Below are 57,671 nucleotides of genomic sequence, written 5' to 3' on the forward strand. Positions count from 1 at the left end.
CTGAAACTCAGTATGTTGTTTAAGAACTGAACAACATGGGGCTACCATGTCTTCTCATCGAATTAAGCAACAAAGCCTCGTGTTACTTTTCTGCTACTGACAAGCGCAAGTATCACCACGATGACAGCACCAGCGATAGCCACGTGAATTATTGAGATTTGTTCCATTTACCCAGCCTATTGATTGCTTGTTATTTTGATATAAATACAACATAGCGCATATTCAACAACAGATTTCTAGGCCAGATCACAGACCTCGAACTCACCAAGTGGCCACCAACCCTTTAACATATTATTTTTAAAGGCTTCGTGGCCACTTTACTGTATTTACGTCCCCGCCACCTGACATAAACGCTACGTAAATAACATTACAAATCAACCAGATAGCCCCAAGACCCACTCTATGGGAATCCGTGAGATTCTATTTCCTGTCCTATTTTGGGCTCTGACTACATAATCCTTCCTGACTGAGCAGTTCGCTCACATATTGAAACATTTGATAAGGACTAAACCATGGAAAACAGAATCCCAGCTTCCATCCAAAAAGATATTAAGATTCTGACTAACCTACTGGTTGGTAACGAAAACTCTCTGGTTAACGAGCAAGATGAAACTGTAGAACTGGTCGCATACGGAGACTCTGAATTTGGCGGCCTGATCATGGCCTTTAACAACTCTGAGTCGCTGATCTGTACTAACGGAGAGTATGACCACGAACGTTTCTTAAGACTGACCGATCACTTCAGAACAGAATCTGAACATCTAGTAGGTAATACCCACATACTGACAACTAAAGTAACCTTCGAGGGTGTAGAACCTGCGGAATTTGAAGCCGTGTACGACTTTGACAATAACAAAGGACTGCCTCTGCAGATGTACCAAGCTTATGAGTACCTTCGCTCCAACCTTTCGCTTCCGTTGGACATTATGCTGGAAATATTTGGTGCGATTACCAGTGCAATCACATTCCACCAAGAGGAGTTATTTCATACCGGACTAGCCGGAACGATGGGCGACCACTTTGATGTCGAAAGAGCTATTGCCCACGATGTAAGACTTCAACACCAAAGCGACTAACACTTAAGTCTGTTTATTCAGACCGCACGAAAAATAAACACATATTAATTAAGCAACTAGCCGTGAAATATCGGTGACGGCCTCTTGCACCCTGAAATCACCGCTTAAGTTATTAAGCGGCCAATACAACACGGAGATTTATTATGAACAATTCAGTACAAGCTATTATTCCGAAGCCACTGACAGCCTATGTTGAGGCATATTTAGGTCTTATCACCGACCCGTTCTACTCGAATGAAGACCTGGGCATTAACCCAAATAAAAACCGAATATCTATCGGGGCAGAAAATATTGGTCCAGGTGCCTTTAGTATTTGTCACAATTCAGATGTTTTCACGAATGATCAGGAAGAAAACGCTCGTCGCATAAATCATTTCATCGACAGTGAGTTTCTCATCTATTTCGAAGTTCCAGAAGAACTCGACGCGCACTCAGAGTTTGCAGGCATCCACTTTGAAGATAAAGAGTTCTGGTCATCTTATGATTATCAAATGCCTGGATATCCGCAGTTCCTATACGACTTTCTCTCACATTTGATTGAAAGCAAGTCCTATTCCGTCGAAGGCACGCTTGCCATCTTTGGAAGCCTATTACATCAAATCACCGTGCCTTACTGGGGTGAGTTCATGGATGAAGAAGAGCTCCAACAAACCGAGGTTTCTCGTCTCCTTGGACTGCATTTTGACATTGTAACCGCTGTACGACATGACCTCGACTACAGTCAGCAACACCACTCAAAGATTACACAACCAGCTGAAGCTTAATGAATTAGCACTCAGTGGGAATGGGTGAGACACACTCTGATAGGACGAAATCACAATTCCATTTACATTCTACGGGTGGCCCCAGAGAGGCCCCCATTCAACAAATTTTTATGTTTAGAAGGATTCAATATGAACACTAATATCCAAACTAATGCTGTCACAACTGTCGTATCTGGTGCCCTTTCTCCGGAAGCATCATTAAACGATACACAAAAGAAACTCCAGACACTTAAAGATCGTGCCGCCGCTAATACCGTGCCAAGCCAAACCGTACTTGAACAAGCAAGAGTGGGCGAAAGCGCAACTCCCTTCATGGCTTTTTCCGTTGAGCATGAAGATGTGAATATTCACTGGATTGATACGCCAGAGAAGAAAGGCTACATCCTGTGTAACGGTAATGGTTGCCCGCTATGTCGTGCTGGCAACAAAGCATACAACCGCCTACTGCTACCTGTATTTAACTTCAGCTCTCGTCAAGTTGAGATTCTGGCAATCACCGATGCTACCCATCCCAAAGCAGCTCTGCCGCAAATCCTGCCAGTTTTTGATGCTGTAGAGCCAATGATGATACTCATGAGTCGTCACCGTAACAGCTATACCGTGGATTTAAAACCGATACCTGAGAACATCGATCTGGGCCAGTCAGAGATCGAAGTTTTTAATAATGCCTACGCTAACGGGGAGTTTAAACTGAGCGACGTGTTCCAGAAGTGTTCTAGCGAAGAGCTGGCAGCAATACCGAGTATCCAAGTGATGCTTCAATGTTATGGCTACACGGCGGCTTAACAATGAACTCGTCTCTGAATCAAATCAGCAGCGCTATGGCGCTTGCTGGTTTCAGAAAAGAAAATAATGGTCTCTATGTCCTGTCACTTCTTAAGAAGCACCCTCACCTGCTGATTAACTGGGCGGTAGGTGTGGGTAAATCTACCAATATGGATCAAGTGATAGAATATGGCATAGAATCAGGTCAGTATGATTTGATCATCGTGCTGGCCCCCACTCGCGCTATCATCAATGAGCGCGACTATATCCAGTTCCCGCCTGAAAATATCAAAATCACTAATCTCCGCCCGCGTCCTAAAGAGCTGTGCGGTAAGCAGCGCAATGCTGACTGGGCGGACTATGAACAGCGTGGCCTTTCTATACTTGGTAAACGCACTATTTGCGCCTTATGTCCTAATCAAGAGAAATGCCACTGGAAAGATCAATTTGGTGATGTTTTGCGCGGCACCCAAGTGCTCTTCGCTACCCAAGCCCATTTGACAAATGACTTGAATTTTATTGCTCGAATGAAAGCTAAGTGTGAAGCTCAGAATGTACTGGTTATTTTTGATGAAGCGACGGTATCGCTAACACCATATAGCCGCACTATCACGCAAGAAGAAATAGCGAACCTAATCTTCTGTTTGTGCGAATCAGACATCTCTCAGAAGCGCAAGGCCGCCAGCGTGTTTGCCTTGCAAAGCCTACTCAATGCAGCAACAGATGACCTGAGAGAGCCTGACGTATGGTCTATGCCCTCGATCTATCCGACGGAAATCCGAGAGCTGGTTACTATTGGGGAGCGCCACTGGCCGGGAGAATTCCGCAACATTCACTTTGACCTGCAAGCACTGATGAATTCGCCTTTAGATTCACGCGAGAAAACCGAGTTCGGTGATATACGCTTTTCTGCAACACCACTTGCGGCGGACTGCGATGTTCTACTCTACAGCGGCACGACTCATGAAACATTGCTGAACCATAAGCTGGGGCTTAATTTTCACAATTTCTATCAGGACACAGCCTTTAAAGGCGATGGTACTCAGTGGCTGAATATTGCCTCTTCTCTGGGTACATCTGGTCATTTCCTGAAGAACTCCCCACAGATATTGGACTTTTTTCTTGAGTTAACTCTCAAGCGCATCCGGGAAGGTAAACGAGTGCTGCTGATCTCAAAGAAAAAGCATAAGCAATATTGCATTGATACGCTGAATGAGATGCTAACCGTCCGTAGTATAGATGATGTTCAAATCGTCGATGGCGAAGAATACGATTCCAATGGCACCATCACTCAGATACCAGTCATCCACTACGGTGTAATTGGCATTAACCAGTTCGAGCAATTCGACTGTGCTTACTGTCTGAATAGCTACTACGTTACCAAAACCATATTAGCGAATGCCCTACAAGACATGCGAGCCAGTGATGAGCAGCTGGAAATGGAAATCAAAGTACTGCCGAACCCTCGCCGCCGTCATGCCCGCATTGCTGACAATAAGTACCGATATACCGATGTAGCTCAACTGACTGACCCGATGTTGCAGACCCTAGAAATGGGCACCGTGATACAGGCTGTAGGCCGAGTGCGTCCTTTCACATCGCCATGTGAGGTTATTACTTTCCAGAACAATCCGCACCCTAACTATCAGTACGATGCTGAGTTCAACAATCTGGCAGAAATACGCGAGCACTTCGGCATTGATAGTCAGCGCGCACGAACAACTGGTACTAAAAAGCAAGAAATACAGCAACTTAAACAACAAAGCTTAACACAAAAGCAAGTTGCTGAGCAGTTGGGTATAGGCGTTCGCACCGTCCGTCGCTACTGGAGTGGCCAAAAGTCCTAATAAAACCATTTTTATAGGGTTGCTGGCCACCCGGAGGCCCTACGTTTCCAAGAGAGAATATTGATTATGAATTTATTGCCCGCACTAGCAAAACGATTTAACGAAGCCGAATTCGAGCCAAAGAAAAGTGCTATTATATTGCCAATGCTGCCACCACTAGATTCAGCGGCGGTGACGTACATTGGAACCCAAGAAGACTTGGAAGATCTGATACATCTAGCTCATCAGTTGCCATTGACCGGCGTGTCACTAGACTTTGAGTTTAAGTTCAGCCGCCTCGCAATCCCACTTCGAGGTAACAAGCAAAAACAGGATATCCGAAGTATTCAACCCCTATTGATGGCTGTTACTTTGATGACCAACACAGGCAATCAGTTGCATCTTCACAATTATGTTATTGATTTAACTAAACTCAAAGATACGAAACGACTTCAGCCATTACTTGATCTACCCACGACCTATATCGCCCACCATGCCAAAGCCGAGTTACATTGTCTCTGGCAACTGGGTCTGACTGAGCCTCGCACTATCTGGGACACCTGTATCGCCGAGAGAGCACGATATCTGGGCCTGCATGTGTTTGACAATGATCAGGTATTTGATTCAGAGAACGCAGAGATTTGCGCCAGAGCAGAGCACGCTGAAAACAATCGGATCCGTTATGCATTGAATACCGTGGCGAGCCGCTATGATATTCACCACCGATTCAATTTGGTGAAATCAGACTTGCAGCACTCCTTTATTGACTATGACAGTGGAGAATTTACCAGCGAGCAGATCCACTATGCAGCTGAAGACGCTATTGTTGCAGCAAAGCTTTACCTTTCTCAGATGCAGCAGTTAACCCTCCAGGGAAGTTACCACCACCTTATCACGGTGGAGATGCCCTGGACCATCACCAATGCAGCCATGGAGTGGCATGGGGTGAGTGTTGATCGGGAAAAATGCAACGCTGTGCTCAATGCCAGTACGCCTAAGCTGGAAGCGCTCAGAAGTCAGCTGGCACAAATGGGGTTAGACAATCCCAATAGTCACCAACAAAAAGAAACGTTTTTCCGTCAACTCAACTTACTCGATCATTTTAACAAGGGCGGCAAATACAGCTTCAAGTTACAACTATTGAAAGATCTGGCCCATATCCACCCTGCTATCGGCCTACTGGCTGAATTTAGCAAGGTTCAAGCCATTGAGAGAGATATACTGCTTCGGCCTACTATTATCGGTTCCGATAGTCGCGTGCACCCAGAGCACAAACAGCTGGAAGTCGTAACCGGGAGACAATCTTGTGCCAGCCCGAACCTGCTCGGACTACCTGGCGCAATGCGCCCACTCATCATCCCGAAGACAGGAAATGGAATCGGTGAAGCGGACTATTCCCAGATTGAAGTCGGCATCACAGCTGCGGTCTACAGCGATAAGAATCTGATTGCTAAGTTCAACGCGGGGGATATCTACACAGTCATGGCTCAGGAGTTCTATGCCAACGACCTGGATGACGAAGATCGGCAATGCGATTCCGACACTTTCAAGCATAAGCACAAAGACAAGCGGGATATCATGAAAACATGTGTACTCGGTATTCTGTACGGCCTATCCCCCTTCGGACTGGGTAGCCGTCTTGAGATATCAGAACTCGAAGCCAAACAGTTGATGAATCGGTTCCTAGCTATGTTTCCTACCCTGAAACACATGATGGAAACCGCGCCACAACAAGCAGCATATCGGGGTTGTGTGAGCACCAGTACCGGATTACATCGCCACCGTTCTAATAGCGGTGCACTAAGCCGCCACGAGACAAACTGGATGGTGAATATGCCTGTTCAAGGAACAGCTGCCGCTCTGTTTAAGATCGCGGGGAATCGACTCTACCAACTTTACAAGCCCTATGGTGCTAAGCTGATCTTGGCTATGCATGATGCCTTTATCTTCGAAGCCCCATTAGACAAGATGCCAGAGGTTGGACGATTGACAATCGACGTGATGATTCAGACTGTGGTTGAATTCTTCCCTGAACTCAAGCCACGCATCGACCTGAATGACTCTGCCACTCATTGCTGGACTAAAGATGGGGATGCAGGCAGTGTTGAACGTTGGATTGCAGAGCGTTAACAGTATATGGAGGGGTTAGCAATGCTACCCCCACAATCAGCCTTTAGCATCTGATTACGACTATTCAGAACCCGCGTAATATTTTAGTAATTCACCTGGCTTTTTGATCTTGCTGAGCCAACGATTTACCGATTTTGATTTATCACCCTGACCATCTGACAAATTAAATTTATCGATGATTTCATACACTAACTGTGTTTGCGCATACTCTTTTTCATCGTTGGTCATGTGGTAGAGCCAGCCTTTTAAGAACACCAGCTTAACTGTTTCCTGAGACAGGTAGACTTTTTCCATGTCTTGTTTGTCTGTCGTGCTCTCTGCCTTCTTTTTACGCCCAGCCTTACCAAGCTGGTTAGCTAAGAAAAGATCGGGACACTTTACCTGTCTTTTCTTCTTCGTTGATCTTTCCTGCACTTGCTCTTCTTCAGCTTTCTCTATCAAAGAGTAAATCAGAGGGAGCAAGCGCTTAGCTTGATTTAAGGTCCATAACGATTCATGCTCTTTCAGGAAGTGAGTCAAGTTGAGCGCCAGTACTGCAAAAACATGGTGCCCTCGGATTTTCGTATCTGACGTAAGATCTTTTGTCACCTCCGATACGGTCCCTTTATCAACACAGTACTGCGTCAATTGAAACCAACTTTCTTTGCTTCTCTCTAAAGCAAGCTCATATGGCGGCACAAATGGCTTTGTCGGTTCATCTTCGTCAATAAGCGCCATTATTTCTGAAAACTCAATACTGGATACCATATCTGATACCAAGGTATCGATGCTTCGCAACGCTTTGCCTATCAGCTCATACAGCCGCTCATCTTGCTGGCTATGCTCAACAAGTCTCGGAAGAACATTCATCACGATCGAGAAGTTTCTCTCACTCACATTCAGCAAAAATTTGCAATGCTCAGTACAGTGGCGAAGATAAAGCTTCATCAAGGATCCATAAAACAGATCTAACTGAGACCAGCCGTACGCTTCTGTTCCAGGTAAGTGTGTTCTTTTATGTTTTGGATGGAATACGTCCAGATCATCTCCGTACAACTTTTTCATAGTAATAATATCTGGATCGCTGCTACTGATTATGTAACCCATTGCCCCTCTCTTTTCCCAGCCAAATCAAAGGCGCATAGTACAGCAATTGGGAATGACCACCAATCCTATTACATGACTTTAAAAGACTCTTAACCACGTGGTATCTCCAACTCCGTGGCGATTGCTGCTGGCGTGTATGGCGGCTCAAACTTAGTCAAGATGTATAACCAAGGCGATCTATACACAGCCATGGCGCAAGAGTTCTTTTGTGATGAGTTAGAATCAGAATGCCGCAGCTGCGATTCGTCGGCCTTCAAAGAAAAATATTCTGAGAAACGATCCATCATGAAGCAATGCACACTTGGCCTAATTTACGGTATCACCAGCATTGGAATAGCGAAAAAACTCAATATCAGTGTCAACAAGGCCTCGGAACTGATGAATAAGTTTCTATCGATGTTTCCCGAACTACAAAAAGCCATTGAGAGAATGCCCCAGTATGGCGCTCTGCGAGGCCATGTAAGCACTGCAACGGGATTGCACCGATACCGCCAATTGGACGCTAAGCGCGGCCATACTGAGAAAAACTGGATGGTGAACATGCCAGTGCAAGGTACAGCTGCGGCACTGTTCAAAGCAGCCGGAAATCGACTTCATCAATTGTATAAAGGTTACGACGCCAAATTGATCGTTGCGATGCACGATGCCTTTGTTTTCGAAGCACCGAAAAAACACCTAAGCGCAGTCAGCGAGTTAACTGCACAGATCATGACCCAAGTAGTGCAGGAGATGTACCCTCAGTTGAAGATAAGAGCCGATATCAACATAAGCCAACCAGATTGTTGGACCAAAGATGGTGATCCGAACACACTTGATGTGTGGCTAGCTAAATGACCAGAACTGGACGCAAGGCCTAATGGATTTAGTATTAAGGTTTTGTGTCCACTTTTTCTGTTTCTCAAATAGTGATTAGTGGGCAAATCGATACTTAGTTGATTGGATAGCTCTCTTAGTGGTACCAATTCCCTAGCACACTTATGCCCCCTTTTCTTGTTATCACTGAAGCTAATTAATTTCTCTTGGATGAAAGTTCCCCTTACCCAAAGTTTTCCGAGGGCGCGTCGAAGTAAGCAATTTAAAAATTATGCGTCATTTTGTAATCTAAGATCCAACAACTCTCGTTAACCTATTGATTATCAAATGAACTATGATTGGAAAGGCTGCATGATAGGAGTATGAAAAGCTGCTAAAAGAGTTAAAAGCATTCTATAGTGGAGAAATAATGTTCGAGTTTCAGAGAAATAAAGCAGAATATTTGTATCACCATACAAAAAGTTATACCGCGATTAACTTTATCCTCAAGAATAACGTTTATTTTAAAATGCAATCAAGTGTGTATACTATATGCCGTTCAATGGGGCTAAAAATAAAGGAACTATATGTTTAATAATAAATTACTTTTAGTAGGGTTGTCGTTAGCTGCGTTGGGTGGCTGTACATCTGTTCAATACAATGGTTCGCCAGCGAACTCGGTCACTAAAGTTGACTATCCATCTGTTGGTGAAGTTAAAACAGCTTATGTCGGAGACCATTTGGTTAGCAAAGGCACAATGGCTGAAATGAGCGTATTACGCGTATCAAGCATGATTAAAAGTTTGGCGTATGACATACCTCAGGGTGACTACAATCAACTCGGATACGATAACAAGCAACAGTTTTTCTCTCCTGTTGGCGTTATTAAAGCGGCATTAGCGGACCCTATACAGGGCATTGCCGTAGAAAATAATCAACAAAATGAAGTTTGTTTTGTAACCATCTTTGGTGCGAAGTCTTGTGTAGATGATGCTTATGGTAAGTTTACTATCACTAAGAAAATGTCCCAGTTCCAAGACAGTTTCCAACAGACTTTGATATACAGCGGTAAGGTAGGAAATAAAATCAATATTAGTTACCGTGAGTTTTCCAATGACATGGCAAGACCAGCTTTTAATAATGAAGCAGAGTATGACCTAAGTGAGTCGAATCAAATTGGTTATAAGGGCGCTGTGATTGATGTTTTGGAAGCCGACAATACCAAAATTACATATCGGCTTATCAGAAACTTTCCAAACTAAATATTAGCCCACGAAGAGGTATAGTTTTTGGGAATGGTTGTACAGACTCAGATATATCTTCAATTTGATCTGCTCCAGTCAGAGTGGACACTGAACTTAAGTGAATTTTCCATACTTGAAGTTATTCGTGTTTTGCTACTTTAAGTAGAAACTCTAAGTAACTTCTGTCCAAAAATAATTTGGAGACACTCAGAACTCAAAAATCAAGTGTAATCACTGCGTGAACGAAAGTGGACGACATTCCTTAATGAGTCATTTACTAAGGAAACACGTCCACTTTTGTGAGCCTCATTGCCCCTTAACAAAAAAAAGCAGAGGGTTCTCCCCTGCTCTTCTGGCGCTCAGTCAATCATCTATAACCTCGTCGGCGACAATACCGATCAAAAACCCAGCAACTCCACCAGCTAAAGCACCGTAGGCCCCATAGTACCTAGCTCCGAGAGCTGCACCTATTTTCGCTGCACGAATACCTGTGTTCTTTTTGGATTGGGATGACGATTGTGAAAAGGTTCTGCTTTGCATGTTTGCCTCTTTTATATATGAAAAAGGACCATGCTCAGTAAAGAACATGGTCCTCTAATTTTTTGTAACACTGCTTAGTGAGAGTGACCACACACCTGACAGCTACCATCATCATAAGCACGCTCACCGCATGCCGGACAGGTTGTTACTAGGGTTGTGATTGATTTAATCGTCATATAAAGACTCCTTATTGTTTATTGGATGAAGTAATGGGGTGTTGCGAAGCTCATTGATACCTCGGCCTAGAGAGTCCAATTCGAAACCGATGTACCTTGAGCCAAGCTCCGCAACGAAACTTATTGTGCTTTACCTTTAGGGGTATCTAGACCGCATTTCGCCACATCCATGACTTTGCCATTCATGGTTCCACAGGCATCGGCATACCACTCAATACGTGGGCCAGACTGAGAGTAAACTTGTTTACCTGCTTTCCCATTCCAGGATTTTTCTATCTTCGAAATGTCAGCCGGATTACCGCCGAGCGTACCGCCAGCGAATGATGATGTGGTAGCGAATAGACACGTTAGACCTAGCAGGATGATTGATTTTTTCATTGTGTTGTTTCCTTGAATACGTCATGACGCCATCGGTAAAGGCACCGAAAGCGAGAATGGTTAATAGTTTAAAGAGGGTGATCGACAGGTAGTGTCGAGACGAGTGAATCAATTTCACTCAAGTTATATATGCCTTGTCAGACATACGCTGTGGCGACCAATAAAAGCTATAGCAATATCAGTAACCTTATGAAGTTTAGCTAGAAATAATCGGATTCTCTCAAAGCACGACATGCCCTGACGAGTGGTCTATCTAAAATGCGTAGCATGAAAGAACACGACACCCTAGCGAAAAGACTTGGTATTATTTTGACCCGTTTGAATACGGGAGAACGGCTATATCTGGAAGAATTGAGGCGAGAGTTCGGTGTGAGTGAAAGAACCCTGCAGAGGGATTTCAATGAGCGATTAAATTACCTCCCTATTCAACGCGAAGGTGCATGTTATTTTCTTGATCCAAAAGTCTTGGGTAAGCAGACTAACCACGAAATATCAACATTACTTGCCAACATGGGACTCGACACCCTGTTTTCAGGCAAGCACTACCTGAGTAACGGAGTGCTTAACAACAAACCGACGACGCCGTTTCTATTCAAGAACCCACGGATTGAAGACATCAGCGAAAACGCTTCTATGTTCCAGAAACTTATCGAATCGGTTCAACTACGGCACGTAATCAGCTTTGTCTGCGATGGACAGGCCTATGATCAGTTCCACCCATACCGGTTGGTGAACGATAGAGGACTCTGGTATCTCGCCGGAGCACACAGAAACCGCCTAGATTTACTCAGAGTTGCCAGAATTTCCGAGTTAGTCCGATATGAGGACAAATACTCTCCCGATACTAACGTCGAGCAGAGCATCACTGGTTGGCGATCAGATGTTGAGTTAATAACTCCTGTTGACGTGGTTATACAGATTCGGGGACGAATTGCCGATGCCTTCTTCAATGAAAGCACCGACCATGATTTTCGAATGTTGAAAGTACTGGATTCCGGAGACGTATTAGCCTGTAACCAAACCAATAACATTCCACACTTGCTTCGTCAGCTAAAGGCGTGGCTTCCTGATGCAGAGGTATTGTCACCCGACTGGTTGCGGTACCAGTTGAAGCAAGAACTTCAGATCTACCTGAACACCGTCATGTAAAAGCCACAGTTCCTAGTCAATCACCGTCTAAATCTTGGTGTTGGCTGACATCTCCGTCGTAGACACCCCGCTACATAATCAAGCCGCGAGTTACCCAACTCCTCGGCCCTAGCCTTGAACATTCCAGTATGAGCCATTTTCTTGTCTTTCCATGCTCCGCATACAAAGCCCTTGACTTGATGGAATCGTAGACTGATACCGAATAAGGGAAAACTTAAAACGTTGCTATTTTTTAGTACATCCTAATAAACTAATAAATAACCCGCTAGGGGCCGAATTGTTAATAATATATAGCTATTGAAATTACAGATTCAATCACCTCTGGCTATCGTTAGAGTGCATCACGTTTAACGAAAATTGTCCGTTTGGCGATCCATTACCCTTCCTCATTGCCAGTAATAGTAATGGGGCCGGAATAGCCGATTACTAATCCGTCCCCCATCAACCGGCCAGTTCACCTTATAACAATGTGATTTAGGCTCCGTGGCCGCTTTGACCTTCCACAAACACAACGCACCTGTTTTCAGCCCTTGCTTTTACATGTAGCCATGAGTCGAACGCTAACTTTCTCGGGAATTTTCCCTGACAGTTCCAACTACTGATTTGACACAAGGTCATTCAGATCTCCTCCTTTGGCTTTGAAGTTCAAGGATTTTCTAATCCCTTGGCTCGGTGACCAGTAATGAAAAGGCAAAAGCCATCGCACCTTGTTTTCACTGGCATGATGGCTTGTCCAATGTACAGACCAGAGCAACGTGAAAATTTCTCCTGTTCATTTCTTGTCCCGGTCTGGTCGTTCCTTCAGTCCACAGTTAGCTTAACGTCATCGTAAGCTTCCATTGCTACATAGCTGATAAAGTTAGCCTGGTAAGTTTTAAAGAAGTCCTGCACATCTGGCCTGCTTAGTGGTACTTCGCCCATGAACCGGATGAAAGCGACATCGTGAGTCACATCGAAATCAATTTCTTTCTCAAGTTCAGAGTAAAGGCCAGCATAGGAAAAGTCAGTCAGGTAAGCCAGATGCCAGCAGTTATCTTTTTTCTCAAAACGTAGCTCTACTGGGTGAAATCCTCCATCTTCGGGTGTATATAAACTATCACGGTAATTAAGCGTAATTGCGGTAACGTCATTGTTGATTTGATGTTTACTGACTTCTTCATTAATTAGTTGTTTAAAAGCATCAGACACAGGTAGCCCTAGCTTTTCGCCATAGGTCAGTTTCATAATAATTTCTCTTTGATTTTTCGAGGATTGCGCTCTTGATTAGTGCGCAGTATGAAAGGGGTTTATGCGGTAGTTTCGGTGGAGGTGTCAGCGTCAACTAATGCGAGCAGTTGATCACGACGTTCATCAAAATTTGTCGACAGAACGTGAAGAAACAGACTATTCGGCGCAGCCTTTATTAGTCCAATCGTATCAGATCTCAGTGCACTAGCTGTAAACGAGGGATTATTAGCACTTCCGCCGATTATTGCTGGTTTTAACACTGTACTTTTAAATGATTTATCTTTGTACTCCTTAAGAATATTTATCAATTTTCTTATTGAAATGAGTTCTTTGGTAAATAAGCCCCCACTATCATTGCCCGTTAGCTTTAGATGCAGTTCTTCATCTTCTATTGTTTTGACCAAGTCGAAATAAATGTAACTCTCGCTCTTTGGACTAAGCTTTTTAGCTTTCCCTGATAGCAAAGTGGCAGTATTCTCACACTCTATTGCTTCCTGATTACCTTGGTCTTGTGTCTCTTGTACTTTCTCCGGTTCCATTCCTGTCTGTAAGTTTTCTTCCATAACTTCTACCTCGCTATCGGCTTTATTTTTATTACTGGCGGTTTTGCGGGACATAGATATTTATCCTTATTGTTTGGCTTGAGTTATAGCGACTCTGCGTGCGGTAACAAAACCTGTACAGGGTGAGACGTATTTGATGTCGGACTAACTAAATAAACGCCGCCCCCTGCTGATGTGATGATGGCAAGGGCAATGATAAAATCCGTGTCAGTACTGTTAATAAGGTAAACCGTTTCGGGGTAGTTTTGTACAAAACGAATAAGATGCTGAACACTCTCTGGTTGCTGATTAATGGATTCATCCGTATCTGACTCTTCGATTAATATCAGGCTAGTGCTAACCTCTTGCCAGAATTCAGCAGTAATTACATCATCAAATTCGAATGGTTCAGTCATGTGGTGTCGTAAAGCTGCTATCGTCTCTTTCGATAATGGTAGAGAGTCAAGCTCATTGAATTGTGTGATTATTTTCATTTTCAAAACTCCATATATAAGAAAGCCCGAACTCATTCGTTGAGTTCGGGCTTGATATGTTGATTTAATATCGAAGCGATTAGGCTTCGTCGATTAATTGGATTAGAACTTGCGAAGATTGACGAAGAGACTCATTCCCAGCTCTCGCATAACGCATTGTGCTACTAATGGACTTATGGCCGAGAAGTTGCTTTAGCACACCAACATCAACGCCTGCAGATATAAGTGATGATGCATAAGAGTGACGTGCTGTATGAAAAACGATCTGATCGGGTTCTTTAAGCATCAATTCTTTTTTGATCTTGTTGAACAAATGTCGAGGTTGGCTGATGTGTGACTTTTCTTTTTGCCCTGGAAATACATATGGGTTCCCCTTCTTCTTGAGCCTTAGCAAAAAACGAAACTCTTGAATCGCCTGGGGTGTAAGCTGGATCTGGTGTTGAAACCCATTCTTTGAGTCTTCCCTTGGTATACGCATCACACCATTTTCAAGGTCAATATTTGGCCAACGAGCAGCCCTGAGACTGCGTTCTCTGCATCCCAGCATGAAAAGCAGAATAATAAACCGGCTACGAATAGGACAATAATCCGGTTTTCTTAGCTCTTCGAAAATCCGTTTTATCTCCTGAGGCGATAGCCATCGCTCCCTAGCTCCTGTTTCTGGAAACAACTTAACACGAGCCGCAACGTTGGGAATGGAGTACTCTTCTTCTATCATGCGGCCCATTAGCTTGAGCAAACATAACACACGGTTAATTGTTGAACGACTTAGCTTCTTACCACGTAAATGAACCTTATCCATCAATCCTGCAACCATGGACTGTATGTGTGAAACTTTAAGCTGGTCATAACTGATATCCCAAATATCAACACAGTGGTTAAATCTTGCTATATCATGACGCCAGCTTTTCTTGCGTGACTTAGAAATTTTAATGAAGTGATTGTTGAAGTATTCAGATACAGTAGGTATGTCTGGTTTGACGGTTGAGTTTTTTGGATCTATTCCTTCAGCAACCATTAGCTTAATACGTTGCGCTTGCTTCCTTGCATCCGCCAAGGAAACTTCTGGAAACGTACCAAGAGATAAAGAGCCTTTTTTACCATTCAAAGTATATCGAACCAACCACTTCTTTCGCCCATTTTTACCAACCAGAACCTTGAAGCCCGATAATTCGGAACAGGAATACTCTGCTTCAGTGGACCGAGAATTAGGATCATTGGAAGGTAAGCTAGTGATCTTAGCCGTAGTGAATTTAAAACGTTTCTCCATATTAAGTGAACCTCTTTACTGGCTTACTCAATAAGAATATATGTCTAATTTTTGTACTAATCCGGAAGAAAGTCGGACACGAAGCCTAATGTAATACAGACAAGTCAGGCTTCACATCTATTCCAGGTTACTGACAAAGAAAGTTCAACTGTTTTACTCTCTCAACGTATCGTACCAAAAACTACCTTCAGGTGTTTTCCGGTCATTCCCTACTTTAATAACGGTAATTCCTGAATGGTCTTTCAACCTCAATCTTTCTTGATAATACTCTTTAAGCTTTAAATCAGATTCTGCACCAAAGTCATTTGTGTAGTGAAAAATAACTAGTTCCTTTCCATCATCTTCTATACAAGAACGGAATAGGCCATTAATATGCCCGTCATCCACATTAAAACCATAGCCTATAACTGCGACTACATCAGACTCCTTTAGGTTATTGTATAATTTCACATAACGTTCAGACATTTTAATTGATGTGAGAGGTTTAATCCCACTTTGAGTAAATAAAAATGGAACTGTAAAATGCTGACTATCGGCTGAGATTTCTTTAGATACAATAGTATTTAGGTAAGGATCATAGCAGTCATCAACTGAACCATTCAAATAATAAACATCTTCATCTGATATTGTTCCGATAAAGTTGTTATAGTTCGTTGTACCAATAGCCTTAATTTCATGCTCTTCTTTAATATTTAGAATATCATGATAGTAACCATCACCACTTATTATTTTCTCATGGAATTTATCAGCTATAGATGATATATATCGTTGAGCCGTATTCAAAAATATATTTATCTTGCAAAATTTGGCCCAATCTGTTTTTGGGCTATAAAGATAGCGCCAGTTAGAATCAATCAGTGATTGATAGTCTAGTGAAGCAGCAAAGATATCTTCAAGAATTTCTAGGGCAAATGCACATATAAGGTGTTCATCACTTGTATCAGCTGTTATTGCAATTGGCTCGCCATCTAAGATAACTTCGAGGCCTGTCAAACCTGCCCCTCTATAATCTAAAGAAAAAATAGCCCCGAGATCATCAAATATGTCAATCTCATCAGGTTTCTTTTCAAAAATGCCATCATTTAAATTATGCACTAATTCTTCGCCACAAGCCCCTATAAGCAGCTCAAGGACAGAACGACAAAAGTCACGGCACCTTTTTCTTATAAAGAAGTTTTCATCCGTGGATGGGAGCTCAAGTGCTTTCAAGTAACTCGAGAAAAAGTCGCTTGAGAACAGTTGATTATAATCTCCCAAAATACCAGAAATTCTAATTTCATGGCTAAATGTTTCTGAACCAAATGATATACCCAAAACCCTTTCAAAAGCTTCGCGTATGTTTCTATCAAATGTTTCATCAAACTTACGGGCTAATTCTGAGACTCTAGAGTCAAATTCTGATAGATATCTAATAATATCAAAACGTTTGTACTCTAAACTACTTTTAACCAAGCTTTCATATTGAGTTCTACCAAATGATGATATGGGCTTCTTCTCATAGTCTTGTGGTAGCCAATTCTTGGCATAATTTGAGCGTTTATTGACTTTTTCCCTTGCTTCTCTTAACCGTTTTTTGTCTTCAGCAACATCCATTCTAAATATGTCGAGGGCAAATTTCCCTCCTGACGGTAAACCATAGCCAATTTCGGCACCAGCACCAAAAAACAATGATACTTTACTCATTAACTCGCCCTTTTCCAAATATGAATCTTGAATGTCTTCAACAAACAGGTTTTCGATAGACATATTTCAAGCTGATCTTTAGCACACAATCATATCAACACGCTGCATAAGAAAGATATTCCAGCATGCGCATACTTGCCAAAAATTGTGAACTGATAACGTTTGGGCCGGGATGATTACTAGTTAATTTTCTATAAAGTGGACACTAACCCTTAAGTAAAAACTTTTATTAGGTTTCGCGTCCGCTTCATCACGCCCCACCAGACCGGACACAGACAAGAGACCCACAGCAATTCAGCCTTGGCTATATTGGCACGTAAATCACGCACAGTTCATCAGCACAGGAGATTCTTGACACTTTAATCGCACAGGAAATCTGCACAGAGAACAGGAGATAGACAGGAGGTAGGTTTGAGGAGAAGGCTTACCCTGAATTTCAGGTACAAAAAAACCAGCATTAAGCCGGCTTGATATGATTTTTACTGATTACGACACCGCAATTTTTCTAGGATTTTTAAATCCCTTGTGTCTACCAATTCCACCACCAGGGCAACGCAATCATGCGATGGGTTAGACACCATCTATCTCGCGACCTTTGCCGTGAGAACGAGGCGTACTTTAACGGATTAATTTATCTGGTCAACAAAAAATTAGTCTTTTTTATTCAAATGGTTAAAAAGACGACTCTAACGAACAAAGGGCGATCATTTTGCTTATTTGATCATCAATACGCTTTGCTTTCGTGCCTTTTAACCTTCTCATTTTATATCAATGAAGAGCCAACAAATCGCGCAAGTTAACAGTATGGGTATAAACTTAACGTGTATTTCAGAGAACAAAATAGCGCTCATCATGTTTCGAAAACCATCATTTCACTTACCCTTACATGCCGACTCCGAACTCGACTTCGTAGTGCCCCACTTCTTCCTTAGTGAATTTGATTATGCACGCTCTCTGGAGCAGGGAGTCATCGAAGACTTAGATCCTGAATTTACACATCAATATCGCGTCACACTGAGGCGCATACGCTCACTATGCTTACTACTTCGCGAACTGCTCCCTCCTTTTGAACAGCGTATTTTGAAACCTCATTTAAAAATAATGATGAAGAAAACAAATAAGCTGCGTGATTTGGACGTATTTATCTTGGGCAAAAAACAATACATTGAAATGCTCCCAAACCACAAATCGTCTCTTGAACAGCTTTTTGGCTTTATCGAAGCCGAACGTGCTTACGAACAGGCAAAAGTTACGCGTTGGCTAGCTACGGAAGAATACACAACGCACTGCACTTTGGTCAGGAATAGTCTGCTGCGAAGTACGCAACACGAACCAGTGGATAGCAACGTACCTGCGTTACTCTTCGCAAGCCAAAAAATCTACGATCAATTTAAAAAAGTTGATAAAGCACGGCGCAAGATCTCGGACAAAAGTCGTGACAGCGTGATTCATTCGATGCGGATAAAGTGCAAAGCGCTGCGTTATCTGTTAGAAGGGTTTTCCACGCTCTATCCTTCCCAACAGCACAAAAACAACGTGAAACAACTAAAACTATTGCAAGATAAACTCGGTGACTTTAACGACACTTCAAGTCAAATTGAATTTTTCGCACAACTCAAAGAGACAGCAAATCTCAATAAACAAGATCGTAAGGCTTTGAAAAAGCTAATTAACGTGCTTAGCGAACATCATGAACTCTCTCGCCAAACCATCTTGACGCATTTAAGCCAGTTTGAGTCTTTCATTCGCGATACCAATACACAGAATCTCTACCGACCCTAAATCAAGGTTCACGTATTTTTAATATTCATTAATTACAGTCAACCGTTAGGCTCCACTAAGAAAGTTAACGTGAAACCATTAAAACGATACCAATACGAGCGCTATGCGGTGCTTTGTAATCTCGCCTACCCTCGCGTCTTCAGACAAACTCAATATGGATTCGATCCTAATGGGCAACGAGTCATTAGAAATGAACACGGTAAGATTATGATTCGCGTGCTCTGGAGTAAAAAACAGAGTGAAGTGGTCGTAGTGATTAAAGGCTCACACAGTATCAGTGATTGGTTGTTGAACTTCGCGATGTGGACGAGAAGCTGTCGAAGGTTGGGACTAAACTATCGCATTCACGCAGGTTTCTATCATCTGTTGTTCCAAGAAAGTTTACCGAGCCGGAATGAAGATCGGTTAGGGTTGACCGTGATCGAACGCCTCGAAGGTATCGTTGTACCACTTATTCTCAGGGGGAAAAGAATCACTATTACTGGCCACTCTTCAGGTGGCGCGATTGGCAGTGTTTTTGCTGACTATATTGAGAAAAAATACCCCAAAAGCATTAAACGCGTGGTCACTTTCGGACAGCCCGCTGTCGGAGATTGGACGTTTAAGAAACGCTACCGTTTGGGGCACAAAACATACAGGATTTGTTGCGACATCGACATCGTGACCTTTATGCCGCCCGTACCTTTTTTGTATTGGCATGTAGGCAAAATGCTATGGTTATATAACGGGAGAATATACGAGAACACCCCAACGCTCATACGGCTTGGGCGCTCCTTATTTAGTTGGTTAATGCGACCGTTCTCTTATCACTTTATGAGTAAATACATTCGCGACAAAGACTTTTTTGATGAACGCTGAGTTAAACATCCGAAAGGTATGACGTACAGACACCAAAAAGCCGGACTTCGCCGGCTTTACGATTAAGTGGTGATCTACAGAGAGGCGATTTCTTTTTCAAGTTGATATTTGTTATCTGTGACAATTCGCTCTAACACTTCAACACGTCGCTTCAAGTCACCAATTTGCTTGTTAAGGTTATCTTGTTCTTCTCGGCTCATCGTATTACGTTCAGATATCTCCAACGCTCTTACTTCTTTACGATGGTTCAAGATTAACTTTATTATCCCGCCCCCAAATATGGCACCGAACACAATAGCCACAACCAATACATCAGCAATAGATTCCATTCTTTATCTTCCTCTAGATTATGCTCAAATATAAGTTACTCATTTGTCGAATGAATATCAAATAACACATTGATTCATTGAAAATAACCGACGTCGTTGCTACCACCAGCACCTTTATAGGCGGGTGGTAACCATAACGCAGTAAAGCCGTTATCAGATAGTGCCGACGCGTTGTTTTCAACTTGTGTCCAGAGTGCACCGTCATTTGGCACATACCAATGGAAATACTGCATCATGGTGCCATTTTGTGCCGCCATTACAGGCGAACTGAGCAGCAAAGTTAAGGGTAAAAGTGTAGGTTTAAGGTTGAATGTTTTCATTATTTTTCTCTCACGTTAAGGACTAGAATCCTCCTTTCTGCATATACGCACCAAGCGATACTAACTATGACGCTAGCTAGGTTGCTGCCTGTAATACAAAAAGTTCGGATTACAATCGAAGAGAAACTATCACCAATCACACTATACAATTATTGAGTTGTCTAACATTTATAAAATCAATAATTAGCGCGTTAAAAATATTGAATGGTGATCAAAACATGGGAGACTTTAGGAAAGCGCGAAGGGTTACGAAAAGGCGGATTAAAAACGAAAAAAGCCAGTCATTTAAGACTGGCTTTCGAAATAGTGGAGGCGCCTCCCGGAGTCGAACCGAGGTCCACGGATTTGCAATCCGCTGCATAGCCACTCTGCCAAGGCGCCTTTCTGATTTTGTATCTCTGTCACCAAAGATTTTGATGGTGCCCCGGGCCGGACTTGAACCGGCACAGCGCGAACGCCGAGGGATTTTAAATCCCTTGTGTCTACCAATTCCACCACCAGGGCAACGCAATCATGCGATGGGTTAGACACCATCTGTCTCATCGACCTTTGCCGTGAGAACGAGGCGTACTTTAACGGATTAATTTATCTGGTCAACAATAAATTTTATCTTTTTTATTTAAGTGCTTAAAAAGCGATCTGACTAGTACATTTGGCATTCAATTAGACCAATAAGCACCCGTTCCCTTTCATTAGCCCTGAAGTCATACGCATACTAGTGTCCGTAACTGCTTCGATGTAAACACGCGACTATCACGTTATGAACGCTGATCTTTTCACCGCTGTAACATCTGTAACAATTTAATTCCCTACTCTTGGCACGATTGCGTACAGAACATCATATTTTGTTACTGATAACTTTATATCGAATGTGGTCGTACCTTTATAAAATCATTGACTTTTTTTATTTTCAAACAAAGCTCAATTCATTATCGAAAATATCAATAAATAATGGTACGTTACACGAGTTGCAGTAATTTAATGGACATATATCACATATAAGGATGTGGTTTACTTTGGCGACACAACATAAGAAAAACAAGGTATATCACTAATGTCTATCAAGAATCTTTCTATAGCGAAAAAGATATCGCTATCGTTTTTACTCATTGCCATCGTCAACATTGCATTTGGCGTGTTTTTATCTACAGAGCTCAAAAGCATCAAATCTGAGCTTTTAAACTATACCGATGATACGCTTCCTGCAATGGAAAGGGTCGATTCGATTCGAGATCATTTGTCTCGCTGGCGCCGAGCTCAATTTGCTGCGTACACTTATGAAGACGCAGACCAAGTCAAAACTAAAATTTCTAACAATATTAGAGAACGCGAAAAGATCACTAGAGAGCTCAACGCTTACGGTGAAACTATCTGGCCTGGCGAAGAGCAGCAAACTTACCAGCGTCTTATGCGTCAGTGGAAAAAGTACTTGGATACTATGGACCAGTACAATGAAGCGATGCTAGCTAACGACAAAAGCAAGGCCCACCCTATTTTGGCGAACTCTTTGTCTGCTTTCGAAGCGGTTGACTCAGAGTTAGGCGAACTAATCCGTCTCCTTAAAGAAGCTATGGATAGCAACAAAACTCATATCCTGTCCTCTGTAAATGGATTGAGTAATTCTTCAATTGCAAGTAACGTGATTATTCTACTGATCATGGTAGGCATGACATACGTGCTGACTCGCCTAATTTGTGGCCCACTTAAACTTGTTGTTGAGCAAGCAAATGCCATCGCGACAGGTGATCTATCAAGTGACATTGACCGTAAAGCAATCGGCAATGACGAGCTTGGTGAACTGGCAGACGCGACCACTAAGATGCAAGATGACTTACGCCAAGTTATCGATAACGTGATTGCTGCAGTTACTCAGTTAAGCAGCGCTGTCGAAGAGATGAACCAAATCTCCGATATTTCTGCGTCTGGTATGAAAGATCAACAGCTGCAAATTACGCACATCGCAACAGCAATGACAGAAATGAAAGCGGCCGTAGCCGATGTTGCTCGTAACACTGAAGACTCAGCGAACCAAGCTAACGAAGCAAACCGACGCACACAACACGGTGTTCGTGAAACCCAAGGTATGGTTGACGCGATTCAAGAAGTTTCAAACGTAATTGGCGCTGCAGGCGATACCGTAGCAGAGCTTGAACAGCAATCGAATAAAATTAACGTGATCGTGGATGTTATCCGCGACATTGCCGATCAAACCAACCTACTTGCACTTAATGCAGCCATTGAAGCGGCGCGTGCTGGTGAGTCTGGTCGTGGCTTTGCCGTCGTTGCAGACGAAGTTCGAACTCTTGCTGGCCGTACGCAAGATTCAACGAGTGAAATCACTTCGATCATTGAGCAGCTACAATCACTTGCAAAAGACGCAAAATCAGCCACTGAACTTTCTAGAACCAGTATCTCAGAATGTGCAGAACAAGGCATTCAATCAAAACAGCTGATGAGCGACATTGAGCATTCGATTTCGGACATCTCAGACATGGGTACCCAAATCGCCACGGCTTGTAACCAGCAAGACTCTGTTGCGGAAGAGCTTAACCGCAGCATTGAAAACATACATTTAGCATCTCAAGAGGTCTCGCAAGGCTCGGAGCAAACCGCACAGGCGTGCCGCGAACTAAGCCAGCTATCCATTTCTCTTAAAGATGTAATGAGCCGCTTTAAACTGAGTTAAACTCAGTGGGTACCTTAGTAGATATCAAATCAATCCCGATTTGCTTAAATTGAATGTCATCACTGAGGTATATTTAGGTATATATTAAATCACTATCTTAATAAACGCTCCAAAGCACCACTTGGAGCGTTTTACTTCGTCAGGTACTTTCCCCAAGTACTCAATAACATAACCAATACAAAAAACGCGTACGGAGACTTTATGCGCTTAAATAAAACCTTACTATCACTGACTATCGCTGCTGCAATCGCGGTTCCTGTAATGCAAGCTACTGCTGCTCCTCTTCAAATTAGCAATACAGCAGCAAAAGCAGAGCAAGTTCAAGGTGCTAACGCTTGGCTAGAAATAAACTTAGGTCAGTTCCGCGATAATATTGAGCAGTTTAAATCGCACATGGATGGCAAAACGAAAATTTGTGCCGTGATGAAAGCCGACGCATACGGCAATGGTATCGCAGGCCTGATGCCGACTATTATCGAGCAACAAATTCCTTGCGTTGCCGTTGCAAGTAACGCCGAAGCACAAACTGTTCGCGACAGTGGCTTTAAAGGCCAACTTATGCGTGTACGCTCAGCGGATATTGGCGAGATTGAAGCCGCAATCAACCTAAATGTCGAAGAGTTGATAGGCACAGCAGAGCAAGCTAAAGCACTGTCTAAACTAGCCGAGAAAGCTGGTAAAGAAATCAAAGTTCACCTTGCTCTGAACGACGGTGGTATGGGACGTAATGGTGTTGATATGACGACAGAAGCAGGCAAGAAAGAAGCGCTAAAAATCGCTCAACAAGCTGGCGTAAATATTGTTGGTATCATGACTCATTTCCCTAACTACAATGCAGACGACGTGCGCCAAAAGTTAGCTTCATTCAAAGACAGTTCTGCATGGCTGATTAAAGAAGCGAATCTAAAACGCGACAACATTTTACTGCACGTAGCAAACTCTTACACCGCGCTTAATGTTCCTGAGGCGCAGCTTGATATGGTTCGTCCTGGTGGCGTTTTATACGGAGACTTACCAACTAACCCTGAGTACCCTTCTATCGTGTCTTTCAAAACACGCGTGGCATCCGTTCACCACCTGCCAAAAAATAGCACAGTCGGTTACGACAGCAGCTACACAACAAGCAAAGAAAGCTTAATGGCGAACATTCCTGTTGGTTACTCTGATGGTTATCCACGAAAAATGGGGAATACGGCAGAAGTTCTGATCAATGGCCAACGTGCAAAAGTTGCGGGCGTTGCTTCAATGAACACTACTATGGTAGATGTTACAGGTATCAAAGATGTTGAGCCTGGTTCTGAAGTTGTTTTGTTTGGCTCCCAACAAGGCAAAACGATTTCAGCTGCTGAGATGGAAAAACACGCAGAAGTCATCTTCCCTGAACTATACACGGTTTGGGGAAGCGCGAACCCTCGTGTCTACGTAAAATAAACCTATTCAGTTATTCGTAACAGAGCGAAAAAGCGAGCCTCGTGCTCGCTTTCTTTCTTATTTACTAATCTGTACTAGCTCGTGATGTTATCAATTAAACAGAGCTTACTATTTCTGTTGTTTTATTCTCCTTTAGCACTACCAAGCGCGACTCTCTACACTCTGTTTCTTAAAGCCGCTTGGATGGCTCAATTTTATATAGCACTTAGAGTTTGAAAGCCCCTCCAATTGATGTTAAACATGAAGTTTACAAAAGAATAACAAACACACTCGTATGGCACTGCCCCTTTGCCTGCTAGCTAGGTATCTCTATGACAGAAAATACTCAACATCTTCAACGCTCCTCCACTGAGTTGCACGAATTTAATCGGCTTGACGTCTGGAACGGCTTCACCCAACTTTTACCCCTCTCTATGTTCGTGGTCATATTTGGCCTCGCTTTCGGTGTTGCTGCGGTACAGACTGGACTAGATGTATTTCCCACTATGTTGATGAGCACACTGGTCTTCGCCGGAGCTTCACAATTTGCCACGTTAGAAATGTGGGGAGCAGAAGTCCCTCTCATTCCAGTTCTTATTACTGTATTTGCTATTAATGCTCGTCACCTCTTGATGGGAGCCACACTTTATCCATGGTTACGACAACTCCCACCAACAAAACGTTACGGTGTAATGCTGGTAGCATCAGACGCTAACTGGGCAATGGCACTCAATGCATTTGGTAGAAAAGAACCAGGCTTTGGCTTGCTTGTTGGTGGCGGCTTAGCGATGTGGTCTTTTTGGATTGTGGGCACCTGGATCGGCATTTATTTTGGTAGCGCAATCAAAGATCCGGTGGGCCTAGGGCTCGATATGGTTATGGGATGCTTCCTGCTGTCTATGGTGGTGGCTGGGCCGAAAGACTTAAGAATCTTTGCAATTTGGGCCATAGCAGCAGCCTCTTCTATGTTGGCGTATTGGTATTTGCCAGAGAATAGCCACGTAGTGGTTGGCGCCATTACTGGCGGAGTCTTGGGTGCTTGTTGGAAGGAGAAGAAAGCATGAACATCGAAACAACCTTAGGTGGCACACTGCTTATCATTATCGCTATGGCGTTAGTCACGCTCATAACCCGCTGGGGCGGAGTGTATGTTATGTCATTCATTCCAATTAGCGAACGGGTTCAACGTTTCATTACTGCGATGTCAGGCTCCGTATTGGTTGCCCTTTTAGCTCCGCTAGCAGTAGAGGGTGATAACGGTGCTAGAGCAGCACTGTTTTCTACTGCCGTTGTCATGTTCATCGTGAAAAAGCCTCTACCCGCAATCGCAGCAGGCATCATCGCCGCCGCTGCAGTACGTGCTCTTTAGTCGCTGTTTCAACGCCGATACCAGTCATCAATAAAAGACCCAAAATACAAAACCCTGATGTCACGAGTGACATCAGGGCTTATCTTATGCCCATCATTTTAACGATGAACAACGATTATTAATCATGGTGAGACAGCACATTACGCACAGCAGTTACAATTGCGCTTATATTTGTCCATTTTACCAATACCAGGGTTAAAGGTATTGGTTGGGTCTAATTCGTGGTAAAACTTCTGCAACGAGTTTTCGGCTTCATACAAGTGACCCACGTTATGTTCTGCTGGGTATTTGGCACCACGGCTATTGAGGTGCTCTAGCATCAGCTTTTTCATCAACTTCGTGTCAGTCCCTTTTTTGAAAATGTAATCTTGATGGAAGACGTAACACATAAAGTGACCATAATAGAGCGCTTGAACAAGGTTCTTACTTACCTCTTCAGGCAAAGTTTCTAGCCACTCTTCATCATTACGTCGCAAAGCAATATCAAGTGCAACGATGTCTTCTACGTCTTTTCGGTGAATCGTCTCGTAACGAATTGCTGCACCTGCTGCTGCAAAGCGATGTAAATAAGCTTTTTTACCCTCTTCCGGCGTACACTCGAAGAAATCACAGTCGTCTTCAACAGCCCAAACTTCTTTGAGGTATTTTTGCGCCTCAGCAATACCACCATCACTCATTTTCAATACCAGGTGATGCTCATACTTGTCACGGAAATCCAGCATTCGTTCTGGTAAATGTTGTGGGAACAACTTGCTCGCGTAGTACAAAATGGTGTCTGGTAGATATTTACTGACAAATGGGATGCGCTCTAAGAAATTTTCTACCTTAGCTTTAAGTGCGAACATTTTTGGCAACTTATCTGTACCTAACAAGTCGATGGATAAGAACACATCCTTGCCGTACTTCTCTGCCATGTTGAAGATATCTCGATGCAAGTATTCTCCCATCTCAGGCAAGTTATCAAACGTAGATAAGAAGTCTTTTCGCAACTTCGTTAGTTTCGCAGGGTCATTGGTGCCAAGGTAAAAAACCTGCTCTTTTTCGGGTACTGGGTAGCTGTCAACCCGAACGGCAAAAACCCCCAACTTACCAGCGCAGCCACTGGCTTCAAATAATCGGCGTTCATCGGCATTAAAGCGAGAAGGAATGTCAGAAGTCACGTCTCGAACACGTTCATCGTATTCTTTGTCTGATGCCATTCGCTCATCATGAATGATCTTCGCTGGGTCAAAGTTCCCTTCTTCCAGGTTTGTTAGAATTTCTTCTGGCGTTTCACCTAATCCTTCAATACCAAGGTGGTTCACCAAATGTAACTGGCCTTGCTTATCCACCTGCGCATAGATCGCCAGTTCCGTATAAGCAGGACCACGCTTAACTAGCGCACCGCCTGAGTTATTGGCGATACCACCGACCACAGTGGCACCTAGCGATGAAGAGCCGATGATAGAATGCGGTGCTCGGTTCACTGCCTTCAGCTCTTTCTCCAAAGAGTGTAAGCTCGCACCAGGCAAGCAAACCGCCTGCTTACCGCCATCTAATAAGTGAATCTTCTTGATTTTGGTAATATTGATCACAACCACATCGCGATCATAATCATTACCACTCGGAGCCGAGCCCTCTGTTAAACCTGTTTTAGCCGCCTGCATGATAATGATGCAGTTTGCTTCAACACACTGTTTAATAATCTTCCATTGTTCTAGAAGAGTATTAGGAAACACGATAGCAAGCGCATTACCACTACCCGAACGAAACCCCGAGCGGTAATATTTCGTTTTAACCTCGTCGGTTAGAACATTTTCTTCCCCAACGATGGCTTTAAATTCTTCAATCAGCTGCTTTTGTTTCATATCCGTATCTCTAGTTATTGTACTTCGCTCACAACACCGCTTAGCGGCAGGCATGGCGTTTGAGCCACTATAAGCAGTCCATTTCTCTGCGTCTATGTCAGACGGGCGAGCAATACGTAATCAATAAACAACAAACAAAATAATTCTTTATTTTTCTGTCACTTATCTTTCACATTTGAGAAATTTAACGTAAGAAACAGACCGTTTCTTAAAAGAAACAATAGAAAAACCATTTGTTAACAGTTGTGCGGGGTATCTTGTTATCAATATTAGTGAAGAAAACGAGGAGAAGCGTAAGCCCCTAAATTTAAGAGGATTCTTAGAAATGAAGATGGAAACATAAGCTCAACACCAATATAACGATCGGTGTTGAGTTATTGGCTTAAAATCGATGGTTTTGACTTTGAAAGCTTGAGTATAGATGATCGATAAAGATCTTAATTTTTTCTGGTTGCTGACGAGTGTAGGGATACACCGCATAAATACCCAAACATTTGGCTGTTTCGTCTTTAAATAACTGAATCAGACTGCCTTGTTTTAAGTCTTCATAAACCAATACACGCGGTACATAGATGATTCCCTGCCCTAACAGCGCTACATTTCTCAATACAGAAGAATTGTTGGTACAGAGGTTACCGTCGACGGTGATTTGATATACCTCGTCTCCATCTTTAAACGCCCACTCATGCGCTCCGGTTTCTTGGTAGGAATAGACTAAACAATTGTGTTTAGCCAAGGCTTGAGGTTGTTTAGGTATGCCATGTTTAGCTAGGTATTGGGGTGACGCGCAAATGATCCAATTCGCATCCACCAGCTTTCTTGCAATCAGACTAGAATCTGGCAACACACCCGTTCTAATTGCCAAATCAAAACGTTCATTCACGATATCGACGAAACGATTATCTAGATCCATATCGATATTGATGTCTGGGTATTTCTGATTAAATTCATTAATCACTTGAGGAAGAATTAATTCACCAGAGATAGTAGGCACCGAAATTTTAATGTGTCCAGATAAGTTTTTACCTAAACCCACAATGGATTCTTCCGCCGTTGCCACCGCTTGATAAACCGCTTTTGCATGAATAAAAAACGCTCGTCCTGCTTCAGTCAACGTTAGCGTTCGCGTTGTTCGGTAGAGAAGCTGTACACCAAGCTCTTGTTCAAGCTTGGCAATGCGTTTACTGACGACCGATTTGGTCAGTGACATATGTCTCGCGGCAGCACTGAATGAACCTTGCTCGATCAAGTGATAAAAAATGATGTAATCGTCGGTATTTCTCATGCGTCTTCGTCAAATCCTTTGGAAGCCCGTATTGTAAACTGAAATTGGCTGAGGTGCGAAACATCAGGTCACACTTAATATCAGAAACTCGTGACAGAGATGGGGTTGCTAAGCTCACAGGTAATGAAAAAGAGATGGTATGAATTTATCAGTCTTCAGATACAAAAAAACCAGCTTTCGCTGGTTTTAAGTTGATGCACTTGGCATCGAGATACCGCCATGGCCATATCTGAATAATTTGGAGCGACACACGAGGTTCGAACTCGTGACCTCAACCTTGGCAAGGTTGCGCTCTACCAACTGAGCTAGTGTCGCATTTTTCTCGAAAGCCATTCGCTCTCAAAAGAATAATGGAGGCGCCTCCCGGAGTCGAACCGAGGTCCACGGATTTGCAATCCGCTGCATAGCCACTCTGCCAAGGCGCCTTTTTTATTACGCTTCAGGGCTCTACCCCGTTGCGTTGGTGGCTACTTTACGGATTGAGAGAAGATAGTCAAACAAAAATATTTCATTTTCTGTTCGTTTGATTTCTTTTAAGTCAATTCGACCAAAGTTCGATCTTATTGGCTTAAAACGAAGCAATATAAATCTAGCTTTCAGTTCGTTTTGTCCCATGAAACATTAAGGCGTTTAATAGTTGCTGACCCTTTTTAGCAATCTTCCCACAACATTAGGGTGATAAGACCAAGTGTGATCAAACATCGACATTAATGCAGGATTTCCGTATTTCGATAAGCTAATCGCGTGAAAACGGTTTTTCTTCGCTTTGAGCGCATCCACTTTGGCCAGTAACTCGTCTTGTTGTTTTGGCGCAATAAAGTCGGAAATGACTACCATGTCTGCGTTTTTATATTTATCACCGCTCATCAAGTCGATGGATTTAATCAAAGTTGGCTCTAAGTCTGTACCACCATGGAAGCTATAAGTTAGAAAGTCCGCCGCCTCGCGCAGACCATCTTGTTTGGTTAGTTCGTATGTAATGTGTTCCGTAGAAAAAATAATGACATAGCAATCACGTTGCTCCGCTAGTGCGATTTGCATCAGAGCATAAGCCATGGCTTTGGCGCATTGCTCAGGAAAGCCACTCATGGAACCGGACGCGTCCACACAAACAATGAAGGGGCCTTTTTCGATATCTACCGCTTTATGGTCAGGTCGGTGAGCTTTAACTTTACGTAACGTGCGCGATTTGCCTTGTGTACGATAGTTCATGAGCCGTTTATCGACTAAGTGTTTATAGAACACAACTTCAAGTTCAGGATACGCCAAAAACATCGTTTCGTTGGGAAGTAGCTTATTTAGATCATCGCTTTCGTGAATACCGACAATATCATCCGTCGCCTCATCACTTTTCTCTTCGACCAATTGAAGTTCTTCAGTGGGCGCACGATTTAGTTCAGGATCATTTACTTGCCCCGCCATACGACCGAGTTGCTCCGCAATTTCTTGCAAGCCTTGGTGCTTCTTCAGAAACTCAGCATGGCGTTTCATCACCGTTAAGTCTGTTTTACTCAACTTGGCAGATGCCATATCCCACAGGCGCCCTACACTTTCAGCGTCACCCGACTCCGTGACTTTATCCATATTACGCATGGTTTCCATACGTTGATACAGGTCATTCAGCACCTTTTCTTTATTGGCTTCAAGCTCGCTTACTTGCGCTTGTTTTATAGCATCGGTGAGGCTTTGGTACCATTGATCACAAAAGTAATGAGGGAACATAGGGTTATTCATCCCTTTGTTCTTTTCCATCATTCGGCGAGCTTGCATGTAAAACGCAGAGTGCCATTCCAGCTTTTTAATCACATCTTCGATGTTTTCAAAAAACGCCTCTTCATCCCAATGAATAACCTCTTGATATAAAGACAGCTCTTGTTGGAAACGCTCTGTCTCACATACCTTGGTGATCCGTTTTTTAACACTGCCTCGCCACTTTAACAAGTGACCTTTGACCGAAGATTTAACGCCTCGGCTTTCTGCCATCATCATGACTTGTGAACGAGCCATCAAATCATTAACTGCGCTATCGATGATGCCGGAGTCGGCCACCATCAGCGCGAGGTTAAGTCCGTCTGCACCTAGCATGTCGTCTCCTTATGAGAAAAACTGATTTAAGTTTTTAAAGCGTTGGATAACTTTTTCACTTTCTGCTTGGATTGATTCAAGTCTCTGACTGACCTGTTGTAGACTCGACTCCATTAGGCGGGGTAGTTCAGGATCAACAAAGCTATGCGGAAGCGCATCATGAAAGTTCGCTTTCACCTTACGCATATGGTGTTCTGCCTCACTAAGCTGATTTACGGCTTTTTCGCTCTGCGTTAACCACTTTTGGTAGAGCTCTACATCCAAGCCCTCTTGAGTCACTAGGCTAACCAGAATGCCTCGGTTCGCGATATCACGGATAACTAGGTTATTCGCCGCGTCAACGTCAAATCGTAAACGGCACATGTTGGTGTTTTGATTGACGTAACCATACACATCACCGCTTCCCTCTTTAATGACTCGATCTAACTCATCTTTGGGTACATAAACCCAGCGGCTATCACCTTTTTCTGATTCTGAAACCGACATGTTGCTTTGCAAGACCACCAATTTAACTAAGTTAACGGCTGCGCCAACTTTGTACATCTTGGCTTTAGAGGTATCAAAGCGCATGGTTTCTTTGCGCAAAATACCCGTTGCCGCTTCAGACGTTAACGTCATGCGGTAGGCATCTTCAAGTTCATGTTGAACATCAACCAAAGACTCACGGCAGTACTCGATTTCCTGCTCCGCGTCTTGTTGATCAAATGCATGTTTTAAGGCGAACTCTTGAACCACTTCACGTACCACATCTCGCGATTCAGGACTGTTCCATAAACAATCTTGCAGCAGTAGAAGGTCAAGCGGATTGATTTCATCGCGACCATTAAAAAACGCGCTCGCTTTTAACAACTTCACGGCTTTCTTCCAGCGGCGGTCAGAGACATACATGTCGGTATTGACCACATCACCAAACTGAGCTTCAACTTTGCTTTCTAACATCGTTTTAAGCTGGAAAAGCTTTTCGAATGCATTGTCGGTTAGCGTCAATTTGTCGAGCTGTTGTTGCCATTGATGATATTCTTCATCAGTTATCGCTAGGCCTTCTGGTACTTGTGCCTCTTGCGATGTGCCCACAGTCAACATCGACTTAAAGTTTTGTTTATTCTGAATTCGATTCACAAACACACGCACCAACATGCGGTCGTAGAGGGCATCCAATCCACTATCTTCATCGGGTAATTCATTGGAAGCCGATACCAACAGGCGCATTGGCACACGCTCGATATCGCTGCCATTTTTGAATGTTTTCTCATTAACCACTGTCAGCAATGTGTTAAGAATTGCAGGCCCCGCCTTCCAGATTTCATCCAAAAATACGACTTGTGCAGTTGGCAAATACCCTTTAGTTAAGCGAACATAACGGCCGTTGTCTTTTAGCTCTTGGATACTCAGTGGCCCAAACACCTCTTCAGGGGTTGAGAAGCGCGTCATCAGGTATTCGAAGTAACTGCTGTTATCGAACGCTTGGATGAGTCGTTTGGCAATTAAGCTTTTTGCAATACCAGGGGGGCCTAAAAGAAAAACACTTTCACCAGCAAGTGCAGCAAGAAGGCAGAGCTTGATCGTATGTTCACGCTCATAAACGCCATCCGTTAACGCTTTCGCCAATTTATTGATGCGTTCTGAGAGAAGCGCTTTTTCGGCATTTGAGGCAAATAAGGTTTGTGTCATACGTTCTCCGGCTACTGAAGTGGTATTGCGTTAACATTTTTATACACTTGTTATAACTTTGTTACAAATGTATTTTGTCGAATTCCCCTTATAGCAGATGCTTTTCCCCATCTTGACGAAGCAATCAAAGTTTCCATTTATGAGACATTGCTCACTTAAAGTGCAAACGCTTTCGTCGTGTTGCAGTATTTTTTGCTTTTGTTTCCCACCATTTGTGGTTAATGTCGAAAAACGTCAAAAATGCGGTAACAGCTAGGGTTCATAACTGCATGAGCAAGATAATTCATAAATGGAAGCAAATTTCTCTGATTGAAGAAGACGTTATGCTTCCTACAGGACAGGCAATTACGCACACCACAATCCATCATCCGGGCGCTGCAGTGATTCTCCCTATTACAGCGGAGGGTGAAATTGTCCTTGTCCACCAATTTCGGCCTTCACTTAATAAATGGCTATTGGAACTTCCTGCTGGTACCAGGGAAGGCAACGAAGAGCCACTCTGCTGCGCCAAAAGAGAGTTAGAGGAAGAAACTGGGTTTAGTGCAGAGAGATTCACGTCTCTCGGCCAAGTCACCCCTCTTGCCGGATTTTGTGATGAGATACAGTATCTATTTGTTGCCGAAAAGCTCAACAAAACAAACCGTTACGAGTGCGATGAAGACGAAGTGATTGAGGTCGTCACCTTGTCAATCAAGCAACTCGAAGAAAAGATTGTCGATGGCACGATCACCGATGCTAAAACGATCGCTTGCTTAAGCAAAGCGCGCCTTTGCGGATATATTTAGGACTTTGACCAAGGAGACATTCATGGATTTTCGATCAGATACCGTTACACAGCCCACCCAAGCCATGCGAGAAGCCATGTTTAAGGCCCCCGTTGGGGATGATGTTTATGGTGATGACCCTACGGTCAATGAGCTTGAAAAATTTGCTGCGCAGCTTGCTGGTTTCGAAGCAGCTTTGTTTACCACTTCAGGCACTCAAGCCAATCTGCTCGGTTTAATGGCGCATTGCGAGCGGGGAGATGAATATCTATGTGGGCAACAAGCACATAACTACAAATACGAAGCTGGTGGCGCGGCGGTTTTGGGATCAATTCAACCTCAACCAGTCGAAAATAACCCAGATGGCACGCTACCATTTGATAAACTGGCTGCTGCGATTAAACCAGATGATTGTCACTTTGCTCGCACTAAGCTTCTCAGCTTAGAAAACACAATTAATGGTAAAGTACTACCTCTGTCTTACTTAGCAGAAGCACGTGACTTCGTGAATAAACATAACTTGCAGATGCATCTAGATGGCGCTCGCGTTTTTAACGCAGCCGTTGCACTTGATGTTCCGGTAAAAGAGATCGGTCAGTACTTTGATTCAATGACGATCTGTCTGTCGAAAGGTCTGGCTGCCCCTGTTGGCTCGCTACTGCTTGGTAGCAAAGACTACATCGCAAAAGCACGTCGCTTAAGAAAGATGGTCGGCGGTGGTATGCGTCAAGCGGGTATTCTTGCCGCAGCAGGCAAACTTGCCCTTACCGAACAAGTGGAACAGCTAAAACAAGATCACATCAACGCAAAAACCTTAGCGGAAGGTTTAGCAGAACTGCCTGGTTTTTCAGTCAACCCTGAATTTGTTCAAACGAACATCGTGTTCGCGAAGCTTGCTCCTCAAGTGGACATAGTAAGTATCGCTGCGAAACTAAAGGAACAAAACATCACGATAACCCCTGGAAATCCAATTCGTTTTGTAACTCATAAAGATATTTCAGCGAAAGACATCGACACTTTCTTATCAAGTATAAAATCTCTACTTTAATTTGATTTTGATCATTGAGCTTCCCCTAAGGGGAAGCTTTATTGTATCGGCATGATTTTTAGCGAATAGATAACCTCCATGCTCAGATTTGTACTTCTAATCTCTTTTATTTTCTCTTCCGCTATCCATGCCGAGCCGTTTGGTGATGCTGATAAAGGTAAAATCAAATCACCTAGCTGTGTCTATTGTCACGGTGTTACAGGCATCGCAACGAACAACACCTATCCAAGCCTGGCTGGTCAAAATGCTCAGTACCTTTACAATGCAATGAAATCTTATCAAGCCGGTGAGCGTAAAGGGCCACTTGCAGAAATGATGGCAGCACAGTTAAAAATGTTAAATGATGAAGACCTTCGTGATGTCGCTGCTTTTTATGCAGAACAGACAGAAATCAAGTGATTAGATCACCTGTAGATGTACTATGAAAGCTCGTGAATCATCCAAACTCAACGCATATTGAAACATTAACCTAACATTTGACCACAAAACAATCAAATTAACTTCACTTCAAATATTTGATGAATTTATAGTTCAACATAAGCATTAATATTGACTTTTTATTCTATTTTATCGATATTTCATGCTTTATTGAATTTGACGTGAAGTAAGTTATGTCTCACACACATGCGCAACCAGCAGACTCGGTTGCTACCCCTAAGTCGTGGCAGATGCCAGATACCCTCATTTTGATCTTCATTGTTGGTATTCTTGCTGCGATTCTTACCTACTTAATTCCTGCTGGTCATTTTGATAGCCAACAGGTGACCTACATGGTCGACGGTGCAGAAAAAACTCGCACAGTTATCGATCCTTCTTCTTTCTCTTATGCAACCGACGAAAACGGTGAATTGGTTTACAACAAAGTTGGCCTGTTTGCTTCTGGTGGTGGCATTGGTTTGATGAACTTCCCTTTCGAAGGGCTAGTTTCTGGCTCTAAATGGGGCAGCGCAATCGGCGTGATTATGTTCATGTTGGTTATCGGCGGTGCTTTCGGCGTTGTAATGCGCACAGGCACAATCGATAACGGTATCCTGCGCCTTATCGATAAGACCAAAGGTAACGAAGCGCTATTCATTCCAGTGCTATTTTTGCTGTTCTCGCTAGGCGGTGCGGTATTTGGTATGGGTGAGGAAGCCGTAGCGTTTGCGATTATTATCGCGCCGCTTATGGTTCGCCTTGGTTATGATGGTATCACTACGGTAATGGTTACCTATGTTGCGACTCAAATTGGCTTCGCTACTTCTTGGATGAACCCTTTTTCCGTAGCTATTGCGCAAGGCATTGCTGGTGTACCTGTTTTATCCGGCATGACAGTACGCATGGGGTTATGGGCTGGCTTTACGTTAATCGGTATCGCTTTCACAATGATCTACGCCGCTCGTGTGAAGTCAAATCCTAAACTTTCTTACAGCCATCGCACAGACCAGTATTTCCGTCAGCAAGAGCTTGGCAATCAAGATTCTCGTTGGAACCTAGGTGACACACTCGTTATCCTTACGGTTATTGCGACCACGGTGTGGGTCGTTTGGGGCGTGGTCGCTAACGCATGGTACATCCCAGAAATCGCTTCTCAATTTTTCACTATGGGCTTTGTTGTCGCGATCATCGGTACGATTTTCCGCCTGAACGGTATGACGCTGAACTGCGCAGCTGATGCATTTAAAGAAGGTGCAGCTATTATGCTTGCACCTGCCCTATTAGTGGGTTGTGCAAAAGGTGTATTGTTGATCCTTGGTGGTGGTACAACTGATGAAGCGAGTGTACTGAACTCAATTCTAAACAGTGCTGGCGGCGTGATTAGCGGGCTTCCTGACGTGGCTGCGGCATGGTTAATGTATGTATTCCAATCTATCTTCAACTTCTTCGTCACTTCGGGCTCTGGACAAGCGGCACTAACGATGCCTCTACTGGCCCCTCTGGCAGACATTGCAGGCGTTACACGCCAAGTGGCAGTTTTGTCATTCCAACTTGGCGATGGCTTTACTAACGTTATCGTCCCTACTTCGGCATCTCTCATGGCAACGCTTGGTGTCTGCCGTATCGACTGGGGTGACTGGGCAAAATTCTGCTGGCGATTTATTCTATTACTCTTTACCCTATCAAGTATCGTCGTTATCGCAGCTCATATTATGGGTTTTGCGTAAAACGAAACCAATTGGTAATTAAGGCGAGACATGTTCTCGCCTTATTAATATTCATGGTATGACGACGCTAAGGTTTTAGATTAGCTTATGGTTTTGGAGTGGTAACTTTAATGGCAACACAATTTCTCGATGACGTGATTCAAGGTCATCAAGTGATTCAATCTCTCAATGTAGCAGACCTAAATTCGGGCGAGCATAAGTTTTGGTTTCGCATCGCAACGAATGCTCTCTCTCAGTGGCAACACCTACCTGTGCTAGTGTTCAAAGGTGAAAAACCTGGCAAGAAGATCATGATTACCGCAGGGGTTCATGGTGATGAGTACAATGGTGTGTTAGCAGCGCAGAAAACTGCTCGAGAGCTCATCGGCACTGAAGTCGCTGGTACTGTCACTATTGTTCCAACCATTAACATGCCTGGTATGCTAAACCACAGCCGCGATTTCTATTCCGCAGACCCTGATGCGTCTCCTGCAAACTTAAACCGCTTTTTTCCTGGTGACCAAAACGGCAATGAGGCCCAACGTTACTTATATGCATTGTGGAATGATTTGCTCAAGCCAAATGCTGATTTAGCCATTGACGTTCACACTCAAACCAGTGGTGCTGCCTATCCACTTTACGTGTTTGCAGATTTCCGAATCGAGCAATCATTAGAAATGGCTCGCCTCATTAATCCTGATGCGATTTTAAATGATCCTGGAGATGCTGGCGTCCTTGAAACGGTCTGGAATAACCATGGTGTCCCAAGCATTACTGTTGAAGTAGGTATGGGGCGATACACCGAGCAAGAACTTATCAGTCGAACTGTAACAGGCATTTTTAATGTGCTGAAAAAGCATAACATTGTTGAAGGTGATATGGACCCTATTACGTCATGCTTGGAAGGAAACGAAATCATCAGTGTGAAAGCGACACACGGCGGCTTTGTACTGCCTCATGTCAGTTTGATGGATTTTGTCGAGCAAGGTCAACTTCTTGCGATTCAATACGACAGCTTTGGCGCTGAGATTAAACGCTACACCGCCCCAACAAGCGGCACAGTACTTAGCCACAATGTTGAATCTATTCGAGCACCAGGTTCCCTGATCGTTCGTTTGATTAAGTAAACCATAACCGTTTGTTGATAGAGCAACCTTTCGACGCTCACTCAAATTTATATAAGCCCCATCACGAGTAATCACAAATGATGGGGCTATATCCATTTTGACCACATTAAGTTACGCCGTAACAAATTACTGTTAAGCGAAATGACAAACTGAGCTCTTAATTAGGAAGCTTCCCCTCTGTCCGCTTTTTCAGCCACGCTGATGAACTTAAAGCTGCCGTTGTTTCTCTTGTTCAACAAAAATGAGCTCGTCGATAGCGAAACCTTTCTCTTTAGCTACGTACTTAAAGCGCTCCACTACTTTCTCATCAACATTAGGAGTTCTAGACAATAGCCACAAGTAGTCGTGGTTGTAACCGGAAACAAACGCATAGTCATAGTTTTCACCTAGCTCAAAAACAATGTAAGAAGAGTATATTGGCCCAAAAAAGGAAACCTTTAAGTGTCCAACCGTTTTATCTTCAACAAAATAAGCTTTGCCTTCAGCTTCTGACCACTGTCGCTCTTCTTCGGAATATCCACGGTTTATCACCTTAACCCCACCATCCTCGCGAACCTGATACTCAGCGGTAACGTTGGATAAGCCTCGCTCAAATGAATGGTCTAGGCGTGCAATTTCGTACCACTTACCTAGATATGGCTCTAAATCGAAATTATTGACGGGTTCCACCCCATCCGGCTTCGAGGTACAACCAAATAAAGTTGCAAGTGACAAAAGTAAAAATATTTTTATCGATTTCATACAACACCTAAATTTTAATTAGTGATTGATTTTACTCTAGAAGATAACAAATCGATCACTAAGCCGCACCATCGCCCTCATAGGTACACATCACAATTCTTCATCATCAATAGCGCGCTGAACACCGAAACCTCGTCATCTCAGCAAATCGATAACAAGATTGCTCTATTTTTGACTTACAAGCTGACCATGCTTGTACATTTTGTCAGCATTTAACCCTATGCATATAGAAACTTTGCACAACATAGACATTCGTAGGCATATCACCCTCCTATAATACGTTGCGTTATAGACAGAGGTTATTGTTATGAAATTAAAAACAGTGTCAGTTTGTGCACTTTTGGTGTTACTTGCAGGTTGTCAGCAGGAAAAGCCGAGCGAAACGACACAATTAACGACCTCGGCAGATGTATGTAATGCACAAGGAAACATGCCAGGTGGGTGGAATGAGTTTAACGCGACCCCTGATGCACAAAAGGCAATGGCCTTTGTTTTAAAGAAAATGGACACAATAGCGTCGTTTAAACAAATACTGAATGTTCACGCGCAAATCGTTAGCGGCGTCAACTATGCTATTGAGTTTGAATTGGATGATGGCTCTGTTTGGAACACGATTGTTTATCGCAACCTCGATGGCGAATATGCGATTACCCAATCGCCAAAAGAAGGCCACTTTTGCGAACAGTAGCGACTTAGTCAGAAAGCCCCTAACAATAGGGGCTTTTTGATCTAACAGTAATCACTGAATTAGACAGCGAAGCGACATTGAGATTTAATCGACACCGTTGAACCAAGTCTTGATGGTTCAACATCAATCCTCTGCGCCATTTGCTCTTTCAGCTCAGAAACGTGAGAAATAACACCGATCATGCGCCCAGTCTGTTGCAGGTCCACTAGCGTTTGAATAGCAAGATCTAAAGACTCTGGGTCTAAACTACCGAAGCCCTCATCAATAAATAAAGTGTCTAAACGGATACCGCCACTATAGGATTGCACAACATCCGACAAACCAAGTGCCAGAGCAAGCGCTGCCATAAATGATTCACCGCCGGAAAGTGTCGCAACATCACGCGTTTTTCCTGTGTAGCCATCTTCAACCATTAAATCTAAGCCGCGACCCGCAGCGCCTTTGAAGCCCTCTGTTTTTCGAGCAAGAATATAGCGCCCTTTACTCATAAGGCTTAAGCGTTGAGAGGCCTGAATCAGCACATCATCCAACAGTACACCAAGAACAAAGCGATGTAGGCTAACCCTGCTGCCTGTTTTACCGCTAGCAACGTCGTACAACGTACCAAAGACTTTGTATTCTTCTTCTAACTTACTATTTTTCTCATGCAACACGGCAATATCTTTACGAACCTTTTCAAGACGTTCAAATATTGAGCGTGTGGTATCAAGTTGATTCCTTACTTCAATATATTGCGCCTGCAGAGTGGTTAACCTGTCGTTAAACGACTCTAAATTAGGCCTTTCAAGATCTTTCAATGCATGATTTAAATCATGTAGTGTTTGCTCAAGCTTGGTTTGTGCCTGTTTGAAGCTGTCTATTTCTTGCTGCCAGGCTTGAAGTTCATCATCTCCCACTCGACTACTTAGATAATGGCTTTCATCTTCAAATTTACTCGCCTGTAGTGCCTCATTCCACGCTAATTCTGCTTGGCTAAGTTTTTGCTCTGACTCAGATAACCACTGCTTGTTCGTCGCTAAGTGACTTTCCGCATTTGATTTCTCCAATATCGCTTGCTGCAAAGCGTTTTGCGCCTTTTCTAAGCCTGTGTTCAAACTCAGAATTTGCTCTTTTGTCAGCAAAATTTCACGTTCAAGCAAGTCAGCGGAACTGTATTTTGGGTCAATAAAAGCTTGTAATTGAGCCAATTGTTCTTGGTTCGCTTTAACGGTTGATTCATTTGCCGCCATTTGATTCTGCAGCTCATGAATTTTATTTTCACCCACGACGCAGCGTTGATTAAGCTGTTCAACGTTGCTTTCTAGTTTTTCAATATCAATAGCTTGTAGACGTAGGAGTTGAGCATTAAGCGCTTGCAAATCATTTTGAACCGTCGAGATCTCAGATGTAGCATACTCACCCAACTCCTCTTTCAACTGGTTATACTGATTCTGATACTGACTAATGACAACGTTATGTTGTTCTAGCTGATTGCTTAGTTGGTTCAACAAGGTTTGAGCTTCTCGCTCTTTCGCTCTAGCCGCCTGAACTTGCTCTTTTGTAACGGCTTCTTCAACAAACGTTGTGGGGTTAGGATGCGTTTCGCTACCACACACCGGGCATGCTTCACCTGCTTTTAGTCGCTGCGCTAATACTGCTGCTTGAGCGTTGTGCCACTTAAGCTCTATCGTATCAGCGTCTTGTTGATACTGCATATAGCGCTGACTGGCTTCGTTTAGTGACTGCTGCTTACCTACAGTTAGCGCATTGAGTTTAGAGAGCTCTAAAGTAAGATCATGCAGCTTTTGTAGATCCTGTAGCAGCCGTTGTTTTTGTTTTATTTCCGCATCGATGCTGCCAATAAGCGCAACATCAACTCGTGCTTTCTCTAGCTCCTTCTGTCCCTGCTGGGCCTGTAACGTTAACTTATCTTTTAGTTCTATGTACTGTTTTAACGTTGCTTCAAATTGTTGTTTTTGTTGATAACCCGCCGTTATTTTACTTTCCAAATTGTCTTTCTCGACCAACTTGTTTTTCATACTTTCAAGCTGATACTGCAGTTGCGTTAACTGCGGGACCTTTGCCGCTGCCTCTTTTGCACTTTGCTGCAAGTTTTCTTGTTCTCTCGCAACGACATTAGCTTTTTCGAGACTCTCTTCCAAAGCTACGATTTTTTGCCTAAGCTCTTGCGTTTGAGCTTTTGCATTTTGTAATGAGATGTAGGGCAACTCTATCTTATTGGCATTTTTAGCGTTTTCTAATTGCTGTTGACGAGCTTTTATCGAATCTGAGTGTTCTAGATGCAGCTTGAGTGCGCTTTCTGCTTGCTCTCGTTTCGAAAACTCTCCATTCAAGGTTTCCGCTTTTTGCAATTCAGATTTAGCAGTATTGAGCTTATCTAACGCTGCTTGCTCATTCTTTTTATCAGACTCTAATTGCTTAGTTACTTGTTCCAGTTGTTGTAATAGTTCTTGTTCAGAACTCGCTTCTGCAACTTGTAAAGCACCTCGAATTTGATTATCAAATTCGCCTTTCGCTTTACTAATTGCACTCGCTTTATCTTTGAGCGCGTACTCAATTTTTTTATATATGTCAGTTTGAAAGAGCTGGCCAAAAATTTCTTCACGCTCTTTAGAGCTAGCAAGCAACAGTTCTCGGAATTTTCCTTGAGGCAACACCATAACTTGACGAAATTGAGTTTCATTCAAGCCAATAATATTGCTAACTTCAGTTTTAACCTGAGTCGTCTTGCTGGTGATAAGCGTTTCAGTCTCACCGAGTTCATAAAGAGCCGCAGTGTGCTTTTTAATCGTCATCCCTTCACCACGGGCCTTGGGCGCTTCCTGCTCAGGGGATCGAACAACTCGGTATTGTTTGCCGTGTAACGAAAATTCGAGAACTACTTCGGTTGGTAAGTCTTGCGCGGATAAGTCACACCGCATCTGAATACCTTGTCGCTCATTACCTGTGGTTTCACCATAAAGGGCGAAGCAAATGGCATCTAAGATCGACGTTTTACCGGAACCTGTAGGACCATTAATCAAAAATAGAGGGTTACTGCCAAGCTTCTCAAAATGAATGATTTCAGTTTTTGCAAACGGACCAAAGGCTTGCATGGTTAGTTTAATTGGTTTCATCTTTGGTCCCTATTGCTGTGATAATTGCTTAATAATGTCAGTAACAGCTTGCTCTTGCTCTTTAGACAACTGGCTATCTTGCGCCTCAATAAAAAAATCTCGGAACATATCAATTTCGCTTCGCGCCAACTTTGCTTGCGCCATTTCCTGCTCTACCCCAATTAACATGCCAGGTTTCTCAAGGTGTAAAACGTTTGGATACACTGAACGAAGTTTTTCCATTGGGTTTAAAATCGCATGTTTATCCATCAAACGAACTAACAAATAATCTTCATTCTTGGGGTCTGTTTTCCCTTGCTCAATAACTTTATCCAGCTCGCCCTCTACAATACGCATTTCATGAGGAGCCGTAAGATCAATATGCTTTGCAGAAACGAATCCTTTCTTGTCCAGTTCAACTAACGTGAAACCTTTTCTCTGGTTCTGTTCACCAAAGCTATACTTCATGAGAGAGCCAGAGTAACGGATATGCTCTGCGCCTTTCTTTTGAGGCTGATGCAAATGACCAAGTGCGACGTAGTCAAAATCTAAGAAGTGTTCATGACTCACGCGATCAGAACCACCAATAGATAATGGTCGTTCAGAGTCTGACTCGATAGCCCCATCAACAAAACAGTGACTCACGAGCACGCGCTTTTGCTTAGAGATAAAGCGCTCTTTAATTTGCTCAACAAGCAATTGATGAGCCTCATCATGAGTGGATACCGAGGCTTTGTAGGCAAACCTGACCTGTTCAGGGTCGTTATAAGGCATACCATAAAACGCGACCTCGTCCGCAGAGTCCGTTTTTATGATGATGGGAGTGAGCATCTCTTCAAAGTTGCTAACAATATGGAGACCTGCATTTTTCATTTGCTCTGAGCCGAAACCTAACCTTTCTGCACCATCATGGTTGCCAGATATCAATATCATTGGTGTTTCTAACTCGGTACAAATGCGTTTCACGACTCGATTTAACAGTTCTATTGCAACCGTTGGTGGCACCGAACGGTCATAGATATCTCCCGCCACTACAACTGCATCGACGGGGTTGCGTTCAATATAGTTAATCAGTTGTTCGAGTACTGCTTGTTGATCTTCGAGTAGTGATACGTTGTGGAATTGTCGACCAAGATGCCAATCTGAGGTGTGGATAAACTTCATTCGAATTCACTTTCCGCCAATTCTATGAGTAGGCTTGCTTCTGTCAGAGTCCATGTACCGTTTATAAAAAGGAATGCGTCACGGGTGGGATCTCGAACAAGCCAAAACTCAAGTTATTTAATTTCGGTAAGGATATCTTGAGTCGAACAGCTTTTCATGTGGTTTGTGTTCTATGGCTGGCTATTTAATCAGAAAGCGAGAAGAACACTGTAAAAACGCGGTGAGCAAAGCTATTTTGAAAAGCAAGCTGCGCCTAGTCATTGTCCAAACATCATTAAAGGGCCAGTTTCGAGTCAATCCCCCATAACATTTGCATCACTAAAACCTCAGCTACTACTAGAAGGAAAAGCAATAGCCAGACCTATTAACTACGCCAATTGTATATTACTCCTACCGCATAGCCATCTGACTCGATGTCCGCTTGCAACACGTGAAAGTCTGGGCAGGGGCTGCTTCTTTGAAGCTCATCAATCACTAACGCTTTTAAAACGCCGCCACATGCACCCAATCCGCCAAGTTTGATATCAACAAATTGATACTGAGTTTGATCGGTCACCCACGGAGACAAGAATTGCATTGAGTTTAACCATTGCGGTTCTTCCTTATTAACGGATAAATACAATTGACTGAGTGGATGTTCACAACTTACTCCTAATTGCTTAAACACCTTGTCCACGGCGATGCGTTGTTGTTTGGCATCTAAATCAATTCGAACAACATCAGGCACAAGACCTGAATGTCGAAAAAAACACTTGGTTAAAATGATAGAGCTTTGAGGTTTGACATGCCCTTCTACATCACTCGTAACCTCTATAGCCAGTATCCAAGTCGCTTGCGTTTCATTAACTTCACGATTTATCCGATTTAGTGCCATCAAAAATGCAGCTTGGCCATAAGGATAAAAGTAAATTTCAGTATTGACAGTTTGGCCAACGAAAATAGAAAGCTCGCTTATCAATGCTTTAAGCAAACTTTTGTCCACCGAAGATGGTAAAAGAACACAGAGATTCCCCTTGATATCAGCTTGCTCAAGACTCTCGCGCTCAGAGCGCACGAGGCTTAATATATGCTCATCTATTGATTGAGCAAAGTCAGGGGGTCGGATTTCCTCGGACAATCTAAAAGAATCATCAGCTATCTCGCGAACGGTGTGTGAACGGCCATTAAAGGATAGAAGATGCGTTTGAAATGCGAGTGGCATCTAGCCTCCGATTAAAACCGTAGGCATACCAGATAGAATTTTGCCACCATGAGACGTTGAATCGCCGACTCTCGCGGCTGGTTTACCGTTGATTGTTACGCTAGAAGAACCTGCAGAGATACTATCCGGAGGACCGATACAAATAAGCTTGTCGCCTTGTCTTGCCGCAGGTATCCCGCCAATCGTTACGTTTGGTGAACCAACAACGACGGGACCACCGACATGCGGTATCTTTCCTGTTTTTTTAGGGCAAAGATGAAAGCTGCCCAAAATTGCGGCTGGTTTACCCACTTTAAGTCACCTTAGTTCAATGAAATTTGCCCAGCTTTAAGAGCAATAGCTGAGCCGTTAATGGATATTTTATTACCTTTGATATTGATTTCTCCAGAGCTAGACATCTGAATAGAAGCACCACCTACTTTGATCTCGACGCTCTTTCCTGCATTAAAAGACAGTACTTCACCCGTTTCATTCGAAAAGTTTTTACCTACTTTCAAGCTCGCGTTCTGACCAACCTCTTGATTAACATCATTGGTCACTTTTTCGGTTTTACTGTTTTCAACGGCGATATCAACACAGTCTTCAACTAGCATTTGGAACAGTTTTTCAGCATGAAGATAAATGTGCTCTTCACCAGGCTTATCATCGAAGCGCAACTCATTAAAATTGGATGTACCTTTTTGTACAGAGCGTGATTTATAACCACTCTGAGAACTTTGCTCTGGTAAAGCGTAAGGAGGGAGTTGACTACCGTTATATAGTGACCCCGTAACGATTGGTTGATCAGGGTCTCCGTTAACAAACTCGACGATGACCTCTTGTCCGACTCTAGGGTGAAACACCGACCCCCATCCGTTACCTGCAATATTTTGCGCAACACGAATCCAACATGAACTATTTACATCGTATTTACCAACACGGTCCCAGTGAAACTGAACTTTGATACGGCCATGTTTGTCTATGTAAATTTCACCATCTTTGTTCCCCGTAACTACTGCGGTTTGCAAACCTTTCATCTGAGGTTTCGGGTAGTTAACTGAAGGACGCAGGATTGTCTTTGAGTCAACACAACTAAACGAGACTTTGACACCTTGCGCACCGGTCCCACCTTGACCAGTCTGGTTATAAACAGCAGCAGACAAAAAAACAGAAGACAGTACATATTCTTTGCCGACTCGAGATTTATCTTCATGCTTTTTAAACTTGAAGCACTTGCCCACACTGAATGTTCTGCACGTAGCCTCGCCACGACACAAATATGCATTTTGCTGTAGTGCTTCTATTGCATGCGTGTTTCTCAGTGCGTATTGATCATTGCTCTCCATTTCACCCATGTATTCAAAATACTCGCTTCCAGGTACTGTAAAAAAATCACTTTCACCCTTTGCAGTATTTTTAGGATTCGAAGAAGGCTTGAGCATGTTATAGCCTGACTTTTGACTCGCTTTAGTAGTCAGAATTTGCGTTTCATGCCAAGAAGAAATGTGGCTAGATTTCGCCGTACCTGTATCAAAATCGACTAAAAACTCAGTACCCGGCTTATAAAAACTGATGTCATCAAAAATATTGAGCGTATGGGCAGACTTAGTATGTGTAAAACAAAATGATAGCCCCTCTTCCGATAACAGACGTCGAACAAATTCAAGATCTGATTCTTCATATTGTACTTTGTACGTGTATTTAGGATAGGACTTGGTTAGCTCAAAACTAAAGGCAACACTATGCTCCGATAGTACTTCAGAGATAATTTCCTTTATATCTTTATGCTGAAATATTCTGCAATTTTTTCGATATTCAGCGAAACGTAATTTAGGCTCTATTAATAATTCTATGTTTTTATAATTTTCGCCTTTATGTGTATTAGAAACCCTTTTCCCTTCTAATCTTGCAGCAGAAACGTAACCATGCATATAACGAGGATTTGAAGAAACATCCTCATTATTTTCAAGGGTAATGGTAACTTCCTTACCAATAATTTCGTTTAACTCACTTCGTTGATCATTAAAGTAAGCTTTAGCACGCAATGAAAAAAGTTCTGAGATCTCTTCTTTATACTCAAACGAGTTTAGTATGATGGCATCTTTACCGAATGGGGAAGAAATTCGGATGAAATTGTTATCTTGAGTTGCTCTTTTCATTAAATACTTCTTTCAAAAAAATGCGGAGGAATACTCCCCCGCATGAAAATTACATTTGTTGACCTTTAACACCGCTGTAGCCGTATACCAATGGAGCAGAAGTGTTGTTCTTATCGTCAGTAGGAGTCACTGTCATCATCATTTCTGTGTAAGAAATTGTGATAGTTTCAACTGGACGATCGTCTTGGATAGAAACTGAGTAGTTAGAAATCATCGCATCAGTCAGTTCGATCTTCATGATCTCTTCAACCTTCTCACCCTGCTTAGTAATATGGAAAACCGCTGGTTTACCTTTACCAATCGTCGCTTCTTTAAATAAGTCAGGAGAAGAACGGTCTTGAAGTTTAGTGATAGTCAAATCATATAGACGAGTAGCGCTCGCTTCACGGTCCATCGCTGTACCAGTGTATGATGAGATCTCACGACCTACACTCCAATCTACAGATAGTAGTGTAATCAAATCTTTGTATTGCTCGGCTGTTGCCTCACCCTTAATATCTGCGTATTTAAGATACGTATTAGACTGCATGCTAATCTCCTATAGCATTATTAATTGACATATATCGTAGTAATTTAATTATCTGACGTTTGGTGATAATTAGTGATTAATGTATCAAAAACTTCATTTTAAATACGCCCTGTTATATCTTTAAATAAGATTTAATTTAAGCGTTTTTTATAAAAAATAATAGTTAATATGAACCAACTCCCAATTATTATTGAGAGTGTAAAGGATGTTAAACTATTGAGACATCAAGTCCACTAGTTGTACCTTTAACAATAATTTCATCAAACGTCTTATCATTAAGAATTGCATGCAATATTTCATGAGAAATCTTCGGAAGCAATGTATTTTCTATGGTTGTTTGTACCACACGCGCACCACTGCCAGACTCATTGCTATTGTCTACAATATCATTAATTAGTTCCTCATCAAAAAACAGGTCAGCGTTATAGTGCTTACGAATACGAGTCGTAATTTTATCCAACTTTAATTTTGTTATTTCTATCAATACTTTTCTTGATAGAGGCAAATAAGGTAATACGTTCACACGCCCTAAAAATGCAGGTTTAAAGTCGACCAACAAATCATCGCGTAAAGCATCTTTTAGTGCTGACGGCTCAGGAGATAAATCAGGATCAGAATACAAAGACATCGTCGTTTCGGTCCCTGTGTTCGCGGTCATAATAATAATAGTGTTTTTAAAGTCTATATCTCGACCTTCACCGTCTTTAATTGAGCCTTTATCAAACACCTGATAAAAAATATCTTGAACACCAGGGTGCGCTTTTTCCATTTCATCGAGGAGAATTACACTATAAGGTTTACGTCTAACAGCTTCAGTCAGTACACCTCCTTCTCCATAACCGACATAACCAGGAGGAGAACCTAATAGCAATGAGACTTTATGCTCTTCCTTAAATTCCGACATATTGATAGTCGTGACATTTTCTTCACTACCATAGACTTTCTCTGCAATCGCCAAAGCCGATTCGGTTTTACCCACTCCGCTTGGTCCGGTTAGGAGAAATACACCATTTGGTCGTGTCTCATCCGTGAGCTGCGCACTCGCGGTTTTTATCACTTCAGACATGAGCTCTAAAGCGTGATCCTGCCCGACAACTCGCTTACACAAACTTTCTTTCAAACCCAATACTGCTTGGATTTCATCATCCTGAAGTTTACCTAGCGGTATACCGGTCCAATCCGAAATAACTTCTGCGATTAGCGCTTCATTTACATGCGAAAAAACTAAGGGCTGTGAGTTAGCGGAAAGGTTATTTTCAAGCTCTTGTAACTTGTCTCTAGCAGTTTCAGAACCCTCCTGGATTATTTGGGTTCTAAGTGACTTAGCTTCATTTACCCATTCTTTTTCTTTTTCCCAAAGTACTTCTAATTCAATAATGTCATTAGATAGCGCATCAATCTCTTTTCGGACACCTTGCAGCTGCACATCAAGAGATGCTCCTAGCCGACTCTCTTGGCTAAGATGCTCATACTCAGCTTGCTTTGCTTTAAGTTTGTTTCTTTTCGCATCTAGGCCTCCCGGTGTAGATGACTGACTTAACGCAACTCGAGAACAGGCCGTATCCAAAACAGAAACCGCTTTATCTGGCAGTTGACGACCATTAATGTATCGAGCTGACAGTTGGACCGCTGCATTGAGAGCTTGGTTAGTGATATGAACATCGTGGTGTTGTGCCATTACATCAAGTAAGCCTCGTAACATTTCGATCGCGAGTTCAGGGGCAGGCTCATCAACCTTTACGACTTGAAAACGCCTAGTTAAAGCTGCATCTTTTTCAAAATACTTTTTATACTCTGCCCACGTTGTTGCTGCGATCGTTCTGAGTTCACCTCTCGCTAATGCTGGCTTCAGAATATTCGCCGCATCACCTTGGCCCGCTTGCCCACCACCGCCAATTAGGCCATGAGCTTCATCAATGAACAATATAATAGGCTGTGGAGCGTCGTTTACTTCCTTAACAAGGTTCTTAAGCCTGTTTTCAAACTCACCTTTCATGCCTGCGCCGGCTTGCAGTAACGCCAAATCCAGAGACTTAATTGCCACATTTTGCAGAGCGGGAGGTACATCGCCATCAATGATCTTTTGCGCCAAACCTTCAACAACGGCTGTTTTTCCAACACCAGCTTCTCCCGTAAGAATCGGGTTGTTTTGTCGGCGTCTTAATAAAATATCGATCATTAGGCGAATTTCATTATCTCTACCAATCACCGGATCTATTTTACCTTCCCTAGCTTGCTCAGTAAGGTCTGTTGTAAATTGATTCAAGGCGGAATTCGCGTTTGACTGCGCTAAGTCATTCGATCTTGATTGAGGCGCATTACTTTCTTTAAAGTTCAATAAGCGAGATGGTTCTATCTTGTTTAGTTCAGGACTAATCGAACCAGCCATGTTGACTAACGTATCATCAGACAAGTAGGCAAATAAAAGATGGATGCACCCCAACTGTTCTTGATTGAATTCAATGGTTGCAGACAACAAGGCATTTTGCATAACAGTCACCGTATGAGCTGATAGCCCAGGCACCGACTGGCATCCTGTTTTGTATTTTTCTAATGCCTTTTGAATATCGGTTTCAACCTTGATTTTATCGACATCAAATTCGTCAAAAACTTCAGAGTAAATATCGTCAGGATGGCGGATAATCATCATTAACCAGTGAGACATTTCAATACTGTGATGAGTTCGGGAGCTTGCCATCGCAGCTGCCTGTTCAAGTGTTTCCTTAGCCTGAGGAGACAATCTTTCGACCAACGCTGAAAGTGAGAGTGAAGCCATTACATTTCCTTTAAATAGTAATTGTTATAGTTCGATCTTTTGTACGTTCGTGTTTTTTAAGCACAGAACCAATACCTAACTGCCCCTGCTGTTTCGATAAACAAGCTTGTGGTAGCAAACTATGTTTGGTGGTGAGCTGCCACTTCAGTTGTTTATGTTTTCCAATCAACTCATAAGCAGCGTTCTTAATGATTGCTATATTGGGTTGGTTAGGAAGCAATTTACTAACTAGCTGTTTATCTTTTGGCAGAAATTCTATTGTTGTCCCCGCGTTGATGTTCCATGCTTTCGAACCCAAAGACGCTCCTAAACCAAGTTGAGCAAACTGCCCTTCAGGCATAGTTCGGGATGCAAGGCGTGTTTGCTCTTCTTTCGTAAGGTGTAACCATTGTCCTTGAAATTCATGAACTTTTACTTGGCATCCAGATAAACATTCAAGAATACTTTTCAGTCCACCTTTACTTCTCACTGGTGAAGCAAACACACCACCATAGTGCCGGGACAGTGAACTCCCTTTCCCAGTTAATGCCGATTTACAGCTTTCTAACGGCGAACGCGCGCCCTGCGCATGCGCACGAGACTGAACAGTCAGCTGACTCAGTTGCCAACATCGATAATAAAGAGATAATAAGCGATGATTGAAAATATCGTAGAAGTCCACCATAGCCGTATCGCCTTCTTTTTGGCGATGTAAAGCTAATTCACTATAGTGCTGGGGAAGCACACCTTGCTCACCCGTTAGGCCTATTAAATTGGTCTCAATCTCTAACTTGCTGTCATCTATATTTTTCAGTTCACAAAGCTGAGCATTTTCAAAACCTAATGATGGATTAACCTTTAAGTTTAGCTTTTCATGCTTCGGTAACGCATCTGTTCCTATTTGCGCCTCTGCTTGCAGAACTTCGTGTTCAATAAGATGAATCGCTTCAAACAATGGATGTTGCTTTAATTCTCGATAAAATTGTTCCGCGCTCATAGCAACACCTTATCGCCAGTTAATGCGGGCCATAGGTGGAAAGACTTTCCCGTGGACTTAATTCTTATTTCTAACTGCGTAAAAATGTTAATTTCAGCATATTGCGAGAAGTAAACAGATAAAACACTACCTAAGAGAAAGATCTGCTCTTTAGGTAAAATTTGATCAGAAACCGTCAAAATAATTTTTATACCGTGCGCAAATCCAACTTTGCCTTTCTGACTAATTCTTCCTGTAGTAGGCTCAAACTCTAACTTAGTTAAAGCATCGATTACCGCTTTCGTTTCTGCTGTCCCAGAAAATGCATAGAGATTAAGGGTCTGCTTCAAAGTTGCTAAACCATCTTCCTCGGTAAAATGGTTTAAAGTTAAAAGCTTAGTTAACTGCCATCGTGTGCTTTCATCCATTTCTGGCCGAATAGTTTCTGATAAAGAAACTAAACAACGAACAGATTCGAAATTGTCATTTACCTCCGGTAAAGATACTTGCGGCAGCCCACCTCCAAATGGAAGTTTCTGCGCTAAGTTGCGGTTACAGCACTCAGCTTCCACGTACATTAACCAGTTTTCCCGGCTATCCGGGCTGAACAATTGATGTTTTTTATCAACAAAAGAAATGTAAGTTTCTCTACCTGGCTCATCATACCCACCAGCCCAGTTCTTATCCTCACGTCTCATCAACCAATAAATCTCACTAGTGTTTGTATAATGCGTGTGCTCACCAGCGTGATAACATGGCAAATTGTGGTACGTTTTGTTCCAGTTTCTCAACGTTACGTCAGAAATTGAGACAACCTCATTACTTTCAGATTCTTGGTATTGCGGAGACAAGTGGTAATCGTATTCAGTTGGTAGAATACGCTTAGGCTCCATAATACTTTTAAATAAGTTGATTACAGGCACACAACCTACCATTAAGCTTTCTTCGTCCACTTGCTTTGGAAGCCAGTCATCGTTGGTATCAAAGTAAAAATACAGTTCGACTTGCTCTCCAAGATCTAGCTCAGATAATCCAAGTTCGGTGATATCAAAGAACATAAACTTCTCAGGAAAGTGCAAATACTCAACAAGTAATCTTGCTCCTGAAAAGCTTCTTTTACTGTATGGCACAACTTTCTCATCTTCTGAAAATCCTACTTCAGAAAGATGTCTTTTGGTTAAAGGACGAACTTCTTTGCCATCCACAACAACAGATAAACCAATTAGGTTTTGAAACAGCATTTGGTAGAGCTTAAAAGTCAATTGAGATTGACCGTTTAAATAGAAGCGCAGCCGTTCTATCCCCATTTCACCAAGAGGAGTCTCTTCATCTTGAGCCGTGAGCTGTACTTTCAAAACTGAATGAGCATTGCTTTCCCATCGTGAGCCAACTGGCTTGAAAGGCGCATTTTTAAAAACGCCAGAGGTCACATCAACAGGATACATTCTGACCGGATAACAAGTTCTAAACTCGCATTCATGATATCCAGTAGCACCGATAACAACTCGCTCGCCTTCTTCTACATCAAAATAAGAGGAAGTGGAGTTAGAACAGCTCATTTTAATGACTGACATTGACGGGATTGGGGCGTGAAAATCCGGATATAACTGTCCCATCAAAGACTCTGTAAACTGAGGGTAACTATTGTCTAAGCTTTGTCTAATCCTTGCTGTTAGAAATGCGCAGCCTTCTAACAATCTTTCTACGTGTGGATCGTCAACCTGTTCCTCACTAATACGAAGTCTCGCGGCAATCTTGGGATACTGCTCACCAAACTCTTGCCCTTTGTGACGCAAATAAGCTAACTCGCGATTATAGTACTTGAGAAACTCTTCACTCATTTTGCTCTACTCAGTTTCATACCTAAATTTACCGGCTCTACTTCAGAATTGAATCGCACTTCATGAATACTGTTATCAATTAAGCAAGTGGCATTTATCTGTAACCTCAATACCCTATCAATAGCGTTTTTCTCGTCCGAAATCTGGACATGAGGGTTCCTTAACCTCGGCTCAAACTCTTTAATTGCATCATGAACGATGTCGCAAAGCTGATTCTGCCCTTCTTGGCTGCTATAGGGCATTGAGGAAAAATCTGGCAGCCCATAGTTCAATATTGAATAACGAACCTCTAGAAGATCATCAGGAATATTTTTCCATCCAATACGACTATTCAGCATCGACTCTAGATCTCTAAGTAAGCTGCTCAACATCTGTTGCTGGCTTGCAGGGAAGTCTTTCTCATCTCGAGTGAGAGGATCACTATCTATCAATTTGTCGAGCAGAGAAACGGTTAACGACATGATATTTCTACGCTATTTGTTTCTGTTCTAATAATGTAGTCAAATCACAGATTGGAAGCGCTGAGTCACCGACTAACCAACATTTTTGACCCAAGCCAACAAAAGATTCTTGCTCACCAATCTGCTTCCAATCCGTTTCTCGACCTAACTTTTGCGCATCGGTCTCTGAGTCAACATATGTCAACGGCATATGGCCTTCGCCTTCACCAAGTCCATCGATATCAAACTCGACAGGTCGCCAAATACTCTCTAACAAAGAAGTAGGTGCTTTAACTTCTAGCGTATGGATGCTCGATATGGGTACAAGAAAATAGTTACCTGCTGTAGAAAACAGTTCAATGTAACCACCTAAACGATCATCAATATCTCTAGCATCTTCGTAGTTTGTGCCGTTTACGTTAAACCCTTTAATAGTGCGATGCTCTTCAATGCGATGCGATAGACGTGACGCTTCTTCGTACTCTTGATTTCCGAGAGCAAGATTAAATCGAACAAGCTCTTTAGTTAATTCCTCATCACCTAATACTTTGGCACTAGCCGCACCATTGATAAAATCCTTTCTAGCTTGAGCTGCTTTCACTAAATGTCGTAGCTGACTTGCACCAGGCAGATACTCAGGAAACAATTTAATCGATTGCATGAGCTGAGCGTCCGCACGCTCGAAGTCCCCATCAATGCAAAGAAGCTCAATGAAGGAACTTCTCAAGCTCGCATCTTTAGGGGTTGCTTTAATTTCATCAATTAATTGCTCTAGAGCGTGTTGCAATAGGCCTTGGGACAAAGCATTTTTCCATTGAGTCATTGTTATTTCCTTACACCATGTGCTCTGGTGATAATTCGGTAATTAATTTAATGCTAGATACCATTTGATCGAGTTGAAAATGCGGTCGCAAATGGATAACTGAGTAATAATGTCCAGGAGTTTCTCTTTTCTCTCGAACTGTAATTTTCGCTTCATTTAGGGGGTATTTAGCTCGAAGCTCATCAGACGCTTCATCTGATGCGGTAGTGTACTGATGTAACCAGCGTTGAAAGTCACGCTCTAGGCTTTCTGCGTCTTGATACCCACCAATTTTGTCACGCCCCATAACCTTGAGATAATGTGCGACTCGCGATACACACAATGTGTATTGCAACATCGATGTCAGTTTTGCATTCGTTGAAATATGCTTTTCTGCGTATTGTTTGGGCTTGTAGAGAGATACATTCGAGGTCATCCCCACCATATCGGTCTCAGGTATTGGAGAAATAGAAATAAAACCGCACTCAGACAATTCTTGTTCTTTTCTCTCAGAGATTTTCAAGTTTAACGGACATCTTTCACGATCATTCTTGCCATTAACACGCATCTTGCTCCTTGTAGGAGCGACGATAATACCCTGACTGTAATCGCCTTGTTTAATCCCTCGCATATGCGTGAACCAACCATGTTCCTGAAATGCTCTAATTGATACGGCAGCAAAACAGTACGCACTACTCCCCCATAGCAAATCTCGGTTGGAGTCGTAGATGTGTTCTTGAAAATTGAATTTATCATTCCGCGAGCCATCACTTTTGTATGGCTGACGGAACAAGACGTTAGGTGCAGTCAAACCAATAAATTTAGCGTCATCGTTGTCTCTCAAACTACGCCACTTTGCATAATCTTCCTGTTCAAATTGGGCCGCTATATCTCTTATCGCAGAGAGTTGAGCGAAACTATCAACACCAAACATCTCTGGCGATGCAGACATGATAAATGGGCTGAATGCTGCAGCTGCAGACTGAGAGATCTTACTCAACACAGACAGATCTCTATCAAAATAATTTTTACTAGGATCACAGCGAAGCTGATAATCTCCAACCACCACACCAAAGGGTTCTCCCCCTGCCATCCCATATTCATTTTGATAGAGCAACTTAAATAGTGCTGATTGGTCAAACTCGATGGCTTTTAAAGCATCTTTACTGATTTCATTCCATGTCGCCGTTAAAACCTTAACTTTTACAGAATCCGATGAACGAGAATCAACCTGTTCACATAAATACCTAACTCCAACCCACCCCCTTTCGAGCTGTTGAAACTCAGGATGATGTAATATTTCATTTAGTTGAGATTCTAATAGCTCATCAATGCGGTTAATTGTGTTCATCACACTATGACGAAAGCTGTCCAAATCTCTTGAACGTGTACCTTCTAGCCAAATTCGAGCTGACGATACAAGATCAGAAGATTCATTGAATCGAGTCAACCACGGGCTATCAAGTTCAGCGTAGCCTCCGGTACTGAACTCATGTTTTAGCTTGCTAGGGTCGCGAAAGTTAAGTGACACTGCTAATTCCATCTAGAACATAAAGATTGGTCATGGCTGGCCTTTCGACCAGCCAATTCGTTTCTTATCCACCTGACTGAGGGATCTTGGCCACAAGTCGCAAAGATGTCGTCAGTTCTTCCATTTGCAACCAAGGTTTCAGCCATGCTACGGCATTGTAAGAACCAGGTGCGCCAGGAATTTCCTTAACCTGAACACGAGCGTCTGCTAGAGGGTATTTCGCTCTGATCTCTTGACCACCGCCTTCAGAAGCATTGACGTAACCTAGGATCCAGCGGTTCAGCCAAGACTCAACGTCTTCTGCTTCCATAAAGCTACCAATTTTATCTCGAGCCATTACTTTCAAATAATGCGCAAAACGAGATGTTGCCATCATATAAGGTAGGCGGGCAGAAATGGCCGCATTGGCCGTTGCTTCAGGGGATTCATGGTTCGCTGGTTTTTGACAGGTTTGCGCACCAAAGAACACTGCATAGTTGGTGTTTTTGTAGTGACAAAGCGGTAAGAAACCAAGCTTACCAAGCTCCGCCTCACGTCTGTCGGTAATACCAATCTCTGTTGGGCACTTCATATCAGGGTCGCCATCATCACTCATGAAGAAATGCGTTGGCAAGTTATCCACTCGACCGCCGCCTTCTGCACCACGGATGGCAGTACAAAATCCATATTTTGAAAATGCGTCGGTTAACTTAACACCAAGAACATACGAAGAGTTCATCCAACAGTAGTCGTTATGTTCAGCGTTAACAGCAATACCTGAAACAGGATCTACTTCGAACTCTTCAAACCCAAACTCTTCGACTGGAGCGGTAGCTTGTCCGTATGGCAAACGAGCAAGGACTTTTGGCATCGTCAGACTAACGAAGCGCGAATCGGCACTCTCGCGGAACGAACGCCATTGGGCGTATTCTAGTGATTCAAATACCTTATCTAGGTCGCGTGGTTTTGACAGCTCAGTCCACTCATCAAAGCCGAATAGTGCTGGTGAAGCCGCGGACAAGAATGGAGAGAAGCCAGAAGCCGCTACATTTGACATTAGGCGTAACGACTCAATATCTTCTGGGTGGTTGGTAAACTCATAGTCTCCAATCAATGCACCATACGGTTCACCACCAGCACTACCAAACTCAGACTCGTAAACCTTTTTAAAGATCTGGCTTTGATCAAACTCAACAGCTTTGCTCAAGTCTTTATGTAGCTCTTTCTTGGTCATGCTCATCATGCGAACTTTCAGAGTAGAGCTGGTCTCTGAATTCATCACTAGATAATTTAAGCCGCGCCAAGAACCTTCGAGTTTCTGTAATTCTGGGTGATGCATTACTTCAGACAACTGATCAGAAATCTGCCTATCGAGCAAATTAATCGCTTCACGAAAAGTTACTGTTAGGTTTTTGTTCCAAGTAACTGTCCCTTTCATTGCTTCTTCAGCGAGCGTTTTAATCAGCTCCTCAGCACGAGAAGCTTCGGTCTGCTTAGTCGCACCAATAGCTTGATCTAAGAATGAAGTTGTCTGTTCATTAACTGTTGGATCTAACTGTTTTTCAGCTTCAGTCGTCATTATTCCGCTCCTTCAGTACTATCTGACTTCGCTTTCTTGTCAAGATCTAACTCGCCTGCAAGTCTTGCCAGATTGTCTGTATTGTTCAAAACATCCTCTAGGATATTTTCAAGCTCTTCTGAGCGGTCAACTTTTGTCATCAAATCACGCAGTTTATTACGCGTTTCCATCAATTGGCGTAGTGGATCAACTTGATTTACGATCGCAGCAGGCTCAAAGTCTTGCATTGATTTAAAGTTTAAATCGACCTCAAACTGTGAATCGTCATTCGCAAGCTTATTAGCAACTTTAAACTTCACCGATGGATTCATTTTTTTGAGTACATCGTCAAAGTTATCTCGATCGATCTGAATAAAACGGCGGTCT

General features: G+C 42.8%; 48 protein-coding genes, 4 tRNA genes and 1 pseudogene (1 of these 53 running past the window's edge). 20 read left to right on the forward strand and 33 right to left on the reverse strand.

From position 1 onward, the window contains the following. Positions 1-512 precede the first annotated feature (512 nt). From R8O10_RS07930 to R8O10_RS07950, 5 genes are all read left to right on the forward strand, one after another. Positions 513-1,076, forward strand: coding sequence for a hypothetical protein (locus tag R8O10_RS07930; RefSeq protein WP_169643913.1), 564 nt, complete (start codon positions 513-515; stop codon positions 1,074-1,076). A gap of 143 nt (positions 1,077-1,219) precedes the next feature. Further along, positions 1,220-1,840 (forward strand): hypothetical protein, encoded by a 621-nt coding sequence (locus R8O10_RS07935; RefSeq protein ID WP_169643911.1) that lies wholly within the window; start codon positions 1,220-1,222, stop codon positions 1,838-1,840. Positions 1,841-1,969: 129 nt separating this feature from the next. Then, positions 1,970-2,626 (forward strand): hypothetical protein, encoded by a 657-nt coding sequence (locus R8O10_RS07940; RefSeq protein WP_169643909.1) that lies wholly within the window; start codon positions 1,970-1,972, stop codon positions 2,624-2,626. Positions 2,627-2,628: 2 nt separating this feature from the next. Continuing rightward, positions 2,629-4,452 (forward strand): helix-turn-helix transcriptional regulator, encoded by a 1,824-nt coding sequence (locus tag R8O10_RS07945; protein ID WP_169643915.1) that lies wholly within the window; start codon positions 2,629-2,631, stop codon positions 4,450-4,452. A gap of 66 nt (positions 4,453-4,518) precedes the next feature. Continuing rightward, positions 4,519-6,561: a DNA polymerase gene (locus R8O10_RS07950; protein ID WP_213965039.1), complete on the forward strand. Its 2,043-nt coding sequence runs from the start codon at positions 4,519-4,521 to the stop codon at positions 6,559-6,561. A gap of 60 nt (positions 6,562-6,621) precedes the next feature. Here the strand turns inward: R8O10_RS07950 and R8O10_RS07955 are convergent, their stop codons facing one another. After that, complete coding sequence (locus tag R8O10_RS07955; RefSeq protein WP_169643906.1) at positions 6,622-7,647, reverse strand: hypothetical protein; 1,026 nt, start codon at positions 7,645-7,647, stop codon at positions 6,622-6,624. Between the two features lie 114 nt (positions 7,648-7,761). Between R8O10_RS07955 and R8O10_RS07960 the strand changes: the two genes are divergently transcribed. Together R8O10_RS07960 and R8O10_RS07965 are read left to right on the forward strand one after the other, a co-directional pair. After that, entirely contained in the window at positions 7,762-8,481 is a 720-nt protein-coding gene (locus R8O10_RS07960; RefSeq protein ID WP_225492308.1) for a DNA polymerase, read from the forward strand. A gap of 545 nt (positions 8,482-9,026) precedes the next feature. Then, a complete protein-coding gene (locus tag R8O10_RS07965) occupies positions 9,027-9,701 on the forward strand; it encodes a hypothetical protein (protein WP_025607861.1) in 675 nt (224 codons plus the stop codon). A 345-nt stretch (positions 9,702-10,046) separates the two neighbouring features. On the opposite strand, the gene R8O10_RS07970 is transcribed toward R8O10_RS07965, so the two are convergent. Together R8O10_RS07970 and R8O10_RS07975 are read right to left on the reverse strand one after the other, a co-directional pair. After that, positions 10,047-10,223 carry a hypothetical protein gene (locus R8O10_RS07970; RefSeq protein WP_019280745.1) on the reverse strand — a complete coding sequence of 59 codons (177 nt, stop codon included), beginning with the start codon at positions 10,221-10,223 and terminating at the stop codon, positions 10,047-10,049. Positions 10,224-10,519: 296 nt separating this feature from the next. Further along, the gene (locus R8O10_RS07975) at positions 10,520-10,777 is read right to left on the reverse strand and encodes a hypothetical protein (protein ID WP_169644533.1); all 258 of its coding nucleotides are present in this window, start codon (positions 10,775-10,777) and stop codon (positions 10,520-10,522) included. Between the two features lie 267 nt (positions 10,778-11,044). Here R8O10_RS07975 and R8O10_RS07980 point away from each other — a divergent pair, with 267 nt between their 5' ends. Continuing rightward, positions 11,045-11,926, forward strand: a complete 882-nt coding sequence (locus tag R8O10_RS07980; protein ID WP_169644535.1) for a helix-turn-helix transcriptional regulator — start codon at positions 11,045-11,047, stop codon at positions 11,924-11,926. Positions 11,927-12,727: 801 nt separating this feature from the next. Here the strand turns inward: R8O10_RS07980 and R8O10_RS07985 are convergent. From R8O10_RS07985 to R8O10_RS08005, 5 genes are all read right to left on the reverse strand, one after another. Beyond that, positions 12,728-13,150: a DUF2787 family protein gene (locus tag R8O10_RS07985; RefSeq protein WP_169644537.1), complete on the reverse strand. Its 423-nt coding sequence runs from the start codon at positions 13,148-13,150 to the stop codon at positions 12,728-12,730. Positions 13,151-13,212: 62 nt separating this feature from the next. Next, the gene (locus R8O10_RS07990) at positions 13,213-13,770 is read right to left on the reverse strand and encodes a hypothetical protein (RefSeq protein ID WP_169644539.1); all 558 of its coding nucleotides are present in this window, start codon (positions 13,768-13,770) and stop codon (positions 13,213-13,215) included. Positions 13,771-13,799: 29 nt separating this feature from the next. Next, positions 13,800-14,189, reverse strand: coding sequence for a hypothetical protein (locus tag R8O10_RS07995; protein WP_169644541.1), 390 nt, complete (start codon positions 14,187-14,189; stop codon positions 13,800-13,802). Positions 14,190-14,268: 79 nt separating this feature from the next. Then, the gene (locus tag R8O10_RS08000; RefSeq protein ID WP_169644543.1) at positions 14,269-15,459 is read right to left on the reverse strand and encodes a site-specific integrase; all 1,191 of its coding nucleotides are present in this window, start codon (positions 15,457-15,459) and stop codon (positions 14,269-14,271) included. A gap of 153 nt (positions 15,460-15,612) precedes the next feature. Beyond that, positions 15,613-17,205, reverse strand: coding sequence for a hypothetical protein (locus R8O10_RS08005; protein ID WP_212734075.1), 1,593 nt, complete (start codon positions 17,203-17,205; stop codon positions 15,613-15,615). Between the two features lie 789 nt (positions 17,206-17,994). Between R8O10_RS08005 and R8O10_RS08010 the strand changes: the two genes are divergently transcribed. Next, positions 17,995-18,924: a CHAD domain-containing protein gene (locus R8O10_RS08010; protein WP_213872422.1), complete on the forward strand. Its 930-nt coding sequence runs from the start codon at positions 17,995-17,997 to the stop codon at positions 18,922-18,924. Between the two features lie 69 nt (positions 18,925-18,993). After that, complete coding sequence (locus R8O10_RS08015) at positions 18,994-19,782, forward strand: lipase family protein (RefSeq protein ID WP_005375991.1); 789 nt, start codon at positions 18,994-18,996, stop codon at positions 19,780-19,782. A gap of 74 nt (positions 19,783-19,856) precedes the next feature. Here R8O10_RS08015 and R8O10_RS08020 read toward each other — a convergent pair whose 3' ends face one another. From R8O10_RS08020 to R8O10_RS08035, 4 genes and pseudogenes are all read right to left on the reverse strand, one after another. Beyond that, positions 19,857-20,111: a hypothetical protein gene (locus R8O10_RS08020; RefSeq protein WP_005375990.1), complete on the reverse strand. Its 255-nt coding sequence runs from the start codon at positions 20,109-20,111 to the stop codon at positions 19,857-19,859. Positions 20,112-20,194: 83 nt separating this feature from the next. Then, positions 20,195-20,431 (reverse strand): annotated as a pseudogene (locus R8O10_RS08025) (alpha-amylase); the annotation flags it as partial. A 307-nt stretch (positions 20,432-20,738) separates the two neighbouring features. Continuing rightward, a tRNA-Cys gene (locus R8O10_RS08030) sits at positions 20,739-20,812 on the reverse strand. Positions 20,813-20,848: 36 nt separating this feature from the next. Beyond that, a tRNA-Leu gene (locus R8O10_RS08035) sits at positions 20,849-20,935 on the reverse strand. Between the two features lie 550 nt (positions 20,936-21,485). Between R8O10_RS08035 and R8O10_RS08040 the strand changes: the two genes are divergently transcribed. From R8O10_RS08040 to R8O10_RS08055, 4 genes are all read left to right on the forward strand, one after another. Continuing rightward, positions 21,486-23,117: a methyl-accepting chemotaxis protein gene (locus tag R8O10_RS08040; protein WP_053303666.1), complete on the forward strand. Its 1,632-nt coding sequence runs from the start codon at positions 21,486-21,488 to the stop codon at positions 23,115-23,117. A 201-nt stretch (positions 23,118-23,318) separates the two neighbouring features. Then, a complete protein-coding gene (gene alr / locus R8O10_RS08045; protein ID WP_025767730.1) occupies positions 23,319-24,548 on the forward strand; it encodes an alanine racemase in 1,230 nt (409 codons plus the stop codon). Positions 24,549-24,859: 311 nt separating this feature from the next. Then, positions 24,860-25,591, forward strand: a complete 732-nt coding sequence (locus R8O10_RS08050) for an AzlC family ABC transporter permease (RefSeq protein WP_017820197.1) — start codon at positions 24,860-24,862, stop codon at positions 25,589-25,591. After that, positions 25,588-25,896: an AzlD family protein gene (locus R8O10_RS08055; RefSeq protein WP_017820198.1), complete on the forward strand. Its 309-nt coding sequence runs from the start codon at positions 25,588-25,590 to the stop codon at positions 25,894-25,896. Before R8O10_RS08050 ends, R8O10_RS08055 begins: the two co-directional genes overlap by 4 nt. A 140-nt stretch (positions 25,897-26,036) precedes the next feature. Here the strand turns inward: R8O10_RS08055 and dld are convergent, their stop codons facing one another. The 6 genes from dld to R8O10_RS08085 form a co-directional block, all read right to left on the reverse strand. Further along, positions 26,037-27,743: a D-lactate dehydrogenase gene (gene dld, locus R8O10_RS08060; protein WP_318191271.1), complete on the reverse strand. Its 1,707-nt coding sequence runs from the start codon at positions 27,741-27,743 to the stop codon at positions 26,037-26,039. Positions 27,744-28,125: 382 nt separating this feature from the next. After that, entirely contained in the window at positions 28,126-29,028 is a 903-nt protein-coding gene (locus R8O10_RS08065; RefSeq protein ID WP_318191272.1) for a LysR family transcriptional regulator, read from the reverse strand. 239 nt (positions 29,029-29,267) lie between these two features. After that, a tRNA-Gly gene (locus tag R8O10_RS08070) sits at positions 29,268-29,343 on the reverse strand. 36 nt (positions 29,344-29,379) lie between these two features. Further along, a tRNA-Cys gene (locus tag R8O10_RS08075) sits at positions 29,380-29,453 on the reverse strand. 205 nt (positions 29,454-29,658) lie between these two features. Next, entirely contained in the window at positions 29,659-31,113 is a 1,455-nt protein-coding gene (gene viaA, locus R8O10_RS08080; protein WP_318191273.1) for an ATPase RavA stimulator ViaA, read from the reverse strand. Positions 31,114-31,122: 9 nt separating this feature from the next. Further along, a complete protein-coding gene (locus R8O10_RS08085) occupies positions 31,123-32,784 on the reverse strand; it encodes an ATPase RavA domain-containing protein (protein WP_064369231.1) in 1,662 nt (553 codons plus the stop codon). Between the two features lie 269 nt (positions 32,785-33,053). Between R8O10_RS08085 and R8O10_RS08090 the strand changes: the two genes are divergently transcribed. The 5 genes from R8O10_RS08090 to R8O10_RS08110 all read left to right on the forward strand — a co-directional run bounded on the left by R8O10_RS08090 (position 33,054) and on the right by R8O10_RS08110 (position 37,846). Beyond that, complete coding sequence (locus tag R8O10_RS08090; RefSeq protein WP_318191274.1) at positions 33,054-33,569, forward strand: NUDIX hydrolase; 516 nt, start codon at positions 33,054-33,056, stop codon at positions 33,567-33,569. 22 nt (positions 33,570-33,591) lie between these two features. Continuing rightward, positions 33,592-34,596: a low-specificity L-threonine aldolase gene (ltaE, locus tag R8O10_RS08095; protein WP_042520986.1), complete on the forward strand. Its 1,005-nt coding sequence runs from the start codon at positions 33,592-33,594 to the stop codon at positions 34,594-34,596. 78 nt (positions 34,597-34,674) lie between these two features. Then, a complete protein-coding gene (locus R8O10_RS08100) occupies positions 34,675-34,995 on the forward strand; it encodes a c-type cytochrome (RefSeq protein WP_017633643.1) in 321 nt (106 codons plus the stop codon). Between the two features lie 212 nt (positions 34,996-35,207). Then, a complete protein-coding gene (gene yfcC / locus R8O10_RS08105; protein WP_005387492.1) occupies positions 35,208-36,740 on the forward strand; it encodes a putative basic amino acid antiporter YfcC in 1,533 nt (510 codons plus the stop codon). 110 nt (positions 36,741-36,850) lie between these two features. Continuing rightward, entirely contained in the window at positions 36,851-37,846 is a 996-nt protein-coding gene (locus tag R8O10_RS08110) for a succinylglutamate desuccinylase/aspartoacylase family protein (protein ID WP_042520988.1), read from the forward strand. A 207-nt stretch (positions 37,847-38,053) separates the two neighbouring features. Here R8O10_RS08110 and R8O10_RS08115 read toward each other — a convergent pair whose 3' ends face one another. Then, positions 38,054-38,587, reverse strand: coding sequence for a lipocalin family protein (locus R8O10_RS08115; RefSeq protein WP_017820207.1), 534 nt, complete (start codon positions 38,585-38,587; stop codon positions 38,054-38,056). 307 nt (positions 38,588-38,894) lie between these two features. On the opposite strand from R8O10_RS08115, the gene R8O10_RS08120 reads away from it, so the two are divergent. Continuing rightward, positions 38,895-39,275: a cystatin domain-containing protein gene (locus tag R8O10_RS08120; protein WP_005387498.1), complete on the forward strand. Its 381-nt coding sequence runs from the start codon at positions 38,895-38,897 to the stop codon at positions 39,273-39,275. 59 nt (positions 39,276-39,334) lie between these two features. Here R8O10_RS08120 and R8O10_RS08125 read toward each other — a convergent pair whose 3' ends face one another. The 14 genes from R8O10_RS08125 to tssB form a co-directional block, all read right to left on the reverse strand. Then, positions 39,335-42,391, reverse strand: coding sequence for an SMC family ATPase (locus R8O10_RS08125; protein WP_318191275.1), 3,057 nt, complete (start codon positions 42,389-42,391; stop codon positions 39,335-39,337). 9 nt (positions 42,392-42,400) lie between these two features. Then, complete coding sequence (locus R8O10_RS08130) at positions 42,401-43,534, reverse strand: exonuclease SbcCD subunit D (protein ID WP_005375971.1); 1,134 nt, start codon at positions 43,532-43,534, stop codon at positions 42,401-42,403. 364 nt (positions 43,535-43,898) lie between these two features. Further along, on the reverse strand, positions 43,899-44,735 hold the full coding sequence (locus R8O10_RS08135; protein WP_213907645.1) for an NAD/NADP transhydrogenase subunit beta: 837 nt from the start codon (positions 44,733-44,735) through the stop codon (positions 43,899-43,901). Continuing rightward, complete coding sequence (locus tag R8O10_RS08140; RefSeq protein ID WP_005375969.1) at positions 44,736-45,026, reverse strand: PAAR domain-containing protein; 291 nt, start codon at positions 45,024-45,026, stop codon at positions 44,736-44,738. 11 nt (positions 45,027-45,037) lie between these two features. Beyond that, positions 45,038-46,873: a type VI secretion system tip protein TssI/VgrG gene (gene tssI, locus R8O10_RS08145; RefSeq protein ID WP_115386668.1), complete on the reverse strand. Its 1,836-nt coding sequence runs from the start codon at positions 46,871-46,873 to the stop codon at positions 45,038-45,040. A 49-nt stretch (positions 46,874-46,922) separates the two neighbouring features. Then, positions 46,923-47,402: an Hcp family type VI secretion system effector gene (locus R8O10_RS08150; protein ID WP_005375967.1), complete on the reverse strand. Its 480-nt coding sequence runs from the start codon at positions 47,400-47,402 to the stop codon at positions 46,923-46,925. Positions 47,403-47,610: 208 nt separating this feature from the next. Beyond that, positions 47,611-50,178 (reverse strand): type VI secretion system ATPase TssH, encoded by a 2,568-nt coding sequence (gene tssH / locus R8O10_RS08155; RefSeq protein WP_017820212.1) that lies wholly within the window; start codon positions 50,176-50,178, stop codon positions 47,611-47,613. A gap of 10 nt (positions 50,179-50,188) precedes the next feature. Beyond that, positions 50,189-51,154 (reverse strand): type VI secretion system baseplate subunit TssG, encoded by a 966-nt coding sequence (tssG, locus tag R8O10_RS08160; protein ID WP_005375963.1) that lies wholly within the window; start codon positions 51,152-51,154, stop codon positions 50,189-50,191. Then, entirely contained in the window at positions 51,151-52,974 is a 1,824-nt protein-coding gene (gene tssF, locus R8O10_RS08165) for a type VI secretion system baseplate subunit TssF (RefSeq protein WP_017820213.1), read from the reverse strand. The genes tssG and tssF overlap by 4 nt, the downstream gene beginning before the upstream one ends. Then, positions 52,971-53,435: a type VI secretion system baseplate subunit TssE gene (gene tssE, locus R8O10_RS08170; RefSeq protein WP_017635621.1), complete on the reverse strand. Its 465-nt coding sequence runs from the start codon at positions 53,433-53,435 to the stop codon at positions 52,971-52,973. Before tssE ends, tssF begins: the two co-directional genes overlap by 4 nt. A 7-nt stretch (positions 53,436-53,442) precedes the next feature. Beyond that, positions 53,443-54,237 (reverse strand): type VI secretion system accessory protein TagJ, encoded by a 795-nt coding sequence (locus tag R8O10_RS08175; RefSeq protein ID WP_017635622.1) that lies wholly within the window; start codon positions 54,235-54,237, stop codon positions 53,443-53,445. A gap of 10 nt (positions 54,238-54,247) precedes the next feature. After that, positions 54,248-55,759, reverse strand: a complete 1,512-nt coding sequence (gene tssC / locus R8O10_RS08180) for a type VI secretion system contractile sheath large subunit (protein ID WP_025767712.1) — start codon at positions 55,757-55,759, stop codon at positions 54,248-54,250. A 52-nt stretch (positions 55,760-55,811) separates the two neighbouring features. Continuing rightward, positions 55,812-57,305, reverse strand: a complete 1,494-nt coding sequence (gene tssC / locus R8O10_RS08185; protein WP_005375950.1) for a type VI secretion system contractile sheath large subunit — start codon at positions 57,303-57,305, stop codon at positions 55,812-55,814. Next, on the reverse strand, positions 57,305-57,671 hold the 3' portion of the coding sequence (gene tssB, locus R8O10_RS08190; RefSeq protein ID WP_005387524.1) for a type VI secretion system contractile sheath small subunit. 164 nt of this gene lie beyond the right edge of the window; the window shows 367 of its 531 coding nt (coding positions 165-531); its start codon lies beyond the right edge, outside the window; it ends in the stop codon at positions 57,305-57,307. Before tssB ends, tssC (R8O10_RS08185) begins: the two co-directional genes overlap by 1 nt.

Source organism: Vibrio sp. 1727 (genome assembly GCF_033344415.1).
Lineage (GTDB): Bacteria > Pseudomonadota > Gammaproteobacteria > Enterobacterales > Vibrionaceae > Vibrio > Vibrio alginolyticus.

Bases quoted from the DNA above. Each gene is read 5' to 3' on its own strand.
- R8O10_RS07930 (WP_169643913.1), top strand. From the start codon at position 513: ATGGAAAACAGAATCCCAGCTTCCATCCAAAAAGATATTAAGATTCTG.
- R8O10_RS07935 (WP_169643911.1), top strand. From the start codon at position 1,220: ATGAACAATTCAGTACAAGCTATTATTCCGAAGCCACTGACAGCCTAT.
- R8O10_RS07940 (WP_169643909.1), top strand. From the start codon at position 1,970: ATGAACACTAATATCCAAACTAATGCTGTCACAACTGTCGTATCTGGT.
- R8O10_RS07945 (WP_169643915.1), top strand. From the start codon at position 2,629: ATGAACTCGTCTCTGAATCAAATCAGCAGCGCTATGGCGCTTGCTGGT.
- R8O10_RS07950 (WP_213965039.1), top strand. From the start codon at position 4,519: ATGAATTTATTGCCCGCACTAGCAAAACGATTTAACGAAGCCGAATTC.
- R8O10_RS07955 (WP_169643906.1), bottom strand. From the start codon at position 7,647: ATGGGTTACATAATCAGTAGCAGCGATCCAGATATTATTACTATGAAA.
- R8O10_RS07965 (WP_025607861.1), top strand. From the start codon at position 9,027: ATGTTTAATAATAAATTACTTTTAGTAGGGTTGTCGTTAGCTGCGTTG.
- R8O10_RS07970 (WP_019280745.1), bottom strand. From the start codon at position 10,223: ATGCAAAGCAGAACCTTTTCACAATCGTCATCCCAATCCAAAAAGAAC.
- R8O10_RS07975 (WP_169644533.1), bottom strand. From the start codon at position 10,777: ATGAAAAAATCAATCATCCTGCTAGGTCTAACGTGTCTATTCGCTACC.
- R8O10_RS07980 (WP_169644535.1), top strand. From the start codon at position 11,045: ATGAAAGAACACGACACCCTAGCGAAAAGACTTGGTATTATTTTGACC.
- R8O10_RS07985 (WP_169644537.1), bottom strand. From the start codon at position 13,150: ATGAAACTGACCTATGGCGAAAAGCTAGGGCTACCTGTGTCTGATGCT.
- R8O10_RS07990 (WP_169644539.1), bottom strand. From the start codon at position 13,770: ATGTCCCGCAAAACCGCCAGTAATAAAAATAAAGCCGATAGCGAGGTA.
- R8O10_RS07995 (WP_169644541.1), bottom strand. From the start codon at position 14,189: ATGAAAATAATCACACAATTCAATGAGCTTGACTCTCTACCATTATCG.
- R8O10_RS08000 (WP_169644543.1), bottom strand. From the start codon at position 15,459: ATGGAGAAACGTTTTAAATTCACTACGGCTAAGATCACTAGCTTACCT.
- R8O10_RS08005 (WP_212734075.1), bottom strand. From the start codon at position 17,205: ATGTCTATCGAAAACCTGTTTGTTGAAGACATTCAAGATTCATATTTG.
- R8O10_RS08010 (WP_213872422.1), top strand. From the start codon at position 17,995: ATGTTTCGAAAACCATCATTTCACTTACCCTTACATGCCGACTCCGAA.
- R8O10_RS08020 (WP_005375990.1), bottom strand. From the start codon at position 20,111: ATGGAATCTATTGCTGATGTATTGGTTGTGGCTATTGTGTTCGGTGCC.
- R8O10_RS08040 (WP_053303666.1), top strand. From the start codon at position 21,486: ATGTCTATCAAGAATCTTTCTATAGCGAAAAAGATATCGCTATCGTTT.
- alr (WP_025767730.1), top strand. From the start codon at position 23,319: ATGCGCTTAAATAAAACCTTACTATCACTGACTATCGCTGCTGCAATC.
- R8O10_RS08050 (WP_017820197.1), top strand. From the start codon at position 24,860: ATGACAGAAAATACTCAACATCTTCAACGCTCCTCCACTGAGTTGCAC.
- R8O10_RS08055 (WP_017820198.1), top strand. From the start codon at position 25,588: ATGAACATCGAAACAACCTTAGGTGGCACACTGCTTATCATTATCGCT.
- dld (WP_318191271.1), bottom strand. From the start codon at position 27,743: ATGAAACAAAAGCAGCTGATTGAAGAATTTAAAGCCATCGTTGGGGAA.
- R8O10_RS08065 (WP_318191272.1), bottom strand. From the start codon at position 29,028: ATGAGAAATACCGACGATTACATCATTTTTTATCACTTGATCGAGCAA.
- viaA (WP_318191273.1), bottom strand. From the start codon at position 31,113: ATGCTAGGTGCAGACGGACTTAACCTCGCGCTGATGGTGGCCGACTCC.
- R8O10_RS08085 (WP_064369231.1), bottom strand. From the start codon at position 32,784: ATGACACAAACCTTATTTGCCTCAAATGCCGAAAAAGCGCTTCTCTCA.
- R8O10_RS08090 (WP_318191274.1), top strand. From the start codon at position 33,054: ATGAGCAAGATAATTCATAAATGGAAGCAAATTTCTCTGATTGAAGAA.
- ltaE (WP_042520986.1), top strand. From the start codon at position 33,592: ATGGATTTTCGATCAGATACCGTTACACAGCCCACCCAAGCCATGCGA.
- R8O10_RS08100 (WP_017633643.1), top strand. From the start codon at position 34,675: ATGCTCAGATTTGTACTTCTAATCTCTTTTATTTTCTCTTCCGCTATC.
- yfcC (WP_005387492.1), top strand. From the start codon at position 35,208: ATGTCTCACACACATGCGCAACCAGCAGACTCGGTTGCTACCCCTAAG.
- R8O10_RS08110 (WP_042520988.1), top strand. From the start codon at position 36,851: ATGGCAACACAATTTCTCGATGACGTGATTCAAGGTCATCAAGTGATT.
- R8O10_RS08115 (WP_017820207.1), bottom strand. From the start codon at position 38,587: ATGAAATCGATAAAAATATTTTTACTTTTGTCACTTGCAACTTTATTT.
- R8O10_RS08120 (WP_005387498.1), top strand. From the start codon at position 38,895: ATGAAATTAAAAACAGTGTCAGTTTGTGCACTTTTGGTGTTACTTGCA.
- R8O10_RS08125 (WP_318191275.1), bottom strand. From the start codon at position 42,391: ATGAAACCAATTAAACTAACCATGCAAGCCTTTGGTCCGTTTGCAAAA.
- R8O10_RS08130 (WP_005375971.1), bottom strand. From the start codon at position 43,534: ATGAAGTTTATCCACACCTCAGATTGGCATCTTGGTCGACAATTCCAC.
- R8O10_RS08135 (WP_213907645.1), bottom strand. From the start codon at position 44,735: ATGCCACTCGCATTTCAAACGCATCTTCTATCCTTTAATGGCCGTTCA.
- tssI (WP_115386668.1), bottom strand. From the start codon at position 46,873: ATGAAAAGAGCAACTCAAGATAACAATTTCATCCGAATTTCTTCCCCA.
- R8O10_RS08150 (WP_005375967.1), bottom strand. From the start codon at position 47,402: ATGCAGTCTAATACGTATCTTAAATACGCAGATATTAAGGGTGAGGCA.
- tssH (WP_017820212.1), bottom strand. From the start codon at position 50,178: ATGGCTTCACTCTCACTTTCAGCGTTGGTCGAAAGATTGTCTCCTCAG.
- tssG (WP_005375963.1), bottom strand. From the start codon at position 51,154: ATGAGCGCGGAACAATTTTATCGAGAATTAAAGCAACATCCATTGTTT.
- tssF (WP_017820213.1), bottom strand. From the start codon at position 52,974: ATGAGTGAAGAGTTTCTCAAGTACTATAATCGCGAGTTAGCTTATTTG.
- tssE (WP_017635621.1), bottom strand. From the start codon at position 53,435: ATGTCGTTAACCGTTTCTCTGCTCGACAAATTGATAGATAGTGATCCT.
- R8O10_RS08175 (WP_017635622.1), bottom strand. From the start codon at position 54,237: ATGACTCAATGGAAAAATGCTTTGTCCCAAGGCCTATTGCAACACGCT.
- tssC (WP_025767712.1), bottom strand. From the start codon at position 55,759: ATGGAATTAGCAGTGTCACTTAACTTTCGCGACCCTAGCAAGCTAAAA.
- tssC (WP_005375950.1), bottom strand. From the start codon at position 57,305: ATGACGACTGAAGCTGAAAAACAGTTAGATCCAACAGTTAATGAACAG.